The organism is Klebsiella sp. B345 (assembly GCF_051131735.1).
Lineage (GTDB): Bacteria > Pseudomonadota > Gammaproteobacteria > Enterobacterales > Enterobacteriaceae > Klebsiella.
This window is the reverse complement of the sequence record NZ_CP180443.1, coordinates 4,698,909-4,756,579: the sequence shown is the minus strand read 5'-3', so window position 1 is coordinate 4,756,579 and position 57,671 is coordinate 4,698,909. Positions and strand designations below refer to the sequence as shown.

Here is a 57,671-nt window from a genome sequence, read left to right as displayed (position 1 = left end):
CCAGCGTTAGCGAGCGAAATTTACCGCGTTCAATCATTACTCTTCCTCCCCGCTATCCGGCTGATGCTCTTCATTTTCGTCATGAAGCTGCAGATGATTTTCCAGCGCCATCGCTTCGCCGTCGCGAATCATACGCAGTTGCGCTTCGCGCGGATCGTCGCCCACGCGCACGTCAGCGCCAAAGCGGAACACCGATTCGGTAATGCGGAATTTGCTGCTGTCATGGCCCATAAACCAGACCATGCCCAGACGGCGCAGACGGTTAAGCGAAGCGCGGACTTTTTCCTGCAGCTTCTGGCGGTCGAGATCCGAACCGGTGGAGCGGTTGTTTACCAGCTTCAGCAGCTTGGCTTCGTCGGCCAGGCTCAACAGCTCATCGTACAGCTCCTGTTGGGTAAAGATCCCTTCATTGGCCAGACGCTCCGGGCTGAGGTAGAGATAGCAAAGAATTTTGCCAACCATCATATCCAGCTCGGACAGCACGGAACGCGGAATCAACGTGGTGGAACGCGGGCGCAGATAGAAAAACCCTTCCGGCGCGCGAATCAGCTCAACGTTATAGCGAGCGTAAAATTCTTCCAGGTAGTCCTGGAAATCCATCAAAAATGCGTGATTATCCAGCTCGTCCAGACCCACATGGCGGCCTGCACGCAAGGCGCTATCCAGCGCCGGAAATAACGGATTGCCCAACGCCTGCGCCAGTTTAACTGGCATCACTTGTTCAATATTTGTCGATGACATGCGCCTGTACCTTGGCTCCGTAATCATTAATCGGCTGCCATTTTGCCGGCAGTCCGGTGAAATCTGCTTGTGCGACGCCCAGGCGAACGGCCTGATCGACAACGATTCGCGCCACATCAAAATGGCGAGCTCGCGGATACTGCGCCAGATATTCGCGCACCACCAGACCCAGATCCAGCGGCACACCTTTATCTTTATAGACCACCAGCTGTGCTTCAATCAGCGCGGCAAGCTGTTCGCGAATTTCGTTAAACTCTTCGTACTCTAGATCGGCCGGAAGTTCCCCGGTGACCTCTTCGTCGCGCAGCGCCATCTCTTCATCACGCATATCCAGCAGACGATCGGCGCTGGCGTGGGTCAATGCCCACGGTGCATCAAAGTAGGTTTGAATCGACTGGCGCAGACGCTGGGCGAACACGCGGTTTTTATCCATATCGATAGCGGTACGGATAAATTTATGGACGTGACGATCGTAGCCGATCCACAGGTCGATAGCCTGTTGGCCCCAGCTGACGATGCGGTCGAGTTTGCTTTGCAGATCGAAAACCAGGCGGTCAACAAAATGCAAATCATCGCGCGCGATTGTCGCGTCCTGAATTCTCAACAGGTTTGCCTGCAGCTTGTCGCCTGCTGCGTCCAGCGTATCCTGCAGCTCACGCAGCGTGCCTGAGGTTTCTGACAGCAGCAGTTCACAGCTGGAGATCGCCGCACGCCAGTCTTTATTCAACAGCTGAGCGATATCATCTTTAACCAGCTGCTGCTGCTCATCCATGATGCGCTGCGTCAGGTCGATACTGTCGAAAATCTCAGCCACCGAGTATTTCAACGGCGCAAAGACGTTGCGATGCCAGTGAAACTCATCGCCGCCCTCTTCAGCGGAATCGGCGGCGCGCTTAAGCTCACCGGCAACGATCGACAGCTGCATAGACAGGCGCAGAGTAGAGAATTCGCGTTGGCGAATATAGTAGTCGGTAATGCCGATACCCAACGGCGTCAGGCGATAAATCGCATTACCTTCCGTAATTTCGCTGGTAAAGCGGTTCAGCAGACGCTGGCGCACCATATCGTTGATCGCGTTATTGGCGCGCTGGCTGATGGTTTCGCTGGTCTGCTCAAACGCATCACTGACGTGGCGGAACGCATCCACCAGTTCTCCCTCAGTCATTTCCCCTTCGAGCCGCTCGCCGTTCAGCGTAGCAACCGCCAGCAGAAAAGAGAGTCTGTCCACCGGCAGCGAAATAGAAAAATCATTTTTTCTGGCCCAGGCAACCAGTTCGGGGACTGTCTGGGAAAATTCACTCATAGTTTATCCTTGCATCTGCGGCTTAAGCGCTGTGACATGAATGTAGCGACCCAGGCTGATATACGGCTCCTGGCGACAGTAGCGCGTCTCCAGCTCCAGCAGCGCCGCAAAATCGTCGCGCTGTTTGCGTTTTTCACGCAGATAATCATGAAACACCCGCACGCCGGTTTTCCCGGTAATGTGCCAGCCCTGCTCTTCCAACCAGCCATAAACCTGCTGCGGTGAGCGCGGATAGTCCGGCGACAACGTGCGTTTTTTCTTTTTCGGCATACCAAGCTGTACGTAGTCGAAGTTCCCGACCACCATATTGTGCATCAGCAGACCGTTAGCATTGTAGAACATTAGCGACAATGCACCGCCGGGTCTGATAACGGACCACAGCGCGCGCAGCATCTCCTGCGGTTCCGCCACCCATTCCAGTACCGCATGAAACAGTACCAGATCGACTGGGGTTTCCAAATGCTGCGCAATATCCTGAGCAGCGCATTGTACAAAATGCATGTTGTCGATCACACCTTTATCGACAGCCGCCTGTCGGGCGCGAGCCACCATTTCGCCAGAGAGATCGCATAACGTCACATGATGGCCCATTTCCGCTACTTTTATCGCCGTCTGGCCTTCCCCACCGCCCGCATCAAGGACCCGCAAAGGGCCTGGGCCAAGCTGGCTCAGTAACGGGTGGAGATCCTGCCAGAGGATCGCCTGGCGCAGTTCGCCCTTGGTGGTGCCGTAGATATTGCGCGAAAACTTTTCAGCCATGTCATCGAAATTACGATCCTTCACCGGCGACCCCACCTGCCAAAACAAAACCGCTATTTTGTCATACCCACGCGGAGAATGTAGCGATCTGTTATAAGATCCGGGCATAACTTTGGTTATATGGTTAAAAAAGGAACCACCTGGCATGCTTTTTACTCTGAAAAAGTATTTGGGCGGCATGATGCTGCCGCTTCCCCTGTTGCTGTTGCTGATTGCCGCAGGCATCGCGCTGCTGTGGTTCAGCCGTTTCCAACGAACCGGAAAAGTATGCGTCAGCGTTGGCTGGCTGCTGTTGGTTGCACTCAGTCTGCAGCCGGTGGCCGATGGTTTGCTCAAGCCTATCGAGGACAAGTATCCAACATGGCGCGGCAGCGAACGGGTTCAGTATGTGGTGGTGCTCGGCGGCGGATATACCTGGAATCCGGACTGGGCACCCAGCTCTAACCTGATCAACAACAGCCTGCCGCGACTGGCTGAAGGGATCCGACTGTGGCAGGAAAATCCGGGAGCGAAGATGATCTTTACCGGCGCCGCGGCGAAAACCAACCCGGTCAGCACGGCTGAGGCCGGCGCCAGGGTGGCGCAAAGCCTTGGCGTCCCACGCAGCGAAATAATGGTTCTCGATAGCCCGAAAGATACGGAAGAGGAAGCCGCCGCGGTCAAACTGGCCATCGGTGATGCCCCTTTCCTGCTGGTGACTTCCGCGTCGCATTTACCCAGAGCGATGATTTTCTTCCGCCATGCCGGGCTCAATCCGCTGCCGGCACCGGCTAATCAGCTGGCGATTGAATCGCCGCTCAACCCGTGGGAGCGCGCGATCCCGTCGCCGGTATGGCTGATGCACAGCGATCGTGTCGGGTACGAAACGCTGGGACGCCTCTGGCAGTGGCTAAAAGGGGTATCAGGCGAGCCAGGGCAGGAGTGATTTAGCCGCCAGATCAAACCGGGTGCGGTCAAAGCGCCCGGTATTGACCAGGTTGTCCACCTCATCCCACAGCAGATAGAGCCAGCGCCGCCAGACGAAAGATTCCGACACCGGCGCACGGCGCAAATAGTGCCACAGCAGTTGTTCCGCCTGCCCGCCGTCAGACAGTCGGAACAGCTCGTATTCACGTGGCGCCCAGAGCATCATGCCCGGCCCAACCATTGCCAGCAGCTGATCGCTACGCGGGTCTTTCAACATACTGCGCAGCGTGAAGCTCCCGTGCACCAGCACGCAGTTATCACTGAAATCTTCAAATAGCGCCGGGAGGCACTCCCGGGAGCGGAACAGGATCCGTTTGTCCTGCATCGTCAGGCCAGTGTCCTGATACAGGTTTAGCGTACTCCATAGCATCTCTACCCGTTGGCGATACCAGTTCGACCACAGGTTTTCCTGAGTGCTGTCGACCATGCCAACGCAGCCGCCGCTGTCATGCCGATGCCAGGCCAACAGGGCTTCAACGATCTGCTCCTGTAGTTGGTCCCAGCGTTGCGGCGTCCGGGCTGGCGCCTCCACGGACACGCCGCGCAGTCGTTCAATCAACAGCACATCGGGCCCGGGATGCTCCTCATGGGTTAACACGCCGTACACTACCGGCATCCGCGCGGTACCGCTGCGTGCAAGCATCGATATTTTCCAGGCCAGCTGGCGGGCAATGCCGGGCGTGGTGAAGCTCCTCGCCAGCAGCGGTAACGGATTTCCCTGTGCATCGTAGAGCGACCATAGCGCCGACAAGGGCTTCTCGCTGACACACTCCACGCGGCTGAGCTTTTCTCCCAGCAGGTGGCTCAGTTCGGTTCGCAACTGTTCCATTCAGATTACCCCTGTGAATACTACTGGTTTCATAATGAGCGCCAGCCGCAGGGATGTCATCGGGTAAGATCAAATTTGGGGCAAATAGTATGGAAAAACAGCCTGAGGATATCCCCTCTCGATGGAGGGGATGAGGAGATTATCGTAGCTCTGCGCGAACGCGGGCCAGATCTTCCGGCGTATCGACACCGGTGCCGGGAACCACTTCCGCCACTGCAACATGGATTTTTTCGCCGTACCACAGCACGCGCAGCTGCTCCAGCATTTCAATCTGCTCCAGCGGGCCTGGTGCCCAGCTGACGTAGCGACGGATAAAGCCGGCGCGATAACCGTAAATCCCAATATGACGTAACAACGAATCGCCAATGGTCTCGCGCGACTGCGCAAAACGATCGCGATCCCACGGGATCGTGGCACGGGAGAAGTAGAGCGCGTAGCCCTGCGCATCCATCACCACTTTCACCGCATTGGGGTTAAAAGCTTCTTCGGCATCATGAATCGGCACCGCCAGCGTCGCCATACCGCAGGTATTGGCCGCCAGATTCGTCGCCACCTGGCGCACAATCGCCGGCGGGATCATCGGCTCATCACCCTGAATATTGACGATGATGGTGTCGTCACTAAAGCCGCATTTTTCGACAACCTCGGCCAGACGTTCAGTGCCGGACTGATGGTCAGCGCGCGTCATGCACACTTCGCCCCCGGCGGCTTCTACCGCACGCGCCACCTCATCATGATCCGTCGCGACGATAATACGTTCAGCCCCGGACTCACGCGCACGTTCGAGCACGTGCACGATCATCGGCTTACCGTTGATATCCTGTAACGGTTTTCCCGGTAAACGTGTGGAGGCAAAACGGGCAGGAATAATGACCACGAAACTCATGAGTGGCTCTCTCCGACGGCTAATGCGCGGGCTTCGGTTTCCAGCAATACGGGAATGCCGTCACGCAGCGGAAAGGCCAGGCTGTCAATTTTACAGATCAGCTCTTGCTTATCCTGGCTGTAGTAGAGTTTACCGTTGCAGACAGGACAGGCGATGATTTCTAATAAACGGTGATCCATAGTTCCTCCTGATGGACCGAATAGATTCCGCAGCAGCATATCACATGATGACAAGCTCAGGGATCCGTTTGCGGCAATGGCTACGCGAGCCATCGCCAGGGGGTCAGGCTGAGACGATTTCCCAGCCCTGACGCCGGTCAGCAAACAGCTCCGGCGGCAGACGACCCAGAGTGATGTGCTGCACCGACTGCCAGCGGGCAAAGGCTTCTATTGCACGTATCAGCCCTTTTTCCAGCCCGGCGCTAACCTTTACTCCCTCTTCCAGCCACAGCGAGATAATTTCCAGTACCCCGGTTTTACGATGCACTTTGCTGTCCATTCTGCCCACCAGTTTGCCCTGATGCAGCAGCGGTAGCACAAAGTAGCCATACTGACGTTTAGGCGCCGGGGTATAGCACTCAAGGCGGTAGCTGAAATTGAATAGCTGTTCGGCGCGTTTACGATCCCAGACCACCGGGTCAAACGGTGAGAGCACGGCGCTATGACTGGCGGTGAGTTTGCCTGCGGGCGCGGATTCAAGCTGCGATCGCGCTTCGTGATGCAGCCACATTTCGCCAAGCTCTTCAACGTTCACCGGCGTCACCAGTCCCTCGTCCTGCCAGCGCTTGAGCAGCGCCGGCAATGCAGGCTGACGCAGCCGGTAGTAATCGGCCAGCCACTGGGGACGGAAAATACCGAGGCTGCGGGCGCTATTACGCAGCATCAGTGCTTCGGCGTCGGCTTGCGACAGCGCGTCGCGCTCATCATCCCAGTGCGGCATCACACGATGCGTCAGGTCGTACACCCGCTGAAAATTACGTCGTTCGACAACCATGACTTTCCCGGCGGTAAACAGCCCTTCCAGATGGCGTTTATGCGGTTTCCACTCCCACCAGCCGCTGGTACCTTTGCGCGGGTGTTCAAAATCGGCGGAACGTACCGGGCCATTCTGAGCAATATGCTCCAGCAGCTGTCGAATATCGGTGGCATGTTCAGCCATCCATCCTTTGTGGTACTTCCAGCCCATATTATCCGGCGTCAGCATGCGGTGGCGTACCAGGGCAAAATCGCTGCGGGGTAAAAAGCAGGCTTCATGGGCCCAGTACTCCATCAGTTCGCCGCTGCGCAGCGCCTCTTCCAGCCAGGCTGGCGAATAGTTACCGAGACGACTAAAAAGCACCAGATAGGGGCTACGGGCGACGACGTTGATGGTATCGATTTGCAGCAGCGACATCTGCTGGATGGTGGGAAGAATATCACTGGCACGAGCACGACGCCGGGGCGTTTTCAGTAACCCCTGTGCCGCAAGATGGAGATGGCGGGCGTCTTTAAGTGAAAGTTGTAATACCGACATGCAGGTTCTCCGTGAAGGACTCCGGCACAGCGTTATTGAGGCTTACGTTGCGCCAGCGCGACCAGTTCCGTCAGCAGCTGCTGAGCGCGTTCATCCGCCATTATGGCGTCGACGGGCAAATACCACCAGTTCGCGTCGGCAAAACCGCGGCATTTCACCGCGTCTTTTTCAGTCATCAGCAGCGTTTGCTGTGCCGTCACGAGAGCGGAAACGCTCGCCTGGGTCAGCGCCTGATGATCTGCCAGTGCCACGGTGTTCACCGGCTGTACGCCGCAGCTTTCCAGGGTGGCGAAGAACCGCGGAGGATGGCCGATTCCGGCCATGGCGACAACATTGTCAAATGAGGCCACATCACGCCGTTCACCGCTGAGTAAATTTACAGCCTGTCCCGGACGCAATTGCATCGGGATCTCACCCGTTCGCGCCACGCCGCCGTTCACGATGATGGCGTCGACACTCTGCAAGCGTGATGCGCGTTCGCGCATCGGCCCGGCCGGTAGCCACCAGCCATTGCCAAAACGACGCACGCCGTCAATCACCACAATTTCTTTGTCCCGCGCCAGTTTATAGTGTTGCAGGCCGTCATCGGTAACAATGATCTGGAGATCGTGGGCCGCAAGCAGAGCGCGTACCGCATCGCTGCGAACCGGCGAGACGGCAACCGGCGCTCCGGTACGTTGAGAAATCAACACCGGCTCGTCACCGGCCTCGGCGGTACTGGTGCTGGCGCCCAGCAGCAACGGATAGCTTGCTGCTTTCCCGCCATAGCCGCGAGACACCACACCAACGCGAATGCCGCGCTGCTGGAGTTGTTCCACCAGCCAGATAACCACCGGTGTCTTACCGTTGCCCCCGGCGGTCAGGTTACCGACAACCACCACTGGAACCGGCGCGCGCCAGGCTTTCTTCAGCCCCAGCCGGTAGCTGAGGCGAATCAGCCCACTCACCAGGCCATACAGCCAGGAGAGCGGGAGCAACAGCCGCCATAGCGGCGACTCACCGGACCAGATTCGGGCAATCATTGGCCAAACTGCATCTTATGCAGTTGGGCATAGACGCCACGATGCTCCAGCAGATCGGCATGGCTGCCACGTTCTACGATGCGGCCATCTTCTACCACGACGATTTCGTCGGCTTGCTCGATGGTAGACAGACGGTGCGCAATCACCAGCGAAGTGCGGTTTTTTTGCAGTTCGTCCAGTGCCGCCTGGATGGCGCGTTCAGATTCGGTATCCAGCGCCGAGGTTGCTTCGTCGAGGATCAGAATCGGGCTGTTACGCAACAGCGCTCGCGCGATAGCAATACGCTGGCGCTGACCGCCGGAGAGCAGGACGCCATTCTCACCAATAACGGTATCAAGGCCGTTATCCATTTTGCTGATAAAGTCCATCGCATAGGCCATCCGCGCGGCTTCCTCAATCTGCTCGCGGCTGTACTCGTCCGTACGAGCGTAGGCGATGTTGTTCGCCACGGTATCGTTGAACAGATGGACGTTTTGCGACACCAGCGCCACCTGATTACGCAGAGAGGCCAGGGTATATTCACGCAGATCGTGACCATCCAGCTTAATCTGGCCTTCATCGATATCATAAAAGCGGGTAATCAGGCTGGCGATGGTCGATTTGCCCGACCCGGAACGCCCGACCAGAGCAACCGTTTTACCTTCCTGAATGTTCAGGTCGATATTGCGCAGCGCCGGCGTTTCACGCCCTGGGTAGGTGAAGGTGACATTGTTGAACTCAAGGTTGCCCTTCGCACGCTCAATCACCAACTTACCTTCGTCTTTTTCCTGCTCGGAATCGAGGATAGCAAACAGCGTCTGACAGGCCGCCATACCGCGCTGGAACTGGGCGTTGACGTTAGTCAGTGATTTCAGCGGACGCATCAGGGCAATCATCGAAGAGAACACCACGGTGATCGTACCGGCGGTCAGCGTTTCCATCACGCTTGGGAAGCTCGCCGCATAGAGAACAAACGCCAGCGCCAGCGAGGCAATCAGCTGAATGATAGGGTCAGAGATTGACGAGGCGGAGACCATTTTCATCCCCTGCAAACGCATCTTGTTGCTGACCTTATCAAAACGCTTGGTTTCTACTCCCTGGCCGCCAAACATCAGCACTTCTTTATGGCCTTTCAGCATCTGTTCAGCGCTGGTGGTCACCTGCCCCATCGTATTCTGCATATTTTTACTGATATTACGAAAACGCTTGGAGACCACACGAATCGCGATGGAGACGATAGGCGCCAGCACGATGAGGATCAGCGACAGCTGCCAGCTGTAGTAGAACATCATCACAAACAGACCGATGATCGAGGCGCCTTCCCGCACCACGGTAATCAACGCGCTGGAAGAGGACGATGCCACCTGCTCGGAGTCATAGGTAATACGTGACAGCAACGTCCCCGTAGACTGCTTATCAAAGAAAGAGACCGGCATTCCCATCATATGGCTGAACAGACGACGACGCATCGTCATGACCACTTTTCCGGAAACCCAGGAAATACAATAGCTTGAAATGTAGCTGGTGATACCACGCAGCACCATCAGGCCAATCACCACCAGCGGCATCCATAGCAGCACCGAGCGATCCGTTTTACCAAAACCATCATCCAGTAACGGTTTAAGAAGCGATAGCATGAAGGTATCACTCGCTGCGTTAAAGACTAACGCAACTGCCGCGACGATCAGTCCGGGTTTAAATGGCGCTATAATCGGCCAGAGTCGGCGGAAGGTCTGCCACGTGGAGAGATCTTTATCGTTCTGCATTCAATAAACCAGCTTATGTTGAAATAGCCGCATATTCTACCCGTTATCCACGGTCTCGCCAAACCACTGATGATACCAACGCGGTAAAAGTTGATCTCGTAAACCGTGGATTTGCCAGCTTTCTGCGGAAAAAATAACCGTTATTTGCCCCTGATGGGGCGTATCGAGCCACCGGTAACCTTGCTGCCGGTAGCGCTGCACAACCTTATCTGATGGCATGCGCCAGGCATTGTATCGCGACACCGAAGCCATTGCCGCCGCTCCGCCAACCCGCTGCAACAGTGCGAGGGAAGACGACGTATTGCTGCCATGATGCGGGACCTGGATAAGTGTAGACGCAAGATGCTGCCAGTAGTGACTCATCATCGCTCGTTCTGCTGGAATTTCAATATCTCCGGTTAGCAGAATGCTGTGTTTGCCATCGTCAATGCGCACCACGCAGGAGCGATTATTGCCCGCCGTGTTTGCCCCTGGGAGCGGCCAGAGTGCACGAAAGGTCAATCCTTGCCAGCGCCAGCTTTCACCTCGCCGGCACGGGAGATGCCCCTGCCAACCAAGCGGGCTGCGGATCCACAGGCCGGGCCAGGCCTTCAACAGTGCATTCAGTCCACCGCGATGATCGAGGTGCTCATGACTCAAAATAATCCCCTCAGGGCGCAGGTTATGCCAGCGCAACCACGGGATAATAATCTGCTGCCCGCTATCACCACCGGGCCAGGCCAGTCCGGTATCATAGAGAATTGCCGCCCCTTCGCGCTCGATAACCAGCGCCAGCCCCTGCCCGACATCAAGCATCGTGACCCGCCACTCCCCTTGCGGCAACGGACGCCAAAAAGGCCAGCTCAACAGCACCGTGCTGCTGAAGCACAGCGCCGGGAGCGAACGCCAGGCATGAAAACGCCAGATAAGGAGCAACAACCAGGGCAACAGGCTCACTCCTGCCCAACGAAAATCCAGGCTCAGCCACCCTGACGGCAGCAGACGTAAAAACCAGAATAATCCAGCCAGTAGACGGTCAGCCAGCTGCCACAACACCATCTCGATAAATCCGGGGCCACTGAGATGCAGCAACATGGCTCCCAGAATACAGGGAACGATAACAAAGGTGACCAGCGGCACGGCAATAAGATTAGCCAGCCAGGAGGTCAGACTGATGCCGTGGAAAATAACAATCTGAATGGGCAGCAGTAAAAACATCAGGCCAAGCTGCAGGTGACTTAATGCCAGTATCTGCCGTAGCGGCCAGCGCCAGCTGTGCAACGACACGGGCACAATCTGGTACCAGAAAATCAGCGTTGCGACAGCGAATACCGAAAGCCACAGGCTGTCCGACAATACTGCCAGCGGATCGACAAACAAAATTGCGCCAATACAGCATAACCACACCTGCCAGGATGACCATCGTTTTCCCGAGAGACGTAGGCCTACCGCTGTGCCCAGAGCAACACAGGTTCGCAAGGCCGGCGGCTGCATACCGGTCAACCAGGAGTAACCGAACGCACAGATCAGGCCTGCGAGTAACGGCGTTTTCCAGTTGATCCATCGGCAAGGAAAAAAGAACTGTAGGCCACGTACAGCTAGTCCACCCAGCAGTGCGCCTAACGCGATATGCAGACCAGAAATCGCCATCAGATGAGACGTTCCGGTCTCTTGCATCAGGCGTTTGATCTCCCCGGGTATCACCAGCCTCTCCCCCATGCCGAGCCCGAGGATCACTGATTGCCAGGGGAACGTCTCAAGGGTACGACCTAGCGATGTCAGAAAACGTGCCCGATAGCTGCATTCAGGGTCGAGAGCTTGCGCTGAGGTGAAGCGGCCGCTCAGAGAACGATGCTGTGATAGCGCGTAGCGCTGGCTGTCAAAGCCTCCAGCATTAAGCTGGCTATGGACCGGACGAAGCCGGACCGCCATCTTCCAGCGCTGCCCGGCACAAGGAGTAATGGGCAGAGGATTGCCATACAACGTAACACCCGGGGCCGGAAACAGCCGCTGCCCGTTCGCATGGGTGATAATCCCCTGATGGGTCGTCTCGGCGTCGGTCGCGGTCAGCGTTATCTCAACTGACGGGTGGCTACCGGCTAATGCGAGGGTTGGCCATAGCGCCTGGTGAGCGCTCAGCATGCCCCATGCAAAAAAGAGGATGGTCAGAGCCAGGTAGCGTACGACACCATGACGGGAAAATGAGAGCGCGATGGCCCCGAGGATGCATCCCTGAATGGTGGTTAGTGTCGGCAAAACCGGCAGTATCAACAGCGGGGATATTCCGGTTATGGCGCACGCTGCCAGCTGTGATAAACGCATGGTTACCTCCCTGTTGGCGGGAAGTATTACGTGAATGCGAGAGAGCGTCAGCTGCCTTTCTACGATTCTGGATTGCGGTTTCCGCAGCGTCGGCAGGATTACTGCAAAAGCGGAGGACAAATTGCGAGGAGCGGCAAATTGCAGGCATAAAAAAAGCACCGGTCAGGTGCTTTTTTTATCTTCGGAGTACGTAGTCGCCGTCTGGCGAGACTTACTCTTCGTAAATATTGGCGCGGTCGCGTAGTTCTTTCCCAGGCTTAAAGTGAGGAACGTACTTACCTTCCAGTTCGACTTTATCGCCAGTTTTCGGGTTACGCCCGGTGCGAGGTGCTCGATAATGCAAAGAGAAGCTGCCGAAACCGCGGATTTCAATGCGCTCACCTTGAGCAAGCGTTGAGGCCATATGCTCCAGCATCTCTTTAACAGCATCTTCAACCGCTTTCGCAGGAATGTGAGATTGCTGGCTGGCAAGTCTTTCTATCAATTCGGACTTGGTCATTATTCCTCCGGTTTCCTTCAAGGCAAATTAGCTAACTGCTTTAAACAAGGGCGGCCGTAGCCGCCCTTTGTGCATGATTACAGGACGAATCCTGCAATCTGTCAAGTAAACTCGTCATAATTCAGGTTGTTATAACCTGAATGACTAAGATTACTCGCCTTTAGCTGCTTTGAAAGCTTCAGCCATTGCGTTGTTAGAGAAGTTTGCATCTTCCTGTTTGTTAACAGTTGCGATTGCATCTTTCTCATCAGCTTCGTCTTTAGCACGAACAGACAGGCTGATTGCGCGGTTTTTACGATCAACGCCGGTGAATTTAGCTTCAACGTCGTCGCCAACGCTCAGAACCAGAGTTGCATCTTCAACGCGGTCGCGGGAAGCTTCAGAAGCGCGCAGGTAACCTTCAACGCCGTCAGCCAGTTCTACGGTTGCGCCTTTAGCGTCAACTGCAGTGACTTTACCGTTTACGATTGCGCCTTTCTTGTTCAGTGCAACCCAGTTGTTGAACGGATCTTCTGCGAGCTGTTTAACGCCCAGAGAGATACGCTCACGCTCTGCGTCAACCTGCAGAACAACTGCTGCGATTTCGTCGCCTTTTTTGTATTCACGTACTGCTTCTTCGCCTGCAACGTTCCAGGAGATGTCAGACAGGTGAACCAGGCCGTCGATGCCGCCGTCCAGGCCGATGAAGATACCGAAGTCAGTGATAGACTTGATTTTACCTTCAACACGGTCGCCCTTGTTGTGGGTTTCCGCAAACTGCTGCCACGGGTTGTTTTTGCACTGCTTCAGACCCAGGGAGATACGACGACGTTCTTCGTCGATATCCAGAACCATAACTTCCACTACGTCGCCAACGTTAACAACTTTGGACGGGTGGATGTTTTTGTTGGTCCAATCCATTTCGGAAACGTGAACCAGGCCTTCAACGCCTTCTTCGATTTCAACGAAGCAGCCGTAGTCGGTCAGGTTGGTCACGCGACCGGTCAGTTTGGTACCTTCCGGATAACGCTTAGCGATAGCTACCCACGGATCTTCGCCCAGCTGTTTCAGGCCCAGAGATACACGAGTACGCTCGCGGTCGAACTTCAGCACTTTAACAGTGATTTCGTCGCCAACGTTTACGATTTCGCTCGGGTGCTTAACGCGTTTCCACGCCATGTCGGTGATGTGCAGCAGGCCGTCAACGCCGCCCAGATCAACGAATGCGCCGTAGTCAGTGAGGTTCTTAACGATACCTTTGACTTCCATGCCTTCCTGCAGGTTTTCCAGCAGCTGATCGCGTTCTGCACTGTTTTCGGATTCGATAACAGCACGACGGGAAACAACAACGTTGTTACGCTTCTGGTCCAGCTTGATTACTTTGAACTCAAGCTCTTTGCCTTCCAGGTGCAGAGTGTCGCGAACTGGACGAACGTCAACCAGGGAACCTGGCAGGAACGCGCGAATACCATTCAGCTCAACAGTGAAGCCACCTTTAACTTTGCCGTTGATAACACCGACTACAGTTTCAGCTTCTTCGTAAGCTTTTTCCAGCGTGATCCAAGCTTCGTGACGTTTAGCTTTCTCACGGGACAGCAGGGTTTCACCGAAGCCGTCTTCTACTGCATCCAGAGCAACGTCAACTTCGTCACCAACCTGGATTTCCAGCTCGCCCTGGGCGTTTTTGAACTGCTCTGCCGGAATGGCAGACTCAGATTTCAGACCGGCGTCAACCAGTACGATATCTTTGTCGATAGCAACAACAACACCACGAACGATGGAACCCGGACGGGTTTCGATTGTTTTTAAGGATTCTTCAAATAGTTGAGCAAAAGATTCAGTCATGTTTAATCTTCAGGTTTCATATTTAACGTCCACCTGGCTCCGTGCCGGATGGGGTTGTTTAACATACCCGCTAACACTCCATTGCTGCGGGGGTACTGCTATAATTCGGAGGCCGTGTCGCTTAACGATCAGGCGACAGCCAGTTTTTCGCGCGCATAGTGTAGCGCTTTTTCAATTACTTGCTCAATGTTTAGTTCAGTAGAATCGAGAACTAACGCATCAGCAGCCGGGACAAGCGGCGCCACGCTGCGATTGCGGTCGCGATCGTCACGCTCTTTTATCTCGGACAAAAGACGTTCAAAGTTAACACTAAAGCCCTTATCCTGCAACTGCAGCATACGCCGATGGGCGCGCTCTTCAGCGGATGCATCGAGGAAAATTTTCACTGGCGCATCGGGAAATACCACGGTTCCCATGTCGCGTCCGTCGGCAATCAGGCCCGGCAATTCGCGGAACGCACGCTGGCGACGCAATAAGGCTTCGCGCACACGTGGAAACGCCGCCACTTTCGAGGCGGTATTGGCGACTTCCTGAGTACGGATCTCGGCGCTGACGTCCTCACCTTCAAGCACCACTTCAAGACTGCCGTCAGTAGAGATAAAACGCACGTCCAGATGCGCGGCCAGCGGCACTAGCGCCTCTTCGGATTCAACATCGACATGGTGATGCAGCGCAGCGAGTGCCAGCACGCGATAGATGGCACCGGAATCCAGCAGATGCCAGCCCAGCGCTTCTGCCATTGCCTTGCACAATGTGCCCTTACCCGCACCGCCAGGCCCATCAATGGTGATTACCGGAATCGTTGCCGTCATCTTTTTCTCCTTCAGCAAGGCGCATAGAATGTAAACGCCGTGCATTATACGCATCTATACGCGGGAAAGTGAGCATTGCTTGCAAATTACGGACTACCAGAAAAGGATCGCAGAAGAATTGCGCAATTATAGCGGGCTGATGGAATACCAGCCCGTGAGATGACAATGTTTTACTTTTTGTTTTACGTTTTACCGAGACACATTACGCCAGGGTGCTGATACGCGCCAGCTGCTCGAAGTAATCCGGGAAGGTTTTCGCCGTACACTTCGGGTCGAGAATCGTCACCGGCGTATCGGAAAGCGCTACCAGCGAGAAGCACATTGCCATACGGTGATCGTTATAGGTGCCAATCTCAGCAAACTGCAGCGTCAGCGGAGGCGTAATGCGGATGTAATCCTCGCCCTCTTCCACTTCAGCGCCCACTTTACGCAACTCTGTCGCCATCGCAAACAGGCGATCGGTCTCTTTGACGCGCCAGTTATAGATGTTACGCAGCGTGGTGGTCCCTTTTGCAAACAGCGCCGCGGTGGCAATGGTCATTGCCGCATCCGGAATATGATTCATATCCATATCGATGGCGTTGAGTTCGCCGTGGGTACAGGCAATAAAATCGTCGCCCCAGGTAACGGTTGCGCCCATTTTTTCCAGCACGTCAGCAAAACGAATATCGCCCTGAACGCTGTTACGGCCGATGCCGGTCACTTTTACCGTACCGCCCTTAATGGCGCCCGCCGCGAGGAAGTAGGACGCGGAAGAGGCATCGCCCTCAACCAGGTAGTCACCCGGGGAGAGATACTGCTGGTTGCCGCGGACGACAAAACGCTGATAGGACTGGTTTTCAACGTTAACGCCGAAGGTCTTCATCAGGTGCAGCGTAATATCAATATAGGGTTTGGAAACCAGATCGCCTTTAATGGTGATAACGGTATCCTGCGGCGCCAACGGGGCTGTCATCAGCAGCGCGGTCAGGAACTGGCTGGAGACGCTGCCGTCTACTTCTACCTGGCCACCGGCAAAACCACCACGCAGGCGCAGAGGCGGATAGTTTTCCTGCTCCAGATAATCAATCTGCGCGCCACCCTGGCGAAGGGCATCCACCAGATGACCAATCGGGCGCTCTTTCATGCGCGGTTCGCCGGTCAGCACGATATCGTTGCTACCCAGGCACAATGCCGCCGCCAGCGGACGCATGGCGGTTCCGGCGTTACCGAGGAACAGCTCGAGGGCATTACCGGCCTGCAGCGGACCCGCGTTACCGACAACTTCACAACGGGTACGGTCAGAAGACAGGGTGTAATGAACTCCCAGGGCGCTCAGGGCATTCAGCATGTGGCGAACATCGTCGCTGTCCAGCAGGTTGGTCAGCACCGTGGTGCCACGGGCTAATGCCGCCAGCAGCAAAGCGCGGTTAGAGACACTTTTTGACCCAGGCAGGTTCACGGTGCCATCTACTCGCGCAATGGGTTGTAACGTCAGGGATTCCATCAGACTTAACTCTCAAACAAACAGAATAAAAACCCCGCAGACCGGCTGCGGGGATGAAAAACAGAACAGCGATCAACCGTGGCGGCGTTCAAAGTCCTGCATAAAGTCGGTCAGTGCCTTCACGCCCGCCAGCGGCATCGCGTTATAGATAGAGGCACGCATCCCACCAACCACGCGGTGGCCTTTCAGGGCATGCAGACCCGCAGCGAAGGACTCTTCAAGGAACAGCTTATCCAGCGCGCTGTCAGCCAGCTGGAACGGCACGTTCATACGCGAGCGATTAGCTGCGGCAACGTCGTTGCGATAGAAGCCGCTGTTATCGATGATGCCGTAGAGTAAATCGGCTTTTTGCTGGTTGATGTTGTCCATAACGGCAACACCGCCCTGCTCTTTCAGCCATTTGAACACCAGGCCAGCCAGGTACCAGGCAAAGGTAGGCGGGGTGTTGAACATTGAGTCGTTGGCATCCAGTACGGAGTAGTCAAGGATGGAAGGACAAGCAATGCTGGCTTTACCCAGCAGATCTTCACGCACAATCACCAGCGTCAGGCCGGCCGGACCGATGTTTTTCTGCGCGCCCGCGTAGATCACGCCGTAGCGGCTGACATCGATAGGGGAAGACAGAATGGTGGAGGAGAAGTCCGCCGCAACAACCACGTCGTCGGCAAAATTCGGCGTTTCATTAATCGCGATGCCGTCGATGGTTTCATTCGGGCAATAGTGCAGATAAGCTGCACCCGGCGTCAGTTGCCATTCGCTCATCGGTTTCACCGCACGCAGGCCATCAACCGTCACTTTGGCGTCAATGCTGTTCGGTGAACAATATTTTTTCGCTTCTTTGATCGCGCTGGCTGCCCAGTAGCCGGCATCAACATAGTCAGCGGTGGTTTTATCGCCGAGCAGGTTCAGCGGAACACCGGCAAACTGCCCGCGGCCACCGCCGTGGCAGAATAAAACTTTATAGTTGGAAGGGATATTGAGCAGATCGCGAAAATCCTGTTCCGCCGTCTCGGCCACCTGGATAAACTCTTTACCACGGTGGCTGATCTCCATCACCGACGTACCCAGCCCCTGCCAGTTGCACAGTTCTTGCTGCGCCAGTTTGAGAACTTCCGCCGGCAGCATTGCCGGGCCCGAACTAAAGTTATAGACCTGAGCCATTTCCCCTCACCACGTTGCTATGTTATTTGCTCGCGAACCGCCGCGGGCTATCAGTAATCCCTGTATCGGTGCACCACATCATTCCACACGCGTCAAGATGACAGGTCCGGGCGTGACCAGGTGCTGAGATTAGCAACCAGGGTAAGCAGACTGAGCCAGCAAAGAGGCGGTTGGAAAGAGGATGTATATATCGGTTTTATCATTCAGTGACACGCACCGCAATGGGTAAAACCGGCCGAGGGTGAAATGCGCGCTCCGTCACACAAAAGAATCTGCCATCTTGACGTCATAAAACCGACATAATTGCTACTATTACGCTGGAATTACCGTCTCTGCCTTCAACCCTGCTGCATTTATCCTTCCCCTGGAAATTGAGCCGATCGAACGATAAGAGAGCAGTGATGAATTCCCCTGCGCAACGAGATAGCGCCTGCCATCTAAAAGCCGTATCATTGCGCGCTTTACGTACGATAAAAGTGATCGCCATGACTCAAACATTTATACCCGGCAAAGACGCCGCCCTGGAAGACTCCATCGCGCGCTTCCAGCAAAAGTTGCTCGACCTCGGATTTGATATTGAAGAGGCCTCATGGCTGAATCCGGTACCGCACGTGTGGTCCGTCCATATCCGCGATAAAGCCTGCTCGCTGTGCTTCACCAACGGCAAAGGGGCAACGAAAAAAGCGGCGCTGGCCTCCGCGCTGGGTGAATATTTTGAACGCCTCTCCACCAACTACTTTTTCGCTGACTTCTGGTTAGGCGAAACCATCGCCAACGGGCCGTTCGTTCACTATCCGAATGAAAAATGGTTCCCGCTGACCGAAGATGACGAGGTGCCGGAAGGCCTGCTGGATCCGCGCCTGCGCGCCTTCTACGATCCTGACGATCAACTGACTGCCAGCATGCTGGTCGATCTGCAGTCCGGTAACGACGATCGCGGCGTGTGCGGCCTGCCGTTCACCCGCCAGTCCGATGGCGAAACCGTCTATATCCCAATGAATATTGTCGGTAACCTGTATGTTTCAAACGGGATGTCCGCGGGTAACACCGCGAATGAAGCCCGCGTGCAGGCACTGTCAGAAGTCTTTGAGCGTCACATTAAAAACCGCATCATCGCTGAGAGCATCAGCCTGCCGGAAATCCCTGCGGAAGTGATGGCACGCTATCCGGGCGTGGTGGAGTCAATCAACAAACTCGAAGCCGAAGGTTTCCCTATCTTTGCTTACGATGGCTCGCTGGGCGGCAAATACCCGGTGATCTGCGTGGTGCTGTTTAACCCGGCGAATGGTACCTGCTTCGCCTCTTTCGGCGCCCACCCGGACTTCGGCGTCGCGCTGGAGCGTACCGTTACCGAACTGCTGCAAGGCCGCAGCCTGAAAGACCTCGACGTCTTCACACCGCCAACCTTCGATGACGAAGAAGTGGCCGAACATGCCAACCTAGAAACCCACTTTATTGATTCCAGCGGTTTGATCTCCTGGGATATGTTCAAGCAGGATGCCGACTATCCGTTCGTCGACTGGAGCTTCTCCGGTACGACGGAAGAAGAGTTCGCCACCCTGATGGCTATCTTTAAAGAAGAAGATAAAGAAGTTTACATCGCCGATTACGAACACCTTAGCGTCTACGCCTGCCGCATCATCGTTCCGGGCATGTCGGACATTTATCCGGCAGAAGATCTGTGGCTGGCCAATAACAGCATGGGCAGCCATCTGCGCGACACGATCCTTTCTCTGCCGGGTAGTGAATGGCAGAAAGAAGATTATCTGGCGCTAATCGAGCAACTGGACGACGAGGGGAATGATGACTTTACCCGCGTACGCGAGCTGCTGGGCCTGGCAACGGGTAAAGACAACGGCTGGTACACCTTACGTATTGGTGAACTGAAGGCCATGCTGGCACTGGCCGGCGGCGATCTGGAGCAGGCGCTAATCTGGACTGAATGGACCATTGAATTCAATGCTTCCATCTTCAGCGCTGAACGCGCCAACTACTACCGCTGCCTGCAAACGCTGCTGCTGCTCAGCCAGGAAGAAGAGCGTCAACCTCTGCAGTACCTGAATGCCTTTGTGCGCATGTACGGGGCTGACGCGGTTGAAGCCGCCAGCGCGGCGCTGAGCGGTGAAGCGCCGTTCTACGGTCTGCAACCGGTCGATAGCGATCTCAAGGCCTTCCCTGCCCATCAGTCGTTACTGCAAGCATACGAAAAGCTGCAGCGCGCAAAAGCGGCCTTCTGGTCCAAATAAGGCTTTAAATATCTGGTAAGCGTATTTTCAACGGGGTCGATGGGACCCCGTTTTTCATCGCTGAGCAAACCCGCCGCTAATTTGTGGTTGCCACGTTAAATTAACGTAAATTTTTTTTACGTAGCGGCTTTGGTTGTTAATTTTAATAAAATATACTCCATTTTAATTAACCGTCAGCGTTGCCCTAAACTGAAAAAAATCAACATATTTTGTAAATTTTAAAATTTATTTTCCCATTAAAAAACAAAAAGTTACCTCCATAATTAGTAGAAACCATACGCATACAGGGCTTATAGTTCCGGTGGGATATGATCTACATCAATTTCCCTTCTATAATGCTTTGTTAGTATCTCACCGCCAACTTTTATAAAGAGAGAGTTAGTGTGAAAGCTGACAACCCTTTTGATCTTTTACTCCCTGCAGCCATGGCGAAAGTTGCCGAAGAAGCAGGTGTCTACAAAGCGACAAAGCACCCGATGAAGACGTTTTATCTGGCGATCACCGCTGGTGTTTTCATCTCAATCGCTTTTGTCTTCTATATAACAGCGACAACCGGTACTGCCGCGATGCCTTTCGGCATTGCCAAACTGATCGGAGGGATCTGCTTTTCACTCGGCCTGATTCTCTGCGTCATTTGCGGTGCTGACCTGTTTACCTCCACCGTTCTTATCGTCGTGGCGAAAGCCAGCGGACGAATTACCTGGGGTCAACTGGCAAGAAACTGGCTCAACGTCTATGTTGGTAACCTGATAGGCGCATTGCTGTTTGTATTGCTGATGTGGTTGTCTGGCGAGTATATGGCCGCCAACGGCGGTTGGGGTCTTAACGTCCTGCAAACCGCTGACCATAAAATGCACCATACTTTTATTGAAGCCGTGTGTCTGGGTATCCTGGCGAACCTGATGGTCTGTCTGGCGGTGTGGATGAGCTACTCCGGTCGCAGCCTGATGGATAAAGCCATGATTATGGTTTTACCCGTAGCTATGTTTGTTGCCAGCGGCTTTGAGCACAGTATCGCTAACATGTTTATGATCCCGCTGGGTATCGTAATCCGCGACTTTGCAAGCCCGGAATTTTGGACCGCAGTCGGTTCTGCTCCGGAAAATTTCTCTCACCTGACCGTCATGAACTTCATTACTGATAACCTGATTCCGGTAACTATCGGGAACATTATCGGCGGTGGTCTGCTGGTTGGGTTGACATACTGGGTCATTTACCTGCGTGGCGACGACCATCACTAAGGGCCGTTTCAGGCAGTAAATAAAAAATCCACTTAAGAAGGTAGGTGTTACATGTCCGAGCTTAATGAAAAGTTAGCCACAGCCTGGGAAGGTTTTGCGAAAGGTGACTGGCAGAAAGAAGTCAACGTACGTGACTTTATCCAGAAAAACTATACCCCTTATGAAGGTGACGAGTCCTTCCTGGCTGGCGCAACTGAAGCGACAACCAAGCTGTGGGACAACGTCATGGAAGGCGTTAAACAGGAAAACCGTACTCACGCACCTGTTGATTTCGACACTTCCCTTGCATCCACCATCACTTCTCATGACGCAGGCTATATCAACAAAGCCCTTGAGAAAATCGTTGGTCTGCAAACTGAAAAACCGCTGAAACGTGCAATTATCCCGTTCGGCGGCATCAAAATGGTTGAAGGTTCCTGCAAAGCGTACGATCGCGAACTGGACCCGATGCTGAAAAAAATCTTCACCGAATACCGTAAAACCCATAACCAGGGTGTATTCGATGTCTATACCAAAGACATTCTGAACTGCCGTAAATCTGGCGTTCTGACTGGTCTGCCGGATGCCTACGGTCGTGGCCGTATCATCGGTGACTACCGTCGCGTTGCGCTGTACGGTATCGACTTCCTGATGAAAGACAAATACGCTCAGTTCCTGTCTCTGCAGTCCGATCTGGAAAATGGCGTAAACCTGGAAGCGACTATCCGCCTGCGTGAAGAAATCTCTGAACAGCACCGCGCACTGGGTCAGATCAAAGAAATGGCAGCGAAATACGGCTGCGATATCTCTGGTCCGGCAACCAACGCACAGGAAGCTATCCAGTGGACCTACTTCGGCTACCTGGCCGCAGTTAAGTCTCAAAACGGTGCAGCAATGTCCTTCGGTCGCGTATCCACCTTCCTGGATGCTTACATCGAACGTGATATCAAAGCAGGCAAAATCACCGAGCAAGACGCACAGGAAATGATTGACCATCTGGTCATGAAACTGCGTATGGTTCGCTTCCTGCGTACCCCAGAATATGATGAACTGTTCTCCGGTGACCCGATTTGGGCAACTGAATCTATCGGTGGTATGGGCGTCGACGGCCGTACTCTGGTTACTAAAAACAGCTTCCGCTTCCTGAACACCCTGTACACCATGGGTCCTTCTCCGGAGCCGAACATCACCGTTCTGTGGTCTGAAAAACTGCCGCTGAACTTCAAGAAATTCGCTGCTAAAGTGTCTATCGATACCTCTTCTCTGCAGTATGAGAACGATGACCTGATGCGTCCGGACTTCAACAACGACGACTACGCTATCGCATGCTGCGTAAGCCCGATGGTTGTTGGTAAGCAAATGCAGTTCTTCGGTGCACGTGCTAACCTCGCGAAAACCATGCTGTACGCTATCAACGGCGGCGTTGATGAAAAACTGAAAATGCAGGTTGGTCCGAAATCTGAACCAATCAAAGGCGACGTTCTGAAGTTCGACGAAGTTATGGATCGCATGGATCACTTCATGGACTGGCTGGCTAAGCAGTATGTCACCGCGCTGAACGTTATCCATTACATGCACGACAAATACAGCTACGAAGCCTCTCTGATGGCTCTGCACGACCGTGATGTGGTTCGTACCATGGCATGTGGTATCGCAGGTCTGTCCGTTGCGGCTGACTCCCTGTCTGCTATCAAATATGCGAAAGTTAAACCGATTCGTGACGAAGACGGCCTGGCCGTTGACTTCGAAATCGAAGGCGAATACCCGCAGTTTGGTAACAACGACTCTCGCGTCGATGACATGGCGGTTGACCTGGTAGAACGTTTCATGAAGAAAATTCAGAAACTGACCACCTATCGCAACGCTATCCCGACTCAGTCCGTTCTGACCATCACCTCTAACGTGGTTTATGGTAAGAAAACTGGTAACACCCCAGATGGTCGTCGCGCTGGCGCACCGTTCGGACCAGGTGCTAACCCGATGCACGGCCGTGACCAGAAAGGTGCTGTTGCCTCTCTGACCTCCGTTGCTAAACTGCCGTTTGCTTACGCAAAAGATGGTATTTCTTATACCTTCTCTATCGTGCCGAACGCACTGGGTAAAGACGACGAAGTTCGTAAAACCAACCTGGCTGGTCTGATGGATGGTTACTTCCACCACGAAGCGTCTATCGAAGGCGGTCAGCACCTGAACGTCAACGTAATGAACCGCGAAATGCTGCTCGACGCGATGGAAAACCCGGAAAAATATCCGCAGCTGACCATCCGTGTATCTGGCTACGCAGTACGTTTTAACTCCCTGACTAAAGAACAGCAGCAGGACGTTATTACCCGTACCTTCACTCAGACCATGTAAGTGGTGCTACCCAATGGATTTCGGGTTGCATCGCGGCGGTAAGTGCACGAATCCCGATGAGCTTACTCAAGTAAGTGATTCGGGTGAGTGAACGAAGCCAACAAAGATACAGCCTGGAAGACGATGGGTACTGACTGAAATCGCGAAGTAAAAAGCGTATAATAAAGGCTCCACGTTAGTGGGGCCTTTTTAGCACCTCCCCCTGTCTCTTTTGTCCGTTATCTATACTCAATGGATAACTGCCAAAACAGACTTAACACAGCCGGTTTGAGCTGTGCATCACAGGCCCCGGACGGGCCGAATCTGGAGATATCACCGCAATGTCAACTATTGGCCGTATTCACTCCTTTGAATCCTGTGGCACCGTCGATGGCCCAGGGATCCGCTTTATCACCTTCTTCCAGGGCTGCCTGATGCGCTGCCTGTATTGCCATAACCGTGACACCTGGGATACCCACGGCGGCACCGAAGTCACCGTTGAAAACCTGATGAAAGAGGTCGTAACCTATCGCCACTTTATGAATGCCTCCGGCGGCGGTGTCACCGCGTCCGGCGGTGAAGCCATTCTTCAGGCCGAGTTTGTGCGCGACTGGTTCCGCGCTTGTCAGAAAGAAGGCATTCATACCTGTCTTGATACTAACGGTTTCGTCCGCCGCTACGACCCGGTGATTGATGAGCTGCTTGAGGTGACCGATCTTGTCATGCTCGACCTCAAACAGATGAACGATGAGATCCACCAGAATCTGGTTGGCGTGTCGAACCATCGTACGCTGGAATTTGCCCGCTATCTGTCGAACAAAAATGTCAAAGTCTGGATCCGCTACGTTGTGGTTCCAGGCTGGTCAGATGATGATGACTCGGCTCATCGCCTTGGTGAGTTTACCCGCGATATGGGTAACGTCGAAAAAATCGAGCTGCTGCCCTATCACGAGTTAGGTAAACATAAATGGGTCGCGATGGGAGAAGAGTACAAGCTTGATGGCGTGCATCCGCCGAAGAAAGAGACGATGGATCGGGTGAAAGGTATTCTCGAGCAGTATGGCCACAAGGTGATGTACTAACTCCCCTGCCTTTTTAGCCATTTTCCGGGGCTGCATTCGCATTGCCCCGGAAGCACACCCTCTTCTTCTCTTGCCGGCAAACGTAAAACGCTCACCAGCAATATTTGAGCTGTCACCTGAGTGAAATCAGGCGTGAGCCACCGGCGTTGGGTGATGTCCGGCTTTGCGCAGCAGCGTCAGCAGATAAATAAACGACACGCTGGCAATCATAATAAACAGCAGATTGTCAGAGAAGCTCTGCATCAGCATCGCGGTAAAGGTCGGCCCAAGCAGGCTCCCGATGGTATAGCTCATCAGTAAAGCCTGGTTCATCGCCACCAGCTGATGGCGTTCGACTTTTTCACAGGCCCACGCCATCGCCACCGGATAGAGCGTAAAGCCCGAGGCGCCAAGAATGAATAACGCCGGTGCCATAGCGGCACCGCTCAGCATTGCCAGGCAGCCCAGAATGACGATAAAGACCTGCACTCTCAGCACCAGCAGACGGCCGTAGCGGTCGGCCATGCGGCCAATTGGCCATTGGCCAAGGATCCCTGCGCTGACCATCACCGCCATCCAGAAACCAATCCCGGCGTCACTCACGCCCTGATGGTTCAGCCACAACGGCATCAGGCCATACAGCGACCCCAGCACGATCCCGGAGATAATGCAGCCATTCACGCCATGGCGCGCCTGACGCAGTTTAAGCATCGGCCAGATACGCGCAGGTTCATGCGCTTCATCACTTTGATTCACCACACGGGTAAACAGCAGAGGCAGGATCGCCGCCAGTGCCATGGCGGTCACCCACGGCAGCACGCTCATCAGGTCCGTCGGCAGTTTGCTGACCATCAGTTGGCCCAGTACGGTACCCACGTAGTAAACCATCATATAGGCGGCAAGCAGCCGACCGCGGCTACGCGAGGTTCCGCTGCACACCAGCGCACTTTCCACCACCACCCAAATCATCGCGCAGCCAACGCCGGCGATAAAGCGCCAGCTTAGCCAGGTCCAGAAGCCGATGGTGATCCCCAGGCCCACGCAACCCACGGCAAAAATCAGGGAAGCCAGATAATAGCTCCGGTTAAACCCAAGACGCTTAATCACCCATCCAGCCAGCAGTGTACCAACCAGGTTACCGGTGAAATAAGATGAACCGACCATGCCAACCTGCCACGTTGGCATATTTTCATGGGCGAGCCAAAGCGGGACGAGCGTGTTTAAAACCGCTATCGCCAGCGTCAAAAGAAGCAGGCCGCAGAGCAACATTTGCACCGGCCGGGTGTAGATGGACATGGGTATAACCGTGAGGAAGTTTAGATTTCGTGCGCATCATGCCACTGCAAAAAACATTGTCAATCCGCCAGAAATCAGGCGGGACGCGGTTTCACGAGCAACGATAGAAGTTTTTTATCCAGCGCAACGGCAACAGAATTATTCTTTATATTATTCCATTGTTTTTATTAATTTATTGGAAAATAACGGCGGGAATATCAGTAGAAAAATTTCATGAATCAATCGCACTTTTTAATTACGCCAGAGCAGGACGCTCTGGCGTAATAGCGCTATCAGCTGGCGATCGCCATACCGACAGTCATATGCAGGCCATAGAACACACCACGCCCGAGCATCTCACCGACCAGCACCAGCACGAATGCCAGACTTAACAACGGCACCGCCGGTTGATAGCCTTTAAGCAGCGGGATCACCCAGCATGCCAGCGCCAGGACTAACACCACCACACGCCATGCCATCAGTGAACCGTAATCCGGTACCAGCGCCGAAGCCTGCTGAATGGAGCTGTGGATCGTCGGCAGTTCGCTGCCTTGCATCAGGGCAACGATGACGCTTGCTACCAGCGCCAGCAAGGTGATCACCGGCAGCAGACGCATTGCCCAGCCGTCCACACCGGCGACCCGCAGCAGCAGATACCCAAGCAGCGGCCCGCCGATTAACAGCGTCAGGAAGAAACTCAGCGGCGTCCAGACGCTATACCAGGTCGGGACAGTATCAATGGTGTTATACACGCGCACCATCATCCAGACGAAGATAACGCCAAGCACCATCGTCGCCACCAGCCAGAGGTTACGCAAGCCGACCGGCAGCTTTTTCATCACAGCCAGCAGCCAGCCGATGCCACCTACGGCGAAAAAGAGCGCGCCGCTCGCAATTTCGTTACTCAATGACGAGGCGCCGATGCGATTAAGCGAGTTAAAGGCCCGCATGGGCGATCCCAGGTGCATCGTGGAGGCGATAAAACCAATGCCCATCAGCACCCATAAACCGAACATGCTCAGCACCACACGCTGTTGCTGTTCGCGCGATAAATCACCTTTCATCAACGCCAGTGCCAGGACGATAAAGCCACCAGCGACGCATTGTCCAAAGACCGTGAAGATCATCAGCGGCCATTCATGCCATCCACTTCCCATCTCACACCTCCTTCGGGTTGGCCAAATAGCCGGTTGTATCACCACACGGACGACTGTTAGCGTTCGGTTTGATGACAATACTGGGTTTCGTAAAATGTGCTGATGGCAACGGGGCCACCGCAGCCAGCTCGCCGTGTTTTTTACGCAGCTCTTCGATCGGGCCAAAGTCCAGCGCACGCAGCGGACAAGATTCGACGCAAATCGGCTTTTTGCCGTCAGCGACACGCTCATAGCAGCCATCGCACTTGGTCATGTGCCCTTTCGCCGCATTGTACTGTGGCGCACCGTACGGGCAGGCCATATGGCAGTAGCGGCAGCCAATACACACATCTTCGTCGACGACGACAAACCCGTCATCGCGCTTGTGCATGGCGCCACTCGGACAAACCTTGGTACAGGCCGGGTCTTCACAATGGTTACAGGCAATGGATAAGTAATAGGCAAAGACGTCCTGATGCCAAACGCCATTGTCCTCCTGCCAGTCGCCGCCCGCGTACTCATAAATACGGCGGAAGCTGACGTCGGGCGTTAGGTTTTTGAAGTCTTTACAAGCCAGCTCGCAGGTTTTACAACCGGTACAACGAGCAGAATCGATAAAAAATCCGTATTGAGTTGTCATCGGTTATTCCTTACAGCTTTTCGACCTGGACCAGGTTAGTGTGCGATGGATTGCCTTTCGCCAAAGGCGAAGGCCGTTGGGTGGTGAGCACGTTGATGCTCCCCGCCTGATCCACACGTCCTGCGTCCGGGTTATACCAGGCGCCCTCGCCCAATGCGACCACGCCAGGCATCATGCGCGGCGTCACTTTGGCTTCGATATGCACTTCACCACGATCGTTGAAAATACGAATACGATCGCCGTTGGTAATGCCACGTTTCTTCGCATCGAGCGGGTTGATCCACATCTCCTGCCGGCAGGCCGCCTTCAGCACATCAACGTTGCCATAGGTCGAGTGCACGCGTGATTTATAGTGAAAACCGGTTAACTGCAGCGGGAATTTCGCGATCAGCGGATCGTTATAGTTTTCAAAACCTGGGGTATAAATCGGTAGCGGGTCGATCACATCGCCCTCTGGCAGCTCCCAGGTCGCGGCAATGTTGGCCAGTTCCTGCGAGTAGATCTCAATTTTGCCCGATGGTGTGGTCAGCGGGTTGGCCTGCGGATCGTCACGGAAGGCTTTATAGGCAACGTGATGCCCTTCCGGGTCGCGCTGTTTGTAAATCCCCTGCTTGCGGAAAGTGTCGAAGTCCGGCAAATCCGGGATCGCCTTGCGGGACAGCTCATGCAGATAACGCATCCACCCTTCCTGGGTGCGGCCTTCCGTAAACTTCTGCTCCACGCCCATGCGTTTTGCCAGCTCGGTGGTCATGTCATAGATGGTCTTGCATTCAAACCGCGGTTTAATCACCTGGTCGGTGAAGATCACGTACGACATATTGCCGCAGGAGGCATCCAGTGCGAAGTCCATCTGCTCAGAAGCGGTACAGTCGGGCAGTAGAATATCGGCATATTTTGCCGATGAGGTCATGTGGCAGTCGATCACCACGATCATTTCACACTTCTTGTCATCCTGCAGGATTTCATGCGTGCGGTTGATATCAGAGTGCTGGTTAATCAGGCAGTTACCGGCATAGTTCCAGATCATTTTGATCGGCACATCCAGCTTATCTTTGCCGCGTACGCCGTCGCGCAGCGCGGTCATTTCCGGACCCCGCTCAATCGCATCGGTCCACATAAACATTGAAATGCTGGTTTCTACCGGGTTTTCAAACGTCGGCATACGCTCAAACGGCAGGTCGTAGGAGCCTTCACGCGCGCCGCTGTTGCCACCATTAATCCCGACGTTACCGGTCAGAATTGCCAGCATTGAAATCGCGCGGGTGGCAATTTCACCATTGGCATGACGCTGCGGCCCCCATCCCTGGCTGATATACGCCGGTTTGGCGGTCGCAATTTCGCGAGCCAGCTTCACAATACGATCGACCGGAATACCGGTAATCGTCGAAGCCCACTGCGGAGTTTTGGCAATGCCGTCGCTACCCTGGCCAAGAATATAGGCCTTGTAATGGCCGTTGGCCGGCGCATCGGCAGGCAACGTTTTTTCGTCGTAGCCGACGCAGTATTTATCGAGGAATGGCTGATCGACGCGGTTTTCGGTAATCATGACCCAGGCCAGTGCCGAAATCAGCGCGGCATCGGTACCGGGACGAATCGGGATCCACTCATCTTCACGGCCGGCACCGGTATCGGTATAACGCGGATCGACGATGATCATCCGGGCATTAGATTTCTGTCGCGCCTGTTCCAGGTAATAGGTCACCCCGCCACCGCTCATGCGCGTTTCGCCAGGGTTATTACCAAACAGCACCACCAGCTGGCTGTTTTCAATATCTGATGGACTGTTGCCGTCGGCCCAGCCACCGTAGGTGTAATTCAGTCCCGCGGCAATTTGCGCCGAAGAGTAATCACCGTAGTGGTTGAGATACCCACCGCAGCAGTTCATCAGACGTGCAATGAGCGTTTTTCCCGGTGGCCAGGAGCGGGTCATGGTGCCGCCGAGGGTGCCGGTGCCGTAGTTCAGATAGATAGACTCGTTTCCGTAGTCTTTAATCAGGCGCTGCATATTGCCGGCAATCGTATCAAAGGCTTCTTCCCAGCTAATGCGCTCGAATTTACCCTCACCACGTTTACCGACGCGCTTCATCGGGTATTTCAGACGATCGGGATTGTAGACCCGGCGACGCATTGAACGTCCGCGCAGGCAGGCGCGCACCTGATGCAGGCCGTCATAGTTATCGTCACCGGTATTGTCAGTTTCAACGTATTTGATTTCACCATCAACCACATGCATCCGCAGCGGGCAGCGACTGCCACAGTTCACGGTACACGCGCTCCAGGTTACCGTTTCATTGACCGGAGCCAGCGCGTTGGCGGCGTGGGCAATACGTGTAAAGGGTAAGGTAAATGCACTGCTGGCCATTGCCAGACCGCCAATGGCCGTGGTTTTCATTAAACCACGCCGGCTTACTTCGGCAGCCAGTAAAGCATCGGGGGCTTTAATTTTCATGGATACTCGCTTTGATTGCTCACAGTTCACTGACAATCGTTATATAGTTAATTATATAACGAAATAAGTTTATTTTAGTTTTTATGCTGATTTAACACTGAAGGAGTATGCGGGTATTCACCGGGTGGATTATTGCCCGGCATCAAGAAGGGGGTAAAAAAAAAGCGCCCGAAGGCGCTTTTGAGATAGCGGTAAAATTTAGCCGATAAATTCAAGGCCGCGCATATAAGGGCGCAGAACTTCCGGAATTTCAATACGGCCATCTGGCTGCTGATAGTTTTCCATCACCGCCACCAGAGTACGACCTACCGCCAGTCCGGAGCCGTTCAGCGTGTGAACCAGACGCGTTTTCTTGTCTGATTTGCTGCGGCAACGAGCCTGCATACGACGCGCCTGGAAGTCCCAGACGTTGGAGCAGGAGGAGATTTCACGGTAGGTGTTCTGTGCCGGCACCCATACTTCCAGGTCATAGGTTTTACAGGCGCTGAAGCCCATGTCACCGGTGCACAACGCCACTTTACGGTACGGCAGACCCAGCAGTTGCAGAACTTTCTCCGCATGACCGGTCATCTCTTCGAGCGCTGCCATGGAATCTTCCGGACGCACGATCTGCACCATTTCAACTTTGTCAAACTGGTGCATACGGATCAGACCACGGGTATCACGGCCGTAGGATCCCGCTTCAGAGCGGAAGCACGGCGTGTGGGCGGTCATTTTGATCGGCAGATCGTCTTCGTCGATGATCGCATCGCGAACCAGGTTGGTTAGCGGCACTTCAGCTGTTGGGATCAGCGCGTAATTGCTGCTGTCAGCTTCTTCTTCCAGCGGACGCGTGTGGAACAGATCGCCGGCGAACTTCGGCAACTGACCGGTACCATACAGCGTTTCCTGGTTGACCAGATACGGAACGTAGTTTTCGCTGTAGCCATGCTGTTCGGTATGCAGATCCAGCATGAACTGCGCCAGTGCACGGTGCAGACGCGCCAGCTGCCCTTTCATGACCACAAAACGGGAACCGGTCAGCTTAACGGCTGCGGCAAAGTCCAGCCCGCCGTGCATTTCACCCAGGGTGACGTGATCGCGGACGTCAAAATCGAACTCGCGCGGGGTACCCCAGCGGCTGACTTCAACGTTGTCTTCTTCACTTTTACCCAGCGGAACATCGTCGTGAGGCACGTTCGGAATGGTCAAGGCGATGTCGCGGATTTCCGCCAGCAACACGTCCAGTTCGGCTTTCGCCGCATCCAGCTGTTCGCCAAGTTTGTTCACTTCCAGGCGTAATGGCTCGATATCTTCCCCGCGCGCTTTCGCCTGGCCAATGGATTTCGATCGGGAGTTACGCTCCGCCTGCAGGTTTTCAGTTTCAACCTGCAGAACTTTACGACGCTCTTCCAGAGCGCGCAGTTTATCTACATCCAGCTTAAAGCCCCGGCGTGCCAGTTTTTCAGCGACTGCGTCTGGCTCGGTACGCAGCAGATTGGGATCGAGCATGCTTATCCTGTGCTTATCGAATTAATAAAAGAAAAAGTGGCCGCAGACTACGACCACCGGAATATCTTGATAACCTTACCGCAACGTCTCAGTTAGCGGTAGCGTTTTATGGGGCTATTTTGATCCTGTTCGGTAAGCCAGGCGAGCTTTTCGCCAATTTTACCCTCCAGCCCCCGATTTGTAGGCTGATAATAACGAGTTTGGGCCATTTCCTGCGGGAAATAGGCTTCTCCGGCGGCATAAGCGTTCGGCTCATCATGGGCGTAACGATACTCTTGCCCATACCCCATCTCCTTCATCAGGCGGGTTGGCGCGTTGCGCAGATGCACCGGTACATCGTAGTCAGGACGCTCGCGGGCATCGGCCATGGCGGCTTTAAAAGCGGTATAAACCGCGTTGCTTTTCGGGGCGCAGGCCAGGTAAACAATCGCCTGGGCAATGGCACGCTCACCCTCTGCCGGCCCCACGCGAGTAAAGCAGTCCCAGGCAGCAATCGCCACCTGCATGCCGCGCGGGTCGGCATTACCTACATCTTCCGATGCAATTGCTAATAAACGACGAGCAACGTACAGCGGATCGCCACCGGCGGTAATAATTCGCGCGTACCAGTACAGCGCGGCATCCGGTGAACTGCCGCGTACAGACTTATGCAGCGCGGAGATCAAATCGTAGAAACGATCGCCTTTATTATCAAAACGCGCGCTGCGCTCACCGGCAATCTCGGTCAGAAGCGCCGCTTGCAGCACCCGGTTACCAGAGGCGTCGGTCTCGGCCATATCGGCCATCATCTCAAGCGTGTTGAGCGCCCGGCGCGCATCGCCGTTCACCAGCCCGGCAATCGCCTGGCGAGTCTCGTCCGGCAGAACAATGTTTTGCCCACCGTAACCGCGCTCTTTATCGTTCATCGCCTGGGTTAATACCTGCTCAATATCATCGCTGGTTAACGATTTCAGCAGATAGACTCGTGCCCGGGATAACAGTGCGGAATTGAGTTCAAAAGAGGGGTTTTCTGTTGTCGCACCGATAAAGGTAATGGTGCCGTCTTCAATATGTGGCAAGAACGCATCCTGCTGGCTTTTATTGAAACGATGGACTTCATCGACAAACAGAATGGTGCGGCGCCCGGCATTGCGGTTTTGCCTGGCTCGTTCGATCGCTTCGCGGATCTCTTTCACGCCAGAGGTCACCGCCGACAGGCGTTCGACATCAGCACTGGCATAGCGGGCAATCACTTCCGCCAGGGTGGTTTTCCCGGTGCCTGGCGGCCCCCACAGAATCATCGAATGCAGATGCCCGGCTTCAATCGCTCGCGGCAAGGGTTTCCCCGGTGCCAGCAGATGTTGCTGGCCGATGTACTGCGCTAAATTTTCTGGCCGCATACGGGCGGCCAGAGGTTGAAACGCATTGTCGGAAAAATCGAGCGACAGATTGCTCACATTCGCCTCTATTTACGTTGATCGTCCACTGTCACCCCTTTCGGCGGTGTAAAAGTGAACTTAGATGCATCGATCGCACCATTTTGCTGTGCTTTCAGCTGGTAGCTACTGCGCTGGTCATCCTGCTCTACCGCACTGAACTGGTGAATGGTACCGTCACGGCCCACATTGATGGTGAACTGCTTCAGGTTACCGCTACCGGTTTTCGGCGTTAGAACAAAATCGTCGCCATTTTGCTTGATATTGTACTGCTGCCAGTCGTTCGCCTGGTTACGGGCAATCAGCATAAACGGCGTGTTGCTGGTGGCATCTTTCAGCCAGGTCACCGTCGCCTGCTCAACGAACGGATTATAGAACCACAGTGTTTTGCCGTCGGATACCAGGATGCTTTCATCTGGCTGGGTCATATGCCAGTTAAAGAGATTAGGGCGTTTCACCCACAGGTCGCCCTGCCCGTCCTGAACCGCATTACCGCTACCATCCGTCACTTTTTGCGTGAAGCTGGCGTGGAAACTGCTCACCTTATCGAGGCGGCCTTTCAAATCGCTGGCGGCATCCGCCCAAACCTGACTGACAACAAAGCCAGACAGTAATGCACAGGTGATTGCGAGTTTTTTCATTGTTATTCCTTAATGTGCGTCACTCCCGACGCGGGAGCCTCTTCTGTCCCTAATTTAGAACCGCCAGAGACGGCGGGACAGAAGACAATGCTGATTTTGCGCTTATTTACCCAACTTTGCACTTACTCGAAGGGGGGCGGCGCCAGCACTTCACGGTTACCGTTATGGCCCTGTTCGCTGACGATACCCTGCGCTTCCATTTGCTCGATAATACGGGCTGCGCGGTTGTATCCGATACGGAACTGACGTTGCACGCCGGAAATAGACGCTTTACGTTTTTCAGTAACAAAGTTCACCGCCTGATCGAACAACGGATCCAGCTCTTCCGATCCGTCAAAGCCGCCGCCACCACCTTCGCTTTCGCTATCCGACGTGATGCCGTCCACATACTGCGGACGTCCGCGTGCTTTCCAGTCCTGGACCACCGCGTGAACTTCCTGGTCGCGGACAAACGCGCCATGCACACGAACCGGCATGGTGGAGTTCGGCCCGGAGTAGAGCATATCCCCCATGCCCAGCAGCGATTCGGCCCCACCCTGATCGAGGATGGTACGCGAGTCAATTTTGCTCGATACGGTGAAGGCGATACGCGTCGGAATGTTTGCTTTGATCAGGCCCGTGATCACATCAACAGACGGACGCTGCGTTGCCAGAACCAGGTGAATACCCGCGGCACGCGCTTTCTGCGCCAGACGAGCGATCAGCTCTTCTACCTTCTTGCCGACGGTCATCATCAGGTCGGCGAATTCATCCACCAGAACCACGATATACGGCAGCTTTTCAAGCACCGGATGCACGGCATCCATGCTGTCGCCCGGTTTCCAGTACGGATCCGGGATCGGGCGGCCCATCCGCGCCGCTTCGGCGATTTTCTCGTTGTAACCCGCGAGGTTACGCACGCCGAGCGCCGACATCAGCTTGTAGCGACGTTCCATCTCGTTCACGCTCCAGCGCAAGGCGTTGGCGGCGTCTTTCATGTCCGTGACCACTTCGGTCAACAGATGCGGGATCCCTTCATAGACCGACAGTTCAAGCATTTTCGGGTCGATCATGATGAAGCGCACATCTTCCGGCTGCGCTTTATACAGCATGCTGAGGATCATGGCGTTCACACCGACCGATTTACCAGAACCGGTGGTACCGGCAACCAGCAGGTGCGGCATTTTTGCCAGATCGGCCACCACCGGATCGCCAGCGATATCTTTCCCTAACACCACGGTCAGCGGCGATGGGTTATCGCGGAATTTCGTGCAGTCCAGCACTTCCCGCAGGTAGACGGTCTGACGCTTTTTGTTCGGCAGCTCCAGGCCAACGTACGGCTTGCCCGGGATCACTTCCACGACACGTACCGCCACGGTGGAGAGCGAGCGCGCCAAATCGCGCGACAGGTTTGAAATACGCGCCGCCTTCACGCCCGGCGCCAGGTTCAGTTCGAAGCGTGTGATCACCGGTCCCGGCGAGTAGTTCACAACATCGGCCTTGATGCGGAAGTCGGCAAGACGGGCCTCCACCAGACGCGCCATTTGCTCAAGAGCAAAAGTATCAACCGGCTCAACTTCACTCGGCGGCGGAGTCAGCAGATCCAGCGACGGCAGCGGCGTCGTCGGTCTTTGCAGCGGACGGCTGTCGCCATTGCGCATCAGCAGCGGGTGAATCAGGCTCTCCTGCTGCGGCTGAGCGGCACTCTGCGAAGGCACATGTGCCTGCTGCGGCTGATAGCTTTGGGCTGCAGGATGAGCCTGCGGTGCCATCTGCGGATGCTGCACAGTCTGGTGCACCGGTTGTTGATGCATCGGCTGTTGATGTACCGGTTGAGAAACCTGAGGCTGCATTGCTGGCGGCGGCGTAACCGGCTGTTGATAGTGCTGCTGTACCGGCAGCTGGGCTTCCGGTGTCGGCGTGAACAGCGGCGCTTTCGGGCCGTCGTCAACCAGCGCTTTCATCGGCGAAAAATCATAATCTGCCGGGGTGAACGGCGTCGCGCCCTGCGGCTGTTCGCTGCTATAGCGCTGCTGCTGAGAGGCGGCAAACTGACGGGCCAGCTCGGCTTCGGCAGCGCCGTCATCGTCGTCTTCATCCGATGCGTAGACTTCCCCGTAGCGCTGCTGCTGGGTGGCGGCAAACTGGCGAGCCAGCTCGCCCTGCTCCAGCGCATCGACTTCTTCGTCGGTTAGCGGTTCATCGTCATAATTCTGGTCAAGCTCCGCTTTACGTGCCTGCTCTTCGGCCATACGTTGCGACGGGAGCTTAATGCCGTAGGATGCCAGCTCACGGCGCGTCGGGACGCGGACATGGTTGGGGCGCGGCAGTTTTGGACCAATCCCTTCTTTCACCTGCACGCGCGGCCCACCGGATGCCGGACTGAACAGCGGTGCGGCAGAGGATGCCACAGAAGCAGCGGCTACCGTTGCCGCCGTGGCTGCTGGGCCGGTGGCCTGATGCACGCCAGCAGCAAGTGCGCTGACTGCAGCAGCCTCTGCGGCAGGTGCCGGGGCCGGCGCTGACGTTATCGGCCGTGTGGCGACCGGGCTGGCCGGCTCAGGAATCGGTTGATACCAGGCGGCCAGCTGTTCGCGTTCACGCGCACGCTTCTCTTCGACTTCTTCAAAATAGTACATCGGCGGACGCTGCGGCTTCACCTCTTCCTGCGTCGCTTCAGGCTCAATAGCAGGTGTAGAAGAAACCGGCGCTTCCGAGTGATACACCGGCTGCTGTACCGGTGCCTGTTCAGGCTGATAGGCCTGATGCTGCGGGTAAGTCGGCTCCGGCTGATACACCGGCTGCTGTACCGGCGCCAGCTCAGGCTGGTAAGCCTGATGCGGCGGGTAAGTTGGCTCCGGCTGATACACCGGCTGCTGTACCGGCGCCTGCTCAGGCTGATAGGCCTGATGCGGCGGGTAAGTCGGCTCCGGCTGATACACCGGTTGCTGTACCGGCGCCTGCTCAGGCTGATAGGCCTGATGCGGCGGGTAAGTCGGCTCCGGCTGATACACCGGCTGCTGTACCGGCGCCTGCTCAGGCTGATAGGCCTGATGCTGCGGGTAGCCTGATTCCGACTGATACACCGACTGCTGTACCGCTTCCGGTTGATACGCCTGCGGCGCAAGCCCGGCATCTGACTCAGCCCACACCTGCGGCGCCGCAGTCGCGGCAGCTACAGAGGTCAACGGATCGGCAATATTGTGGCCATTCAGCAACGGATCGTACGGGTCAAAATCACCTGGACGCGTTGCGCTGGCGCCAGAAAACAGGACATCGTCAGCATCTGCCTGACGTGCTGCGCTGGAACCTGAGAACAGTACATCATCAGCCGCAACGGGAGCGCCCTTCGCGCTGAACTGCACCTCTTCTTCGGCATCGTCCATGCGCTTGCCGGAGAACAGCGCGGCATCGGTTTTGCGGCCCATCGGATTAGAGAATTTTTCTGCCAGACGCTGCCGACGCGCTAAGGCGCTGCGTAAAATACGTGCGCGACGCGACCCTTGCGGTTTCGTGCCGTCATCAACACCATCTTCATCGTCTTCGTACTCGTCTTCATCATCCACCCAGGTATCGTCCCGACGGGTACGGTTGCTGGCGAAGGTGAGTACAGAAAGAATAGCGCCGCCGAGTTTTTCCGCGATGCTCACCCATGACCAGCCGGTAAACAGCGTTAAACCAGCCGCCCAGATACACAGCAGCGCAATCGTGCCGCCGCTGCTGTGCAGCAACGGTTGCAGGGTGGTGCTCAGCAAGCTGCCGATAACGCCACCGGAAGCGAAATACCAGATATCATCGGCATTGATTGACGCCAGGCCGCAGGAGGTGAGGATCAGCGCCAGTGCACCAATCAACCGTAGCGAGACGGCAAAATAGTCGATGTACTCGTCATTGGTCTGGTTACGCCAGGCAAACCAGCATCCACCGATGATGATCACCGGGATGGTGTAAGCCATCACGCCAAAGATGAAAAATAGCGTGTCGGCAAGCCAGGCGCCGGGTATGCCGCCTATGTTATGAATGGGTTCATGCCAGGCCGTTTGTGACCAGCTAGGATCCGAGGGATTAAAGCTCAGTAATGCTGCCATCAGCCAGATGGCAAACAGAGAGCAAAGGATGAGTAACGCCTCAAGGAGTCGGCGCCCGCTGCTTAACTTTGTCAGTTTGACTTCTTTGTCTTCGGTGTATTCCTGGCTCAAAAAAGGCTCTCCAGGTATCAGGCTGTTTCCTGCCTGCTGCTAAAACGGACAACAGTGCCGGGTCTCCCCGGCACTGTTGCTGTATGGATTAACAGGAGTGTAATCAAACTGCGACGAGTTTGCACCTGTTCCGTGTTAGCGCGTCTTAATAACCAGACGATTGCTTTGCTTGACTTCTTCCATTACCACGTAGGTACGGGTGTCGTTTACACCCGGCAGGCGCAGCAGGGTTTCGCCCAGTAATTTGCGATACGCTGACATATCTGGTACACGGGTTTTCAACAGATAGTCGAAATCGCCGGAAACCAGATGACACTCTTGAATTTCTTCAAGTTTTTGCACAGCGGAGTTAAATTGCTCAAACACATCCGGCGCGCCACGATTCAGAGTAATCTCAACAAATACCAGAAGTGATGCATCCAGATAATGCGGGTTGAGCAGCGCCGTATAGCCCTGAATAAAACCCTGTCTTTCCAGTCGACGCACACGCTCAAGGCAAGGCGTCGGTGAAAGTCCCACCCGTTTAGAAAGCTCGACGTTTGAAATACGCCCGTCTTTTTGCAGCTCATTCAAAATATTACGATCGATGCGGTCGAGATCTTTGCCAGGGCGCTTCTTGCTATCTACCATTATTATTGTCTCTCTGTATTCCTTCCCTACTCCTGTTCCGACTCTGAGCCTTCACTGCCCGAGTCCATCCTGTTATTACCCTTTACGACATTGAGTAACCCAGGGGTACGTGAGAAGCCCGTTGCCTGACGGCAGTCACCAACATCACGCATGGCGTCTGTCCACACCATGCGTAGATTTCGCTAACCCGGATAAAAATGGCATCTGCGTGCATGAAAATTCGCCACACGCGAAACACTGTTTTTTTCTTCCATGAATGTTTTCGCAAAAGCACAGGGGATTGTCAAAGCAAAACATCGATTTTTAGTACAAGATGCCAGATATTCATTATACCCCCCCGTTGATTCTCATGTTTTCATCTTATAATTGTCCCGCTGACAGTAGAATTAGTTATATTCCTCGTTCGTTAAATCACCAATTCATCGGCTACTTCTATTGCACACATCGTTAACAAAATCGCTGTGCTCTTTTTTTACGACAACAAATTCCCTACAATCCAGCCCAATGTATGCCAATAAATTATGGGGATCTCATGGGCACGACCAAACACAGTAAACTGCTTATTCTTGGTTCTGGACCTGCGGGATATACCGCTGCCGTCTATGCAGCGCGCGCAAACCTGCAGCCAGTGCTGATTACCGGCATGGAAAAAGGTGGTCAGTTGACCACCACAACAGAAGTGGAAAACTGGCCTGGCGATCCGAACGATCTGACCGGCCCGCTGCTGATGGAACGCATGCATGAGCATGCAACAAAGTTTGATACCGAAATTATTTTCGACCATATCAACAGCGTCGATCTGCAAAACCGCCCTTTCCGTCTGGTGGGCGACAGCGGTGAATACACCTGTGACGCATTAATTATCGCCACCGGCGCGTCCGCACGTTATCTGGGGCTGCCGTCGGAAGAAGCGTTCAAAGGCCGCGGCGTATCCGCCTGCGCAACCTGTGACGGTTTCTTCTATCGCAACCAGAAAGTCGCCGTTATCGGCGGCGGCAACACCGCGGTTGAAGAAGCGCTGTATCTGTCTAACATCGCCGCTGAAGTTCACTTGATCCACCGTCGCGATTCTTTCCGCGCCGAAAAAATCCTCATTAACCGCCTGATGGATAAAGTGGCAAATGGCAATATCGTGCTGCACACCCATCGCACGCTGGAAGAGGTCACCGGCGATCAGATGGGCGTGAGTGGTCTACGTCTACGCGACACGCAAAATACCGACAATATCGAGTCTCTGGACGTTGCCGGCCTGTTTGTTGCTATCGGTCACAGTCCTAACACCGCCATCTTTGAAGGCCAGTTGGCGTTGGAAAACGGCTATATCAAAGTGCAGTCAGGGATCCACGGCAATGCCACCCAGACCAGCGTTCCGGGCGTCTTTGCCGCCGGCGATGTGATGGACCACATCTATCGTCAGGCGATCACCTCTGCGGGTACCGGCTGCATGGCTGCACTGGATGCCGAGCGTTATCTTGATGGTTTAGCCGACGCTTGCAAATAATCTTTACAAGTCAGTAACAAAGGTAAAGAAGGCGACGAAAAGTCGCCTTTATTTTTTCCTCGTTGTAACATTGCCCAGCCTAAAAACCTCATAACTACACCTGCAAAGTGCGCAATGAATAAAACCCGTCAGCAAGAGTTAACACGTTGGTTAAAAAATCAAAGCATTCTCTCCCGTCGCTGGTTGATGATTTCCCGTGCGTTGGGGGTCATTAGCGGTCTGCTGATCGTCGGCCAGGCCTGGCTGCTGGCGCGGATCCTTCATCGCATGATCATGGAGAATATTCCGGCAACGGCGCTGGTGCTGCCGTTTATTGTGCTGGCATTAATTTTTATTCTCCGGGCCTGGGTGGTCTGGTTCCGCGAACGGGTGGGATTCCTGGCCGGACAGCATATTCGTTGCGAAATTCGCCGCCAGGTGCTCGATCGCTTACAACAGGCGGGCCCGGCGTGGATTCAGGGCAAACCGGCAGGAAGCTGGGCAACGCTCATTCTTGAGCAAATTGATGATATGCACGACTACTACGCGCGCTATCTGCCACAGATGACGCTGGCGGCTTGCGTGCCACTGTTGATTGTCCTGACTATTTTCCCGATTAACTGGGCCGCCGCGCTGATTCTGCTCGGCACCGCACCGCTGATCCCGCTGTTTATGGCGATGGTCGGCATGGGTGCGGCTGATGCCAACCGTCGAAACTTTCTGGCGCTGGCCCGGTTGAGCGGCCATTTCCTCGATCGCCTGCGTGGCATGGAAACCCTGCGGCTGTTTCATCGCGGTGAAGCTGAAACGGACAATATTCGTGAAGCCTCTCAGGATTTCCGCCAACGGACGATGGAAGTGCTACGCCTCGCCTTTCTCTCGTCGGGCGTGCTCGAGTTTTTCACCTCACTCTCTATTGCGCTGGTGGCGGTCTATTTCGGTTTCTCCTATCTTGGCGAGCTGAATTTCGGCCATTACGGCGTCGGAGTGACCTTGATGTCGGGTTTCCTGACCCTGATCCTGGCACCGGAGTTTTTCCAGCCGCTACGTGATTTGGGCACCTTCTACCACGCGAAAGCACAGGCCATTGGTGCCGCAGACAGCCTGAAGACGTTTATGGAAACGCCGCTGGCACAGGATGAAAAAGGTGAAAAAGTGCTCAGCGACAATGAGCTGATTCGCCTCGAAGCCCGTGATTTATTGATTAAATCCCCGGAGGGAAAAGTTCTGGCGGGTCCACTCAATTTTACACTTCCAGCCGGTAAGCGCGTGGTGCTGGTGGGCCAAAGTGGCTCGGGGAAAAGTTCACTCCTCAACACCTTAACCGGTTTTCTTCCTTACGATGGCTCGCTGCTGGTCAACGGTGTTGAACTACGCGACCTCGACGCCAGTCGCTGGCATCGCCTGCTCAGTTGGGTGGGCCAGAACCCGCAACTTCCGGCGGCAACGCTGCGTGAAAACGTGCTGTTAGCCTGGCCGGAAGCCACCGAGGCACAGCTCCAGCTAGCGCTGGATAAAGCCTGGGTGAGCGAGTTTGTCTCTCAACTGCCACAAGGTATTCACACGCCGGTCGGCGATCAGGCCGGTCGCCTGTCGGTCGGCCAGGCCCAGCGCATTGCCGTGGCGCGCGCGCTGCTGGTGCCCTGCCGTCTGCTGTTATTAGATGAACCTGCAGCCAGCCTCGATGCCCACAGCGAGCAGCGGGTGATGCAGGCGTTGTTTAACGCCTCGTCGCAACAAACCACGCTGATGGTCACCCACCAGTTAGAAGGTATCGCCGATTGGGATGCAATCTGGGTGATGCAGGATGGCCAGATTGTCGAACAGGGTACCTATGCTCAGTTGGCGGCCGCCGAGAGTCATTTTGCGACTCTGTTAGCCCACCGTCAGGAGGAGATTTAAATGCGCGCATTATTGCCTTATCTGGCGTTGTACAAGCGGCATATCTGGCTGCTGACGATCGGTGTAGTACTGGCAATTATCACCCTGCTGGCCAGCATTGGCCTGCTGACGCTTTCGGGCTGGTTCTTATCCGCCAGTGCCGTGGTAGGTGTCGCCGGGATCTACAGCTTTAACTATATGCTTCCGGCTGCGGGGGTGCGTGGTGCGGCGATTCTGCGTACCGCCGGCCGCTATTTTGAGCGTCTCGTCAGCCATGACGCCACTTTCCGCGTTCTGCAACATCTGCGCGTATTCACCTTCAGCAAACTGCTGCCGCTCTCCCCCGCCGGGCTGGCGCGCTTTCGCCAGGGTGAACTCCTTAACCGGGTGGTTGCCGACGTCGATACGCTGGACCACCTCTATCTGCGAGTGATCTCCCCGCTGGTCGGCGCACTGGTCGTAATTCTGGTAGTTACCGCCGGCCTGAGCATTCTCGACGTCACGCTGGCGCTGACTCTGGGCGGGATCATGCTGTTAACGCTGGTAATTTTGCCGCCGCTGTTTTATCGCGCCGGAAAACCGACGGGTGAACATATCACTCAGCAGCGCGGACAATATCGTCAACAGCTGACCTCCTGGCTGCAAGGGCAGGCAGAGCTGATGCTGTTCAGCGCCAGCGACCGCTACCGGGCGCAAATGGAAAAAACCGAACAGCGCTGGCAGGAAGCACAGCGTCGCCAGGCAGATCTCACTGCCCTGTCACAGGCGCTGATGCTGCTGATTGGCGGTATCGCGGTAATTGCCATGCTGTGGCTGGCCTCCGCCGGGGTCGGCGGAAACAGCCAGCCGGGCGCGCTGATCGCCCTGTTTGTTTTTTGCGCCCTGGCAGCATTTGAAGCGTTGGCTCCGGTCACCGGCGCGTTTCAGCATCTTGGTCAGGTCATTGCTTCCGCTCGTCGGATTACGCAAATTACCGAACAACAACCAGAAGTCACTTTCGTACCCGGTGCGGAACAAGCGCCTGAGCGGGTTGCGCTGACCCTGGATAAGGTCACCTTTATCTATCCACAACAGCCTGCCCCTGCGCTGGATAGCGTCTCGTTGCAGGTCACAGCAGGTGAGCATATCGCGATTCTGGGGCGTACCGGTTGCGGCAAGTCGACACTATTACAGCTTCTGACCCGCGCCTGGGATCCGGCGCAAGGTGAGATCCTGCTTAACGGTCAACCGTTAACGCACATCAATGAAGCTTCCCTGCGTCGGGCAATGAGCGTTGTTCCTCAGCGGGTGCATCTGTTCAGCGCCACGCTGCGCGACAACCTGCTGCTGGCCGCCCCTGGCGCCAGTGATGCTCAGCTCACCAGCACCCTGGAACGCGTCGGTCTGGAGAAATTGCTGGAAGACAGCGGCCTCAATGCCTGGTTGGGCGAAGGCGGTCGTCAACTTTCCGGCGGCGAGCTACGCCGACTGGCCATCGCCCGTGCCCTGTTACATGATGCCCCGCTGATGCTGCTTGATGAGCCCACCGAAGGGCTTGATGCGACAACTGAAAGCCAAATCCTTGATTTACTGAGTGATGTGATGCGTGAAAAAACCGTCCTGATGGTTACCCATCGTCTGCGCGGACTGGCACGTTTTAATCAGATAATTATCATGGACAACGGGAAGATTATTGAGCAAGGTAATCACGCAGAACTGCTGGCGCAACAAGGGCGTTATTACCAGTTTAAACAGCGTCTGTAGACGGGATATTTCCCCTCGTTTTGCGTATATACTTTATGCGTTTCAGGGCACCGGCATGGTGCCCTTGCCCCAGCCGTTAACCTGAAACGACAGCGGTAGTGGCTGGTTGAAACACAGCGAGTCTATTGGACAATTGCCTGGTGCGTATTGAGGTTAAAATGCGTCTGGTTCAGCTCTCCCGTCAGTCCATTGCCTTCCCTTCTCCGGAAGGGGCTCTGCGCGAACCGAATGGCCTGCTGGCACTCGGCGGCGATCTCAGCCCGTCACGCCTGCTGATGGCCTATCAGCATGGCATTTTCCCCTGGTTCTCTCCGGGCGATCCTATTTTATGGTGGTCCCCCGATCCCCGTGCGGTCTTGTGGCCAGAACAGTTTCACCTCAGCCGCAGCATGAAGCGTTTTCACCAACGTTCTCCCTATCGCGTCACGCTCAATCATGCGTTTGGCCAGGTCATTGAGGGTTGCGCCGAAAATCGTGACGAAGGTACATGGATCACTCCAGGCATCGTCAAAGCCTATCATCAGCTCCATGAACTGGGCCATGCGCACTCAATCGAGGTCTGGCAAAACGACACGCTGGTTGGCGGCATGTATGGCGTGGCTCAGGGGGCGTTGTTTTGTGGCGAGTCGATGTTCAGCCATGCGGAAAATGCCTCAAAAACGGCGTTACTGATTTTCTGCCAGGTATTTGCCCGCGATGGTGGTAAATTGATTGACTGCCAGGTGCTGAATAATCATACGGCATCGCTGGGAGCCATCGAAATCCCTCGCCGTGATTATCTTGACCGTCTGGCCGAATTTCGTACCTGCCGCCTGCCTGCACGGTTTTGGGTACCGAGGGTGCTATTTTCCGGCCATGTGTAAATGTTTTCAGCACATTTTTCCCCATGATGGTATAATTGCGCAGTAGAGTAGCTTCTGCCTGTTGCCCCGCCGCCGTTTGGGAATAATAAGAGTCAGATAACGCCCATCGTTCTGTCACTCCCCCCTTTACGTTTGCGCCTGTCATGCGGCTTTTCCGTGTGGATTACGGGCAATGCGCCAAAACTACTTCAGAAATTTATATCCTGAATAATTTAGGATGCGTCGGGTTGGCAATGTTAAGTCCCTGGCAGCATCAATAACTATGTGACCGCGTAAGCGAAGACAGCCAGAAAGATAAAGTGCACAAACGTAAACCTTTACTTACTCGCTGAACTTCGGCATTATCTTGCCGGTTCAAAACTACGGTAGTGATACCCCAGAGGACTAGATGGCCAAAGAAGACAATATTGAAATGCAGGGCACCGTACTTGACACGTTGCCTAACACAATGTTCCGCGTAGAACTGGAAAACGGTCACGTGGTAACTGCGCATATTTCCGGTAAAATGCGTAAGAACTACATCCGCATTCTGACGGGCGACAAAGTGACTGTTGAGCTGACCCCGTACGACCTGAGCAAAGGCCGCATTGTCTTCCGTAGTCGCTGATAGTTTTCCGCCCTCGTGGCGTCAGATGCTGAAGGCCGGGATAATTCCCGGCCTTTTCATTTCTGCAGCCGCCTAAAATTGCGGCATAAAAAAACCGGCCAACAGGCCGGTTTTTTGCGATAACCACAGGGTAGAACTTTTAATGTGCGGTTTCCGGTTTATGTTTCTGCGCGCTCTGGAAGTTATAGGTCAACGCACCCTTCTCTTTATCCAGCGCGACGGTCACCTGCCCACCGTCAACCAGTGAACCAAACAACAGTTCGTTGGCCAGCGGTTTTTTCAGGTTATCCTGGATAACACGTGCCATTGGGCGTGCGCCCATTGCCCGGTCGTAGCCTTTTTCTGCCAGCCAGTCTCGTGCTTCCTGACTCACTTCCAGCGAGACACCTTTCTGATCCAGCTGAACCTGCAGCTCGACGATAAACTTATCCACCACCTGATGGATCACCGTCGTGGAGAGATGATCGAACCAGATAATGTTGTCGAGGCGGTTACGGAACTCCGGCGTAAAGATCTTTTTGATCTCATCCATCGCATCCGGGCTGTTATCCTGCTGGATAAGGCCGATCGATTTACGCTCGGTCTCACGCACCCCGGCGTTGGTGGTCATCACCAGCACCACGTTACGGAAGTCCGCCTTGCGGCCGTTATTGTCGGTCAGCGTACCGTTATCCATCACCTGCAACAGCAGGTTAAAGACGTCCGGATGGGCTTTTTCGATCTCATCAAGCAGCAGCACCGCATGCGGATGCTTAATCACCGCATCGGTCAGCAGCCCGCCCTGATCGAAACCAACGTAGCCCGGAGGTGCGCCAATCAGGCGACTGACGGTATGACGTTCCATATACTCGGACATGTCAAAACGCAGTAACTCAATACCCAGCGCTTTTGCCAGCTGCACGGTCACCTCGGTTTTCCCGACCCCGGTCGGCCCGGCGAAGAGGAATGAACCAACGGGTTTGTGCTCATGGCCCAGGCCCGCACGCGCCATCTTGATAGCCTCAGTCAAAGCTTCAATGGCTTTACCCTGACCAAAGACCAGCATTTTCAGACGGTCGCCGAGATTTTTCAGCGTATCGCGATCGCTCTGCGAGACGCTCTTCTCTGGGATGCGAGCAATACGCGCCACCACCGACTCGATATCCGCCACGTTGACGGTTTTCTTACGCTTGCTGGCTGGCATTAAACGCGCCCGCGCCCCGGCCTCATCGATCACATCGATAGCCTTGTCCGGCAGATGGCGGTCGTTAATGTATTTCACCGCCAGCTCGACCGCCGCACGTACCGCTTTCGCGGTGTAACGCACATCGTGATGCGCTTCGTACTTCGGTTTCAGGCCGTTGATGATCTGCACCGTCTCTTCCACAGAAGGTTCGGTAATATCAATCTTCTGGAAACGACGTGCCAGCGCACGGTCTTTTTCGAAGATATTGCTGAACTCCTGGTAAGTGGTTGAGCCCATCACCCGAATTTTGCCGCTGGAGAGCAACGGTTTAATCAGGTTAGCCGCATCGACCTGGCCGCCAGAAGCCGCACCCGCACCGATAATGGTGTGGATTTCGTCAATAAACAGAATGCTGTTGGTATCCTGTTCAAGCTGTTTAAGCAGCGCTTTGAAACGTTTTTCAAAATCACCGCGGTATTTTGTCCCTGCCAGCAGAGAGCCAATATCCAGCGAGTAGATGGTGCAATCGGCCATAATCTCTGGCACGTCGCCTTGCACAATGCGCCAGGCAAGCCCTTCGGCAATGGCGGTTTTACCGACCCCGGATTCGCCCACCAGCAGCGGGTTATTTTTCCGGCGACGGCACAGTACCTGAATCGCACGCTCCAGCTCTTTTTCGCGGCCGATCAACGGATCGATTCCGCCAACGCGAGCAAGCTGATTGAGATTGGTGGTGAAGTTTTCCATACGATCCTCCCCGCCTGCTTGCTCTTCATTGCTGGGCTGGCTTCCGCTGTTATCGGAAGGCTGGCTCGGCTCGTCTTTGCGTGTACCGTGAGAAATGAAGTTAACGATGTCAAGACGGCTGACTTCGTGTTTACGCAGCAGATAGGCCGCCTGCGATTCCTGTTCGCTGAAAATCGCGACCAGTACGTTGGCGCCAGTCACTTCGCTGCGGCCAGAGGATTGGACATGGAAGACCGCGCGTTGCAGCACACGCTGGAAACTCAGCGTCGGCTGAGTATCACGCTCTTCTTCCGTGGCGGGCAGTACGGGTGTGGTCTGTTCGATGAAGGCTTCGAGTTCCTGACGCAGCGCTACCAGGTCCACGGAGCAGGCTTCTAACGCCTCGCGGGCCGAAGGGTTGCTGAGCAGCGCCAGCAACAAGTGCTCGACGGTCATGAACTCATGACGGTGCTCGCGCGCTCTGGCGAAAGCCATATTTAAACTGAGTTCCAGTTCTTGATTGAGCATAGGCACCTCCCCCAATTTTCATGCCTGTCTTCAGGCTTTCTCTAGCGTACACAGCAATGGATGCTCGTTCTCCTTCGCGTATTCGTTCACCATCGCGACTTTGGTTTCAGCAACTTCTGCAGTAAATACACCACAAATCGCTTTACCTTGATAGTGAACCGTCAGCATCAGTTGCGTTGCACGTTCTACATCATAAGAAAAGAATTTTTGTAACACGTCAATAACAAACTCCATTGGAGTGTAGTCATCATTGAGCAATATCACTTTATACATAGATGGTGGTTTAAGTTCATTACGAACTTCGTCTTCTACCAGCTGATCGAAATCCAGCCAATCTCTCTTACTCATCGTCAATGTTCATCAATGGTTGCTGTTGCCAACAGGCGGCGGCCTGTTGATGACCAGTGGCTATGCACATCACAAATCTACAATAGATCATAGATAACTATCATCTATTACTTCCATCCGCGATGTCTGTCACATTCCCCGGCAATAGCGTTAACTGCTTCAAATTTTGACGCATTTTTCGCCTTCCACTACCGTCAATCGCTTGACGCATTTCCGTATTTCTCTAAATTGTACTAGCGAGAGTTGGCGAGCATTTGAACAACTCGTCACTCCACTACCGGTTCATTCCATCTTACTTATAAAGAATTTCGAAGGATGTCGAAGTATGGAAATGGGTACTGTTAAGTGGTTCAACAATGCCAAAGGGTTCGGTTTTATCTGCCCTGAGGGCGGCGGCGAAGACATTTTCGCCCATTACTCCACCATCCAGATGGATGGTTACAGAACGCTAAAAGCCGGACAAGCCGTTCGGTTTGATGTTCACCAGGGGCCGAAAGGCAATCACGCTAGCGTGATTGTTCCTGTGGAAGCCGAAGTGGCTGCATAACGCTTTGACTTCATTGTGTACATCCTGCCAGTAAAATGCCAGTCCTTCTGACTGGCATTTTTTTGTTTCTACTCGCGGGCCAGCGCGTCCACCGGATCAAGTCGCGCGGCATTGCGGGCCGGAAGCCAGCCAAACAGCACGCCGGTCAGCGTCGAACATAAAAAAGCGGTGACCAGCGCCAGCGGCGAAAAACCGATCTCCCAGCCGGGCAAAAACAACTGCAGAACGAAGGCGATCATCAACGATAACGTCACGCCCAGCGCACCACCAACCAGGCACACCAGCACCGCTTCGATCAAAAACTGCTGCATGACATCGCTGGCCCGTGCCCCGACCGCCATCCGAATACCAATTTCACGGGTCCGCTCGGTCACCGATACCAGCATGATATTCATGACCCCAATACCGCCTACCACCAGCGCGATCACCGCCACCAGGGTCAGAAACAGCTGTAATGTATGTGTGGTCCGTTCCGCCGTTTTCAAGATGCTGTCCATATTCCAGGTAAAAACATCTTTTTTACCGTGACGGAGTTCCAACAGACGCAACAGTTGCTGTTCGGCGGTCGCACTGTCATAACCTTCGCGCACGCGCACGGTAATGGAGTTCAACCACGATTGCCCCATCACCCTGCCGGCCATGGTGGAATACGGCAGCCACACCCGCAGAATTTTACTGCTGCCAAACATCGACTGTTTCTCATCCGCCACGCCAACGATGGTGGCAGGCATATTGCCCACCAGGATAATCTCCCCGACGACACGCGCTTTATGCGGGAACAGCTGGCGGCGAGTATTGCTATCCAGCACCACTACCTGCGCCCGGCTATTCAGCTGCAGCTCGTTGAAGGTGTTACCCTCGCTGAAGGTCATCCCGTAAACATTAAAATACTGTGGCCCTACCCCTTCCGCACTGGCGGCAACGTCAACGTTGTCGGCACGCAGGCGCAGGCTTTTTGACACCGCGGGTGTCGCAGAGCTCACCCAGGGCTGTTTTTGAATTGCCAGCAGGTCGTCATACTTCAGCGCCTGCTGGTAACGAGGGTCGTCATCGCCGAAATCTTTGCCAGGATAGACATCGATGGTGTTGGTGCCAATAGCGCGAATATCGGCCAGCACCATCTGTTTCGCCGCATCCCCGACCACCACAATCGACACCACCGAGGCGATACCGATGATAATACCGAGCATGGTTAGCAACGTGCGCATTTTATTTGCCGCCATCGCCCGCCACGCCATCACTAACGCCTCACGAAACCCGTTGGTGAACTGGCGCCACGCGGAAGGCTCCGCCCGGCTCGCCTGACGCAACACGCCGCCGTCCGTTATTTCCTTCGCTGGCGGGTTACGCACAATTTCGCCATCGTGGATCTCAATGATCCGCTCAGCCTGCGCCGCTACCAACGGATCGTGGGTGACGATGATCACCGTATGTCCCTGGGATTTCAACTGATGGAGGATCGCCATCACCTCTTCCCCCGAGCGGCTGTCCAGCGCGCCGGTGGGTTCATCAGCCAGAATCACCTCTCCGCCGTTCATGAGCGCCCGGGCAATACTGACGCGTTGCTGCTGGCCGCCGGAGAGCTGCGAAGGCTGGTATTCCGCCCGCTCGCCAAGACCCAGCCGCACCAGCAGCTCGCGTGCGCGCTCCAGACGCGCCCTGCGTTCCGTACCAGCGTAAACCGCCGGGACTTCAACGTTCTGCGCCGCCGTCAGGTGCGACAGCAAATGGTAACGCTGGAAGATAAAACCAAAATGCTCCCGACGCAGCCGGGCCAGTTCGTCACCGCTCAGTTGCGCAACGTCCGTCCCGGCCACGCGATAGGTGCCGCTGGTCGGTTTATCGAGGCAGCCGAGGATATTCATTAAGGTCGATTTACCCGAGCCGGAGGCGCCGACGATGGCGACCATCTCACCGGCGGCAATATTAAGCGTGACGCCTTTCAACACATCAACGCTGCCGTCACCGGAGAGATAGCTGCGACTGATATCACGCAGTTCCAGCAACGCCGTCATTTTGCGGTCCCGGTATGGCTTTCGCCGGTGATAACCTCATCACCCTCATCCAGCCCTTTCACCACCGCAACATCAGTATCATTGCGCGCGCCAATCGTCACTTCACGCTCTTTTACTTCGCCGGTTCGCAGCAGGCGCACGTTGTAGCGGTTATCACCGACAGCATCGCCCAGCGCACTCAGCGGGATGGTGATAACATTTTTCACTTCCGCCATCTGAATATGCACCTGAGCCGTCATCTCCAGGCGCAGAATGCCCTGTGGGTTCGGCACTTCAAAGCGGGCATAGTAGAAAATGGCGTCATTGACCTTTTCCGGGGTCGGCAGGATATCTTTCAGGCGTCCTTCATAACGGGTCAGCGGATCGCCGAGCACCGTAAACCACGCTTTTTGCCCGGGACGAAGGTGAATTACATCGGCTTCAGAGACCTGGGCTTTCACCAGCATGGTACTGAGGTCAGCCAGCGTCAAGATGTTCGGCGCCTGCTGCGCAGCGATCACGGTTTGCCCTTGCAGGGTGGTAATTTGCGTCACTTCACCGGACATCGGCGCCAGGATGCGCGTGTAGTCGAGGTTGGTTTTGGCTGTATCTAAGGTTGCCTGATTGCGCTTAATCTGCGCCTCAATGGTGCCAATTTGCGCCTCTTTCACCGCCAAATCCGTAGCCGCGGTATCAAGCTCCTGGCGTGATACCAGCTGACGCTGGGCCAGCTGCTGCTGACGCGCTAAGGTGACCGCCGCCAGCTTGCGCTCTGCACGCGCTTGATTGAGCTGGGCACGCAGCTCCATCAGCGTGGCGTCGACTTCTTTTATTTGGTTTTCTGCCTGCTCGGGGTCAATCACCCCCAGCAGCTGATCTTTCTGAACTTTGTCGCCGATATTCACCCGCAGCGTTTTCAACTGCCCGCTCACCTGCGCCCCGACATCAACCTTGCGCAGGGCGTCCAGCTTACCGGTCGCCAGCACGCTCTGCTGTAAATCCCCCTGGCGCACCACCAGCGTCTGATACTGCGGTAACGGCGCATTCAGTATCCGCCATCCCCAAACGGCCACGGCCAGTACGACGACGGCCAGCAGCCACCAGAGTTTCCTGCGCTTTCCATTAAGCTTCATAACTATTCCTGATGTATTTACCCGCAGAGCAAGATGCCAATTCTATCCGCAGCGCGCGCAAACATAACGCGGAATTTGGCTAAAGCGGATAATTTCCCGCCCTAATCGGCGCGACCACGCGCCAGCCAGAGCACCCGGGAAAACATTTTCTTCAGCAGCGTTGGCACTGACTCAATGCCACGACGCCCGGCTTCCATTGCCACTTCAATCGCCAGATCCGGTTTCGACGAGCGATGAATCGCTTTGGTGATCACCCGGCGCATGTTCATCGGCACGTTCGGCGGCAGTTGCGCCACCCGATGATATACATCGTTGAAGCCCTGGCGGTACATAAAGTGTTCCATATCCAGCGCCGGCAGCACGGTCAGATGGTCGCGCTCCAGATCACGATCCTCGTTGAGCAGGCTGCGCACCGTGGCGGCATATTTTTTTCCGGCTTCATCGCCATCAACCAACACGTGCCACTGAATACCCATCCGGCGGGCAAACTTAATCAGCGGCTTGAGGCCTGACTGGGCAAACTCAATGACCTTGACCCCTTCAGCATCGAAATGGTGCCCACACTGTCGGGCCAGTTCGTTGATGACCCAGGTCTCGGTCTCCCCTTCCACCAATAGCCAACAGCGGGCAAACAGTGAAGAGGCACGATTAAAACGGATATGAAAAGCAATGCGCCGGCTGTCTTCGGCGTTCATTCCACCCGGCCCGAGCCGCCAGGCCGAGACGCGCGAAGACTCGCGCACCAGTCGACAAACATGCTCCACCGGCGTCAGCGACAGCAGTTCACCGGAGTTGGTGGTGGTAACCCGCTGCAACGGCAGTAAATTAAGGAGGTGCCAGGCCACCGACAGCATGATCGGATGCAGGCGGGTTTCCGGGTCTTCGATCAGTAATAAAGGGCGCGCATCACGATCGAGCCGTACTGTCCCTTTTGCCTGTAGCAAGGTTGAAAACAGTCCCAACAGAATCACCCGATGGCTGCGGCCGCCGGGTTTATCAATCATCCGGTTGATAATGTCCAGATAGCGCCAGCTGCGTTGCTCATCATGAGAATGCCGGCGCATCAGCCGGTTGCGGGACTGGGCGCTACTCTGCTCGGCAAAGTAGTGTTCCAGCAGTTGTACCATGGCCGACAACCCCTGACGAATCTGGCTGTCGGTTAGGTTTTGCGGGTGATTCACCAGCTCACGGGAGAGAAAATCCAGTTGTCGGGCGGTTATCTCAATTTGCGGTGAGTGTGGCACGGTGTCGTTGTGAATGCGGCGCATAAAACGCGCATCACGCAGACGCAACACCGGCATCAGCCGCACCAGATGCCGCACCATCTCATCGATATCGTCCAGTTCCAGTGCTTCGCCTTTGCCGTTGATGAAGCTGCGCAGCGTCATCACGCTATCATCTTCCGTCAGCTCACCTTCCAGACGATAAAAAATGCGCTGGTAGCCATCTTCACAGGGCACCCAGCAGTCGTTAATCGGACGGAAACGACGCACCCGATGATGACCGGGCTCGTTCTCACGGAAGGTTAAAATAATATGCAGATGGTGCTCGCGTCCCTGTACATCACCCGGTGGGAACCAAAAATCATCGCGCACAAAGTGGTACAGCTCGAATTCTGGCGACAACAGTAGCGTCAGTGCATCCAGCAGGCTGGATTTACCCCAGGCATTTTCGCCGATCAGAACGTTATTTTGCTCCAGCATCAACGATAAACGATTGATACCGCGAAAACCGACGATCTCTACCCGCTCAAGATGCATATCCCCTCCGCTCAGTAATCACTTTCTCCTTCAGTTATCAGCAGTATAGCGACACATGCCTGAACATGACACTCTTCACCTGCGTCACGCAGCGCCGTAAAGTCCATAATAGGACCAAGATATGATTATTCACCATGCTATTCGCTTTAAAAATAATTCATGCTGTAAAGTGGTTATCTTTATTATTTTTGTTCTACACTTTTCTTGAATGACCACTGGCAAAAGGATTAAGATCACATTGCCCTAAATCAAATTATATTTAGTTATTTGGCTAGCCGCAGGATGACGATTGTTAATAAAATAGCGTCGCTTTATTTTTATCTTCATCCTTTGCGTCGATAAATAAAGATCGGCACGAGAGCTCGTGCTCTTTTACATTATTTTTTGAGGTGGTTATGTTTAGAAAATTAGCAGCAGAATGCTTTGGGACATTCTGGCTTGTGTTTGGCGGCTGTGGTAGCGCCGTTCTCGCAGCAGCATTCCCGGAACTGGGAATTGGCTTTGCCGGCGTCGCACTGGCCTTCGGTTTAACCGTATTAACCATGGCATATGCTGTTGGTCATATTTCCGGCGGTCATTTCAACCCGGCGGTCACATTAGGTCTGTGGGCCGGCGGTCGTTTCCCGGCGAAAGACGTGATTGGTTATATTATCGCTCAGGTAGTTGGCGGTATCATTGCTGCAGCTGTACTGTATGTCGTTGCCAGCGGTAAAGCCGGCTTTGATGTTGCTGCCAGCGGTTTCGCTTCGAACGGTTTCGGCGAACATTCACCGGGTGGCTACTCCATGCTTTCCGCGATTGTTATCGAAATCGTCCTGACCTGCGGCTTCCTGCTGGTCATCCATGGCGCAACGGATAAAAATGCACCGGCCGGCTTCGCACCTATCGCGATTGGTCTGGCGCTGACCTTAATCCACCTGATCAGCATCCCGGTCACCAACACCTCTGTTAACCCGGCACGTAGCACCGCGGTCGCTATTTTCCAGGGCGGTTGGGCGCTGCAGCAGCTGTGGCTGTTCTGGGTGATGCCAATCATCGGCGGTATTCTGGGTGGCGTACTGTATCGTACTCTGCTGGAAAAACGCGATTAATCACCAGATTGATTTCCTGAGAGGCCCGGCAATGCCGGGCTTTTCTTTTTTTTGACGCATCTTTACTCGGTTCGGTGATTTGGGTAGTGTCAGGGGCGCTATTCTCACTCTGCAAGGACCAGACCGTTCATGTTTTCGGGATTATTAATCATTCTTCTGCCGCTGGTTATCGGCTACCTTATTCCTCTGCACCAACCCTCGGCACTGAAACTGATTACACGGTTGTTGAGCTGGATTGTTTACGTCATCCTCTTTTTCATGGGGATTAGCCTCGCCTTCCTCGACAATTTATCCAGCAATTTGCTGTCGATTCTTCATTATGCTGCGGTCAGCGTTGTGGTGATCCTGTTGTGTAATATTGCAGCACTGCTGTGGCTGGAACAGAAAATGCCGTGGCGCCACCCCCACCGCCAGGAGAAATTACCGTCCCGGGTCGCAATGGCAATGGAATCCCTGCAACTGTGCGGCGTGGTGCTTATTGGGTTCCTCGTTGGTCTGAGCGGTTTGTCATTTTTACAGCACGCTATCGAGGCCAGCGAATATACGCTGATCTTCCTGCTGTTCCTGATTGGTATTCAGCTACGAAATAATGGAATGACCCTGCGCCAGATAGTGCTTAACCGTCGCGGTATGATTGTAGCGGTGGTGGTGGTGGGCAGTTCAATGATCGGTGGGATCATTAATGCCTTTATTCTCGACCTGCCGCTGAAAACCGGCCTGGCGATGGCCTCCGGCTTCGGTTGGTATTCGCTTTCCGGGATCCTGTTAACCGAATCCTACGGCCCGGTGATCGGCAGCGCGGCTTTCTTTAACGACCTCGCCCGCGAACTGCTGGCTATTATGCTAATCCCCGGTCTGGTACGTCGCAGTCGATCAACGGCATTAGGGCTGTGCGGCGCCACCTCAATGGACTTCACCCTGCCGGTACTGCAACGTTCCGCGGGCGTCGATATCGTCCCTGCCGCCATCGTTCACGGGTTTGTACTAAGCCTGCTGGTGCCGGTTCTCATCGCCCTTTTCTCTGCCTGATATCGCATACCACGCCCGTTATCCCTGGGATACGGAGCGTGGTTTTCAGGCCACCACGATGACTTTCCGCCGCCAGGCCCCGGCAAATTTGCGTTAAATCAATCTCCATTTAAATTGTATTAGAAATACCTTTTATCCCTTCGATGACAGGCATAACCTTAAACATGTATCTAAAATATAACTTTAAAAGGTGTGACCATGTTTTGTGTGCAATGTGAACAAACCATCCGTACTCCGGCAGGGAACGGCTGCTCTTACGCGCAGGGTATGTGCGGTAAAACAGCAGAAACCTCCGATCTCCAGGATCTGCTGATTGCCTCTTTGCAAGGCCTGTCCGCATGGGCGTTGAAGGCGCGTGAATATGGCATCATCGATCATGATATTGATAACTTTGCCCCACGGGCATTTTTCTCCACCCTGACCAACGTCAACTTCGATTCCCCACGAATCATTGGCTATGCGCGCGAGGCTATCGCCATGCGTGAAGCGCTCAAAGCGCAGTGCCAGCAGATTGCGCCCGGTGCCAGCGTCGACAACCCGATGGCCGATCTGCAGTTGGTCAGCGACGACCTCGGCGACCTGCAGCGCCAGGCGGCGGCATTTACCCCCAACAAAGACAAAGCGGCGATTGGCGAGAACATTCTCGGCCTGCGCCTGCTGTGCCTGTACGGTCTGAAAGGCGCGGCAGCCTATATGGAACACGCCCACGTTCTCGGTCAGTACGACAACGATATTTATGCCCAGTACCATAAAATCATGGCGTGGCTCGGCACCTGGCCTGCCGATCTGGACGCGCTGCTGGCGTGTTCGATGGAAATTGGCCAGATGAACTTCAAAGTGATGAGTATTCTGGATGCCGGTGAAACCACTAAATACGGCCACCCGACCCCGACTCAGGTCAACGTGAAAGCAACGGAAGGTAAGTGCATCCTGATTTCCGGTCATGACCTGAAAGACCTGTACAACTTACTCGAACAGACCGACGGCACCGGCGTTAACGTCTACACCCACGGCGAAATGCTGCCTGCTCACGGTTACCCTGAACTGCGCAAATTCAAACATCTGATCGGTAACTACGGCAGCGGCTGGCAGAACCAGCAGGTGGAATTCGCGCGCTTCCCTGGGCCTATCGTGATGACCTCCAACTGCATCATCGACCCAACCGTGGGTGCCTACGATGACCGTATCTGGACCCGCAGCATCGTCGGCTGGCCGGGCGTGAGCCATCTTGAAGGCGATAACTTTGCACCGGTTATCACTCAGGCACAGCAAATGGCCGGCTTCCCGTACAGCGAAATTCCACACTTGATTACCGTCGGCTTTGGCCGTCAGACTCTGCTGGGTGCCGCGGACACGCTGATTGACCTGGTGAGCCGCGAAAAACTGCGTCACATCTTCCTGGTCGGCGGCTGTGACGGCGCGCGCGGCGAACGCAACTACTTTACCGATTTCGCCACCAGCGTCCCGGATGACTGCCTGATCCTGACCCTGGCCTGCGGTAAATACCGCTTCAATAAACTGGATTTCGGCGATATCGAAGGGCTGCCGCGTCTGGTAGATGCCGGTCAGTGCAACGACGCCTACTCAGCGATTATTCTGGCGGTCACCCTGGCCGAAAAACTGGGCTGCGGCGTCAACGACCTGCCGCTGTCGCTGGTGCTTTCCTGGTTTGAGCAGAAAGCCATTGTCATCCTGCTGACCCTCCTGTCGCTGGGCGTGAAGAATATCGTCACCGGGCCAACCGCGCCAGGCTTCTTCACCCCTGACCTGCTGGCCATTCTCAATGAGAAATTCGGTCTGCGTTCGGTCACCACCGTCGAACAAGATATGCAGCAGTTGCTGAGCGCGTAAGGAGTTAAGCCATGACCATGCCAACCCATCAGTGCCCGTGGCGAATGCAGGTTCATCACATTCATCAGGAGACGCCGGATGTGTGGACCATCTCGCTGCTGTGCCACGACTACTACCCGTATCGTGCCGGGCAGTACGCTCTGGTCAGCGTGCGCCAGTCGGCGGACACCCTGCGTGCCTACACTCTCTCTTCAACACCGGGGGTGAGCGAATACATTACGCTGACCGTTCGCCGTATTGACGACGGTACCGGCTCACAGTGGTTGACCCGCGACCTGAAGCGCGGCGACTACCTCTGGCTGTCAGATGCGATGGGTGATTTTACCTGTGACGATAAAGCGGATGACAAGTTCCTGATGCTGG

At 54.9% G+C, this 57,671-nt stretch carries 45 protein-coding genes (2 of these 45 cut by a window edge); 15 read left to right on the top strand and 30 right to left on the bottom strand.

Annotated features, from left to right (window positions below; translation table 11 throughout):
• The 4 genes in view from mukB to cmoM are tightly spaced (at most 3 nt apart) and all read right to left on the bottom strand, a layout consistent with a single transcriptional unit that may run on beyond the window.
• On the bottom strand, positions 1-37 hold the beginning of the coding sequence (mukB, locus tag ACMYSO_RS22300) for a chromosome partition protein MukB (RefSeq protein ID WP_434667956.1). It extends 4,412 nt beyond the left edge of the window; only the first 37 of its 4,449 coding nucleotides appear in the window; it begins with the start codon at positions 35-37; its stop codon lies off the left edge, out of view.
• A complete protein-coding gene (gene mukE, locus ACMYSO_RS22295) occupies positions 37-741 on the bottom strand; it encodes a chromosome partition protein MukE (RefSeq protein ID WP_123756179.1) in 705 nt (234 codons plus the stop codon). The genes mukB and mukE overlap by 1 nt, the downstream gene beginning before the upstream one ends.
• Positions 722-2,044 carry a chromosome partition protein MukF gene (mukF, locus tag ACMYSO_RS22290; RefSeq protein ID WP_032688584.1) on the bottom strand — a complete coding sequence of 441 codons (1,323 nt, stop codon included), beginning with the start codon at positions 2,042-2,044 and terminating at the stop codon, positions 722-724. Before mukF ends, mukE begins: the two co-directional genes overlap by 20 nt.
• Before the next feature lie 3 nt (positions 2,045-2,047).
• Positions 2,048-2,827: a tRNA uridine 5-oxyacetic acid(34) methyltransferase CmoM gene (gene cmoM / locus ACMYSO_RS22285; RefSeq protein ID WP_434667953.1), complete on the bottom strand. Its 780-nt coding sequence runs from the start codon at positions 2,825-2,827 to the stop codon at positions 2,048-2,050.
• 121 nt (positions 2,828-2,948) lie between these two features.
• Between cmoM and elyC the strand changes: the two genes are divergently transcribed.
• Complete coding sequence (gene elyC / locus ACMYSO_RS22280) at positions 2,949-3,728, top strand: envelope biogenesis factor ElyC (protein ID WP_434667950.1); 780 nt, start codon at positions 2,949-2,951, stop codon at positions 3,726-3,728.
• Here the strand turns inward: elyC and ACMYSO_RS22275 are convergent.
• From ACMYSO_RS22275 to serC, 12 genes are all read right to left on the bottom strand, one after another.
• Positions 3,705-4,598 carry a YcbJ family phosphotransferase gene (locus ACMYSO_RS22275; protein WP_434585716.1) on the bottom strand — a complete coding sequence of 298 codons (894 nt, stop codon included), beginning with the start codon at positions 4,596-4,598 and terminating at the stop codon, positions 3,705-3,707. The two genes, elyC and ACMYSO_RS22275, sit on opposite strands and share 24 nt — an antisense overlap.
• Positions 4,599-4,737: 139 nt before the next feature.
• Positions 4,738-5,484: a 3-deoxy-manno-octulosonate cytidylyltransferase gene (gene kdsB, locus ACMYSO_RS22270; protein WP_434667947.1), complete on the bottom strand. Its 747-nt coding sequence runs from the start codon at positions 5,482-5,484 to the stop codon at positions 4,738-4,740.
• The gene (ycaR, locus tag ACMYSO_RS22265; protein ID WP_123756174.1) at positions 5,481-5,663 is read right to left on the bottom strand and encodes a protein YcaR; all 183 of its coding nucleotides are present in this window, start codon (positions 5,661-5,663) and stop codon (positions 5,481-5,483) included. The genes kdsB and ycaR overlap by 4 nt, the downstream gene beginning before the upstream one ends.
• A 103-nt stretch (positions 5,664-5,766) precedes the next feature.
• Entirely contained in the window at positions 5,767-6,996 is a 1,230-nt protein-coding gene (locus tag ACMYSO_RS22260; RefSeq protein WP_434667944.1) for a winged helix-turn-helix domain-containing protein, read from the bottom strand.
• Between the two features lie 32 nt (positions 6,997-7,028).
• Positions 7,029-8,018, bottom strand: a complete 990-nt coding sequence (gene lpxK, locus ACMYSO_RS22255; RefSeq protein ID WP_434667941.1) for a tetraacyldisaccharide 4'-kinase — start codon at positions 8,016-8,018, stop codon at positions 7,029-7,031.
• Complete coding sequence (gene msbA / locus ACMYSO_RS22250; protein ID WP_434667938.1) at positions 8,015-9,763, bottom strand: lipid A ABC transporter ATP-binding protein/permease MsbA; 1,749 nt, start codon at positions 9,761-9,763, stop codon at positions 8,015-8,017. The genes lpxK and msbA overlap by 4 nt, the downstream gene beginning before the upstream one ends.
• Before the next feature lie 36 nt (positions 9,764-9,799).
• A complete protein-coding gene (locus tag ACMYSO_RS22245; RefSeq protein ID WP_434667935.1) occupies positions 9,800-12,064 on the bottom strand; it encodes a ComEC family protein in 2,265 nt (754 codons plus the stop codon).
• A gap of 211 nt (positions 12,065-12,275) precedes the next feature.
• Positions 12,276-12,563 (bottom strand): integration host factor subunit beta, encoded by a 288-nt coding sequence (gene ihfB, locus ACMYSO_RS22240; RefSeq protein ID WP_004100704.1) that lies wholly within the window; start codon positions 12,561-12,563, stop codon positions 12,276-12,278.
• Between the two features lie 150 nt (positions 12,564-12,713).
• Positions 12,714-14,387, bottom strand: a complete 1,674-nt coding sequence (gene rpsA, locus ACMYSO_RS22235) for a 30S ribosomal protein S1 (protein WP_004860074.1) — start codon at positions 14,385-14,387, stop codon at positions 12,714-12,716.
• Positions 14,388-14,515: 128 nt separating this feature from the next.
• Positions 14,516-15,199, bottom strand: coding sequence for a (d)CMP kinase (gene cmk, locus ACMYSO_RS22230; protein ID WP_154143396.1), 684 nt, complete (start codon positions 15,197-15,199; stop codon positions 14,516-14,518).
• Positions 15,200-15,401: 202 nt separating this feature from the next.
• Positions 15,402-16,685, bottom strand: coding sequence for a 3-phosphoshikimate 1-carboxyvinyltransferase (gene aroA / locus ACMYSO_RS22225; protein WP_434667932.1), 1,284 nt, complete (start codon positions 16,683-16,685; stop codon positions 15,402-15,404).
• A gap of 72 nt (positions 16,686-16,757) precedes the next feature.
• The gene (serC, locus tag ACMYSO_RS22220) at positions 16,758-17,846 is read right to left on the bottom strand and encodes a 3-phosphoserine/phosphohydroxythreonine transaminase (protein WP_434667929.1); all 1,089 of its coding nucleotides are present in this window, start codon (positions 17,844-17,846) and stop codon (positions 16,758-16,760) included.
• A gap of 485 nt (positions 17,847-18,331) precedes the next feature.
• Between serC and ycaO the strand changes: the two genes are divergently transcribed.
• From ycaO to pflA, 4 genes are all read left to right on the top strand, one after another.
• Positions 18,332-20,092: a 30S ribosomal protein S12 methylthiotransferase accessory factor YcaO gene (gene ycaO, locus ACMYSO_RS22215; RefSeq protein ID WP_434585725.1), complete on the top strand. Its 1,761-nt coding sequence runs from the start codon at positions 18,332-18,334 to the stop codon at positions 20,090-20,092.
• A 383-nt stretch (positions 20,093-20,475) separates the two neighbouring features.
• Positions 20,476-21,333 (top strand): formate transporter FocA, encoded by an 858-nt coding sequence (gene focA / locus ACMYSO_RS22210; RefSeq protein ID WP_434585726.1) that lies wholly within the window; start codon positions 20,476-20,478, stop codon positions 21,331-21,333.
• A 51-nt stretch (positions 21,334-21,384) separates the two neighbouring features.
• Positions 21,385-23,667: a formate C-acetyltransferase gene (gene pflB / locus ACMYSO_RS22205; protein WP_434667926.1), complete on the top strand. Its 2,283-nt coding sequence runs from the start codon at positions 21,385-21,387 to the stop codon at positions 23,665-23,667.
• A gap of 320 nt (positions 23,668-23,987) precedes the next feature.
• On the top strand, positions 23,988-24,728 hold the full coding sequence (gene pflA, locus ACMYSO_RS22200) for a pyruvate formate lyase 1-activating protein (RefSeq protein ID WP_434585728.1): 741 nt from the start codon (positions 23,988-23,990) through the stop codon (positions 24,726-24,728).
• A gap of 126 nt (positions 24,729-24,854) precedes the next feature.
• Here pflA and ACMYSO_RS22195 read toward each other — a convergent pair whose 3' ends face one another.
• From ACMYSO_RS22195 to lrp, 9 genes are all read right to left on the bottom strand, one after another.
• Positions 24,855-26,003, bottom strand: a complete 1,149-nt coding sequence (locus ACMYSO_RS22195; RefSeq protein ID WP_434667923.1) for an MFS transporter — start codon at positions 26,001-26,003, stop codon at positions 24,855-24,857.
• A gap of 272 nt (positions 26,004-26,275) precedes the next feature.
• Positions 26,276-27,139, bottom strand: a complete 864-nt coding sequence (locus ACMYSO_RS22190) for a dimethyl sulfoxide reductase anchor subunit family protein (RefSeq protein ID WP_434667920.1) — start codon at positions 27,137-27,139, stop codon at positions 26,276-26,278.
• Position 27,140: 1 nt separating this feature from the next.
• Complete coding sequence (locus tag ACMYSO_RS22185) at positions 27,141-27,758, bottom strand: DMSO/selenate family reductase complex B subunit (RefSeq protein ID WP_123756161.1); 618 nt, start codon at positions 27,756-27,758, stop codon at positions 27,141-27,143.
• Positions 27,759-27,768: 10 nt separating this feature from the next.
• Positions 27,769-30,207 carry a dimethylsulfoxide reductase subunit A gene (gene dmsA, locus ACMYSO_RS22180; RefSeq protein ID WP_434667917.1) on the bottom strand — a complete coding sequence of 813 codons (2,439 nt, stop codon included), beginning with the start codon at positions 30,205-30,207 and terminating at the stop codon, positions 27,769-27,771.
• Between the two features lie 198 nt (positions 30,208-30,405).
• Positions 30,406-31,698 carry a serine--tRNA ligase gene (serS, locus tag ACMYSO_RS22175; RefSeq protein ID WP_434667914.1) on the bottom strand — a complete coding sequence of 431 codons (1,293 nt, stop codon included), beginning with the start codon at positions 31,696-31,698 and terminating at the stop codon, positions 30,406-30,408.
• A 92-nt stretch (positions 31,699-31,790) separates the two neighbouring features.
• The gene (locus tag ACMYSO_RS22170) at positions 31,791-33,134 is read right to left on the bottom strand and encodes a replication-associated recombination protein A (protein ID WP_434667911.1); all 1,344 of its coding nucleotides are present in this window, start codon (positions 33,132-33,134) and stop codon (positions 31,791-31,793) included.
• Between the two features lie 8 nt (positions 33,135-33,142).
• On the bottom strand, positions 33,143-33,754 hold the full coding sequence (lolA, locus tag ACMYSO_RS22165) for an outer membrane lipoprotein chaperone LolA (protein WP_434585734.1): 612 nt from the start codon (positions 33,752-33,754) through the stop codon (positions 33,143-33,145).
• A gap of 122 nt (positions 33,755-33,876) precedes the next feature.
• The gene (gene ftsK / locus ACMYSO_RS22160) at positions 33,877-37,932 is read right to left on the bottom strand and encodes a DNA translocase FtsK (protein WP_434667908.1); all 4,056 of its coding nucleotides are present in this window, start codon (positions 37,930-37,932) and stop codon (positions 33,877-33,879) included.
• Positions 37,933-38,067: 135 nt separating this feature from the next.
• Positions 38,068-38,562 carry a leucine-responsive transcriptional regulator Lrp gene (gene lrp / locus ACMYSO_RS22155; protein WP_002439523.1) on the bottom strand — a complete coding sequence of 165 codons (495 nt, stop codon included), beginning with the start codon at positions 38,560-38,562 and terminating at the stop codon, positions 38,068-38,070.
• 532 nt (positions 38,563-39,094) lie between these two features.
• Here lrp and trxB point away from each other — a divergent pair.
• The 5 genes from trxB to infA all read left to right on the top strand — a co-directional run bounded on the left by trxB (position 39,095) and on the right by infA (position 45,136).
• A complete protein-coding gene (trxB, locus tag ACMYSO_RS22150; protein ID WP_434585736.1) occupies positions 39,095-40,063 on the top strand; it encodes a thioredoxin-disulfide reductase in 969 nt (322 codons plus the stop codon).
• 114 nt (positions 40,064-40,177) lie between these two features.
• Positions 40,178-41,944 carry a heme ABC transporter permease/ATP-binding protein CydD gene (gene cydD, locus ACMYSO_RS22145; protein WP_434667905.1) on the top strand — a complete coding sequence of 589 codons (1,767 nt, stop codon included), beginning with the start codon at positions 40,178-40,180 and terminating at the stop codon, positions 41,942-41,944.
• Positions 41,945-43,666, top strand: coding sequence for a heme ABC transporter ATP-binding protein/permease CydC (cydC, locus tag ACMYSO_RS22140; protein ID WP_434667902.1), 1,722 nt, complete (start codon positions 41,945-41,947; stop codon positions 43,664-43,666). It abuts the gene before it with no gap.
• Positions 43,667-43,824: 158 nt separating this feature from the next.
• Complete coding sequence (gene aat / locus ACMYSO_RS22135) at positions 43,825-44,529, top strand: leucyl/phenylalanyl-tRNA--protein transferase (RefSeq protein ID WP_434667899.1); 705 nt, start codon at positions 43,825-43,827, stop codon at positions 44,527-44,529.
• 388 nt (positions 44,530-44,917) lie between these two features.
• A complete protein-coding gene (infA, locus tag ACMYSO_RS22130) occupies positions 44,918-45,136 on the top strand; it encodes a translation initiation factor IF-1 (RefSeq protein ID WP_002211347.1) in 219 nt (72 codons plus the stop codon).
• A gap of 139 nt (positions 45,137-45,275) precedes the next feature.
• On the opposite strand, the gene clpA is transcribed toward infA, so the two are convergent.
• Both clpA and clpS read right to left on the bottom strand, forming a co-directional pair.
• Complete coding sequence (gene clpA / locus ACMYSO_RS22125; RefSeq protein WP_434585740.1) at positions 45,276-47,555, bottom strand: ATP-dependent Clp protease ATP-binding subunit ClpA; 2,280 nt, start codon at positions 47,553-47,555, stop codon at positions 45,276-45,278.
• 30 nt (positions 47,556-47,585) lie between these two features.
• Entirely contained in the window at positions 47,586-47,903 is a 318-nt protein-coding gene (gene clpS / locus ACMYSO_RS22120; RefSeq protein ID WP_004860017.1) for an ATP-dependent Clp protease adapter ClpS, read from the bottom strand.
• Between the two features lie 325 nt (positions 47,904-48,228).
• Here clpS and cspD point away from each other — a divergent pair, with 325 nt between their 5' ends.
• The gene (cspD, locus tag ACMYSO_RS22115) at positions 48,229-48,450 is read left to right on the top strand and encodes a cold shock-like protein CspD (protein WP_123756144.1); all 222 of its coding nucleotides are present in this window, start codon (positions 48,229-48,231) and stop codon (positions 48,448-48,450) included.
• A gap of 68 nt (positions 48,451-48,518) precedes the next feature.
• Here the strand turns inward: cspD and macB are convergent, their stop codons facing one another.
• From macB to ACMYSO_RS22100, 3 genes are all read right to left on the bottom strand, one after another.
• Positions 48,519-50,465, bottom strand: a complete 1,947-nt coding sequence (gene macB / locus ACMYSO_RS22110; RefSeq protein ID WP_434667896.1) for a macrolide ABC transporter ATP-binding protein/permease MacB — start codon at positions 50,463-50,465, stop codon at positions 48,519-48,521.
• On the bottom strand, positions 50,462-51,577 hold the full coding sequence (macA, locus tag ACMYSO_RS22105; RefSeq protein WP_434667893.1) for a macrolide transporter subunit MacA: 1,116 nt from the start codon (positions 51,575-51,577) through the stop codon (positions 50,462-50,464). Before macA ends, macB begins: the two co-directional genes overlap by 4 nt.
• Positions 51,578-51,678: 101 nt before the next feature.
• Positions 51,679-53,337, bottom strand: a complete 1,659-nt coding sequence (locus ACMYSO_RS22100) for an ATP-dependent endonuclease (protein WP_434667890.1) — start codon at positions 53,335-53,337, stop codon at positions 51,679-51,681.
• Between the two features lie 395 nt (positions 53,338-53,732).
• Here ACMYSO_RS22100 and aqpZ point away from each other — a divergent pair, with 395 nt between their 5' ends.
• From aqpZ to hcr, 4 genes are all read left to right on the top strand, one after another.
• Positions 53,733-54,428, top strand: coding sequence for an aquaporin Z (gene aqpZ / locus ACMYSO_RS22095; protein WP_123756140.1), 696 nt, complete (start codon positions 53,733-53,735; stop codon positions 54,426-54,428).
• 129 nt (positions 54,429-54,557) lie between these two features.
• On the top strand, positions 54,558-55,457 hold the full coding sequence (locus tag ACMYSO_RS22090) for a lysine exporter LysO family protein (RefSeq protein ID WP_434667887.1): 900 nt from the start codon (positions 54,558-54,560) through the stop codon (positions 55,455-55,457).
• Between the two features lie 198 nt (positions 55,458-55,655).
• Positions 55,656-57,308: a hydroxylamine reductase gene (gene hcp / locus ACMYSO_RS22085; RefSeq protein WP_434667884.1), complete on the top strand. Its 1,653-nt coding sequence runs from the start codon at positions 55,656-55,658 to the stop codon at positions 57,306-57,308.
• 11 nt (positions 57,309-57,319) lie between these two features.
• Positions 57,320-57,671: the start of an NADH oxidoreductase gene (gene hcr, locus ACMYSO_RS22080; protein ID WP_434585746.1), read on the top strand. It continues 617 nt past the right edge of the window; only the first 352 of its 969 coding nucleotides appear in the window; the start codon lies at positions 57,320-57,322; its stop codon lies off the right edge, out of view.

Excerpts from the sequence above, each read along its gene's own strand:
- macB (WP_434667896.1), bottom strand. The coding sequence starts at position 50,465 with ATGACGGCGTTGCTGGAACTGCGTGATATCAGTCGCAGCTATCTCTCC.
- clpA (WP_434585740.1), bottom strand. The coding sequence starts at position 47,555 with ATGCTCAATCAAGAACTGGAACTCAGTTTAAATATGGCTTTCGCCAGA.
- ACMYSO_RS22275 (WP_434585716.1), bottom strand. The coding sequence starts at position 4,598 with ATGGAACAGTTGCGAACCGAACTGAGCCACCTGCTGGGAGAAAAGCTC.
- ACMYSO_RS22190 (WP_434667920.1), bottom strand. The coding sequence starts at position 27,139 with ATGGGAAGTGGATGGCATGAATGGCCGCTGATGATCTTCACGGTCTTT.
- elyC (WP_434667950.1), top strand. The coding sequence starts at position 2,949 with ATGCTTTTTACTCTGAAAAAGTATTTGGGCGGCATGATGCTGCCGCTT.
- trxB (WP_434585736.1), top strand. The coding sequence starts at position 39,095 with ATGGGCACGACCAAACACAGTAAACTGCTTATTCTTGGTTCTGGACCT.
- serC (WP_434667929.1), bottom strand. The coding sequence starts at position 17,846 with ATGGCTCAGGTCTATAACTTTAGTTCGGGCCCGGCAATGCTGCCGGCG.
- ycaO (WP_434585725.1), top strand. The coding sequence starts at position 18,332 with ATGACTCAAACATTTATACCCGGCAAAGACGCCGCCCTGGAAGACTCC.
- lrp (WP_002439523.1), bottom strand. The coding sequence starts at position 38,562 with ATGGTAGATAGCAAGAAGCGCCCTGGCAAAGATCTCGACCGCATCGAT.
- hcp (WP_434667884.1), top strand. The coding sequence starts at position 55,656 with ATGTTTTGTGTGCAATGTGAACAAACCATCCGTACTCCGGCAGGGAAC.
- infA (WP_002211347.1), top strand. The coding sequence starts at position 44,918 with ATGGCCAAAGAAGACAATATTGAAATGCAGGGCACCGTACTTGACACG.
- dmsA (WP_434667917.1), bottom strand. The coding sequence starts at position 30,207 with ATGAAAATTAAAGCCCCCGATGCTTTACTGGCTGCCGAAGTAAGCCGG.
- ACMYSO_RS22185 (WP_123756161.1), bottom strand. The coding sequence starts at position 27,758 with ATGACAACTCAATACGGATTTTTTATCGATTCTGCTCGTTGTACCGGT.
- ACMYSO_RS22245 (WP_434667935.1), bottom strand. The coding sequence starts at position 12,064 with ATGCGTTTATCACAGCTGGCAGCGTGCGCCATAACCGGAATATCCCCG.
- aqpZ (WP_123756140.1), top strand. The coding sequence starts at position 53,733 with ATGTTTAGAAAATTAGCAGCAGAATGCTTTGGGACATTCTGGCTTGTG.
- ACMYSO_RS22260 (WP_434667944.1), bottom strand. The coding sequence starts at position 6,996 with ATGTCGGTATTACAACTTTCACTTAAAGACGCCCGCCATCTCCATCTT.
- kdsB (WP_434667947.1), bottom strand. The coding sequence starts at position 5,484 with ATGAGTTTCGTGGTCATTATTCCTGCCCGTTTTGCCTCCACACGTTTA.
- cydD (WP_434667905.1), top strand. The coding sequence starts at position 40,178 with ATGAATAAAACCCGTCAGCAAGAGTTAACACGTTGGTTAAAAAATCAA.
- cmk (WP_154143396.1), bottom strand. The coding sequence starts at position 15,199 with ATGACGGCAACGATTCCGGTAATCACCATTGATGGGCCTGGCGGTGCG.
- rpsA (WP_004860074.1), bottom strand. The coding sequence starts at position 14,387 with ATGACTGAATCTTTTGCTCAACTATTTGAAGAATCCTTAAAAACAATC.
- serS (WP_434667914.1), bottom strand. The coding sequence starts at position 31,698 with ATGCTCGATCCCAATCTGCTGCGTACCGAGCCAGACGCAGTCGCTGAA.
- pflA (WP_434585728.1), top strand. The coding sequence starts at position 23,988 with ATGTCAACTATTGGCCGTATTCACTCCTTTGAATCCTGTGGCACCGTC.
- macA (WP_434667893.1), bottom strand. The coding sequence starts at position 51,577 with ATGAAGCTTAATGGAAAGCGCAGGAAACTCTGGTGGCTGCTGGCCGTC.
- cspD (WP_123756144.1), top strand. The coding sequence starts at position 48,229 with ATGGAAATGGGTACTGTTAAGTGGTTCAACAATGCCAAAGGGTTCGGT.
- aroA (WP_434667932.1), bottom strand. The coding sequence starts at position 16,685 with ATGGAATCCCTGACGTTACAACCCATTGCGCGAGTAGATGGCACCGTG.
- lpxK (WP_434667941.1), bottom strand. The coding sequence starts at position 8,018 with ATGATTGCCCGAATCTGGTCCGGTGAGTCGCCGCTATGGCGGCTGTTG.
- clpS (WP_004860017.1), bottom strand. The coding sequence starts at position 47,903 with ATGAGTAAGAGAGATTGGCTGGATTTCGATCAGCTGGTAGAAGACGAA.
- pflB (WP_434667926.1), top strand. The coding sequence starts at position 21,385 with ATGTCCGAGCTTAATGAAAAGTTAGCCACAGCCTGGGAAGGTTTTGCG.
- cydC (WP_434667902.1), top strand. The coding sequence starts at position 41,945 with ATGCGCGCATTATTGCCTTATCTGGCGTTGTACAAGCGGCATATCTGG.
- ycaR (WP_123756174.1), bottom strand. The coding sequence starts at position 5,663 with ATGGATCACCGTTTATTAGAAATCATCGCCTGTCCTGTCTGCAACGGT.
- ACMYSO_RS22090 (WP_434667887.1), top strand. The coding sequence starts at position 54,558 with ATGTTTTCGGGATTATTAATCATTCTTCTGCCGCTGGTTATCGGCTAC.
- mukF (WP_032688584.1), bottom strand. The coding sequence starts at position 2,044 with ATGAGTGAATTTTCCCAGACAGTCCCCGAACTGGTTGCCTGGGCCAGA.
- lolA (WP_434585734.1), bottom strand. The coding sequence starts at position 33,754 with ATGAAAAAACTCGCAATCACCTGTGCATTACTGTCTGGCTTTGTTGTC.
- mukE (WP_123756179.1), bottom strand. The coding sequence starts at position 741 with ATGTCATCGACAAATATTGAACAAGTGATGCCAGTTAAACTGGCGCAG.
- ACMYSO_RS22195 (WP_434667923.1), bottom strand. The coding sequence starts at position 26,003 with ATGTCCATCTACACCCGGCCGGTGCAAATGTTGCTCTGCGGCCTGCTT.
- aat (WP_434667899.1), top strand. The coding sequence starts at position 43,825 with ATGCGTCTGGTTCAGCTCTCCCGTCAGTCCATTGCCTTCCCTTCTCCG.
- ihfB (WP_004100704.1), bottom strand. The coding sequence starts at position 12,563 with ATGACCAAGTCCGAATTGATAGAAAGACTTGCCAGCCAGCAATCTCAC.
- ACMYSO_RS22100 (WP_434667890.1), bottom strand. The coding sequence starts at position 53,337 with ATGCATCTTGAGCGGGTAGAGATCGTCGGTTTTCGCGGTATCAATCGT.
- msbA (WP_434667938.1), bottom strand. The coding sequence starts at position 9,763 with ATGCAGAACGATAAAGATCTCTCCACGTGGCAGACCTTCCGCCGACTC.